The organism is Pantoea sp. UBA4549 (assembly GCF_002387285.1).
Classification (GTDB): domain Bacteria; phylum Pseudomonadota; class Gammaproteobacteria; order Enterobacterales; family Enterobacteriaceae; genus Pantoea; species Pantoea borealis.
The window spans coordinates 1-57,671 of record NZ_DGLH01000018.1; the positions used below are offsets into that span (position 1 = coordinate 1).

The following is a 57,671-nucleotide window of genomic DNA, read 5'->3' on the forward strand; positions in this document are numbered from 1 at the left end:
GCGTCCTCTGCCCGGTCGCCGTGCCGGGGCAAAGGCAGCCGCCGCCGCTGACGGCGAACGGAACCGGCCCCCGTGCCGAACGGAACCGGCGGCCAGCCTCCGTGGCGAACGGAACCGGTGCCCGTCCCGGAACCGACGCCCGTGGCGAATGCCCTCTTCTCTCAGGTCCTGACGCGCAGCCGCGCTTCAATCAGATCGGCAACCTTTGTCACCACCCAGGCGATCACCATATAAAACACCACGGCAATCAGAAACGCTTCGAGATAGTAGAAGTTCAGCGCCGCCGTCAGCTGCGCCTGCGCAAAGATATCCACCACTTCGATAGCAAAAGCGAGCGACAGCGCTTTCATGATCACCATAAAGGCGTTGGCCAGATCCGGGATCGCCGCCACGATGATTTGAGGGAACATCACGCGCCGGAACAGCTGGCCACCGCTGTAGCCCAGCGACAGCGCGGCGTCGGACTGACCGCTGTCAAACGAGTTCAGCGCCCCTTTCCACACTTCCGCCTGAAACGCGGCCACGCAGGCGCTCAGCGCGACGATGATAATCACCCAGTTAGGCAGCGAGTGAGCATTCACCTCAACGTTAAACAGCGTAGCGAAAAAGTGCAGCGCGGATGGCAGGCCGTAGTAGGCGAGAAAAATCACCACCACCATCGGCACGCCTTTAAAGGCAATTTTGTAAACCGTCACCAGCTGACGCAGCAGCGGAATACGCTGATGCTCGATATACGCAAACAGTCCGCCCAGCAGCGTGGAACAGATAAACACCGTTACCGCCATCAGTAGCGTAACCGGGACCGCATCCAGAATGCTCCAGAAATCGGGCAGTAGTACTTCAGTATCAAACATGCGCGCTCTCCTGCTCAGACGCTGGCGGTCAGCTTGACGCGCGCCGCTTTGGCGCTGTACTTCGCATGACGCTGTTCAAAGAAACGAATAATCAGCCAGGCGACCAGACAGAGCAGCGAATAGATCACCGCCAGTACCAGATAGGTCCCAAACTGATACTGGTTATAGTCGCGCTCCATAATCAGATGCGCCGTTGCCATCACATCGGCGGCACCGATATACATCACCAGCGCAACGTTATGGATCAGGTAAATGATCGCGTTACCGTAGCCCGGCAGCGCAAAGTGCACCGCCTGCGGTCCTACCACACGCAGCATCTTGTGACGAAAGCCGTAACCCAGGCTGTCCGCCGCATCGTGCTGACCACGCTCTACCGCCAGAAATGCCGGACGCATGACTTCGGAAAGATAGCCCCCATGGTAGAAGCTCAGGCCAATCATGGCCGCCAGATTAGGGGAGACAAAATCAGTAAAACCAAGCTGCTGTGTCATCAGCGGCAGGCCATAGAACGCGACAAACAGCTGCAGAACCACCGGCACACTGCGCGCATAGGAGACGTACAGATCGGCCAGCTGGCTCACCAGCGGAATACGACGGACGCGGAACAGCGTCGCGATCAGCGCCAGGACAAAGCCAGCCAGCATCGCAACAAATATAATACCGAGCGTCAGCGGCAGCGCTGATAACAGCTCGGGGATCATGGCGGATAGATTCACGGTGAAACACTCCTGCTTACTATAGAGCCGCGCCTGCCAGAGAGCCGGCGCGGTATCTGCTTGTGAATCCGTTACTGCATATATTTCGTGACGTCTTCACCAAACCACTTCTGCGCCAGCTTATCCAGCGTGCCGTCCGCTTTGAGGTCCTGCAGCGCCCTGGTAATGTCTTTGCTCAGCGCCTGATTCTCTGCTGAACGATGCAGCAGCACATAGGTGTTGTTAATCGCCACCGGCTCGCTCGCTTTGATAGCCAGCTTCTGGTTATCAATAACCGTCTGCTCGCCGAGGTTTGATGGCAGGATCAGCGCATCATACTTGCCGTTCTGCACTTCTTTCAGGCGATCCGGATAAGGCACGCCAGCACTGGAGGCTTTGATGGCGATCTTGTCGTTCGGATTATCCTGCTGCCACTGCGTCACAAACTTATAGACCCCGCCACCCGCGGTCACCGGGACAATTTTTTTACCCACCAGATCTTTCATGCCCTGAATGGTGCTGTCGCTGCGGCTGTAGATCTTCATCAGGCTGGCGCCCATCGGTGCGTCCGGGATGAGGAACTGTTTGCTGCGCGCCGGGGCCTTATAATAGCCGCCGGTTGCCATATCATATTTGCCGGTTGCCAGCCCCGTCTCCTGAGCGATATCCGCAGCGCCTTCCATCACAAATTTATACTGCGGCAGTCTGGCATTAATCGCTTTCAGCACGTCGGGCTCATAGCCCTGCGGCTCATGACCAATCGCGCCCCAGGAGAGCGGCTTGGACTCTGCAGCGGTAGCGATTTTGACGGTGCGTACCGCGTCGGCAAAGCTGCTGCCGCTGACCAGCGCCAGTGCGATGATGCCGGGCGCAGCCAGGCGACGTAATGTTGTTTTAAGTGCAGGCATGATCTTCACTCCTCTGATTATTAGAATACGCGTTCTGAGCTGAGAAACTGGGCAAGCCGTGGCAGGGTCGGGTTTTCAAACATCTCCGCCGGCGTTCCCTGCGCGGCGACCACACCCTGATCCATAAACACAATGCGGTTAGAGACACTTTTCGCAAACTGCATTTCATGCGTGACCAGCAGCGAGGTAATGCCTGAAGAAGTGACATCTTTAATCACCTTCAGCACCTCGCCCACCAGTTCCGGATCCAGTGAGGACGTCGGTTCGTCAAACAGGATCACCTCCGGCCGCACCGCCAGCGCGCGGGCGATACCGGTGCGCTGCAGCTGTCCGCCGGAGAGCTGGGAAGGATAGTGATCGGCTTTCGCGCCGAGTCCGACCCGCTCCAGCTCCTCAAGCGCAATGGTCCGCGCTTCCTGGCGGCTTTTGCGCTGGATCACGATCAGCGGATCCATCACATTCTCCAGCACCGTCATGTTCTTAAAGACGTTGAACTGCTGAAAAACCATCGCGGTCCGCAGGCGGATCGCCTGGATCGCCGCTTTATCCGGTTTGCGATAGTCCATGCGGATCTGATCGAGCGCGATCGTCCCCGCTGTGGGTTTCGCCAGATAATTAATGCAGCGCAGCAGCGTGGTTTTACCGGTGCCGCTTGGCCCGATAATTGACACCACATCGCCCCGCTTTACCGTCAGATCGACCCCTTTCAGAATCGGGTTGTTGCCATAGGCGAGCGTAATATTATTAAGTTCTAACATGGCGTTGCCCTATTTATTCAGGTCAGCATGGCCCAGCACATGCATCAGACGGTTGGCCCAGCCAAAGATGGCGATAGCATGGATCAGGTCGATAATCTCCCGATCGTCCATTCCGGCCGCACGCAGCGGCGCAATATCTTCTGCCGTCGCTTCGGCTGGCGTGACCGACAGGCGGCGGGCAAAGCGGTAGATCGCTGCATCGCGCTCGCCCAGGGCATCAGCGCGGTCAAAATAGATTGCACTGACCACCGCGTCGTTATCAGCCAGCTGCACGTGCCGGCGCGCATGCACCACCGCGCAGTAGCGGCAGCCGTTCACGATTGACGCGCCCAGCGCACCCAGCTCACGATCGGCGCGATTCAGGCCGCCCTCAACATACATGATGGCGTTGAACAGCCCGGTGCGTGCGGTGTAGCTTTCCGGATCGTGTACCAGCGTGCGGACATACTCCGATACCTTCTTGTTAGACGGTGTGATTTTCATCGCATCGCGCTGGGCAGGCGTGGCGTCGTCTACGCTCACCGGCGCAATATAGGGGTGCCAGTGCAGCGGCTTCAGGGAAACAGAAGGGATCATGCTGACCTCAGCAGGCGCAGACCAGCCGCAACGCGCGTCTGGAAGTTAATAAAGGCAATAAGCTCAGAAAGCGCCACAATCTGCGGATTATTCAGTCCCGCCTGCTCCAGCAGCCGGATATGCTGTTCTGTGGCCTGCACCGGCTGGCACGTAATCAGATCGGTATGACGGACAATCGTCGCCAGCGGTTCACTTGGCGGCATCGCGCCTTCTGCCAGCGCCAGCAGCTCATCTACCGGCTGCAGCTGCGCCAGTTCATGCTGATACGCCTGCTCCAGCGCGCTATCCTGATTCAGCCGTGCCATACGCTGTGCCAGCGCCAGCCGCAGGGCTGCAGAGAGGCCCTGGTCATCTTCCGGTGTCAGCACGGAGCGACGGCATGCCTCTGCGCCATCAACAAATTCCGGTCGCAGGCGCCGCGTCTGGTAGAGCGCCGCGTCAGGGGTCAGCCCGGCGGCGCGATCGATAGCGTCACTCATAACGCATTCTCCTGATTCAGTAAGGGGGTGGCGTCCACCCATTCATCTCCCTGTAATTCAGGGATGTCATACGCCTGCAGGCTGGCATAGTGCTGCTCCACGTCCTCGGCAAACAGCGAGGCGGCAATCGCCCGCACCAGTCGATCGGCACCGGCGCTTACCGCAGGGATATCACCGGAGACTTTGCCGTGCGTCAGCATGGCGGCATCATTGAAACAGTGAATGTGTGAAAGCACCGGGCAGGCACCAGGCGTACGCTCGCGAAATTCAAATCCGGGTCCGAGGTCGGGCGCTTCCAGCATGTTCTGGCGGGCCGGCCCCATGGCAGGCTGATAACGACCATCTGCCCAGCGACGGATATGCGGGGCGATGGCAGCAAATTCGGATCTGCCGCTGAAGTCATTGCTGAAGCCGGTGGCAGCGATCAGGTAGTCATAGCGCAGCGGCCCCTGGGTTGTCTCAATCACCAGCTCATCGCCTTCAGGCCTGACGGCATTAATGGCGCAGTTCAGCAGAAAACGGGCATTGGTGTGGCGTGAAACGCGCAGGGTGGAGGCGCGCGGCGGCGGCGTCTGGGTGGTGGCGGTATACTCTACAAACGCCCATTTCCACGCATCCGGCAGCTGATACATACCGTGTACCACGCCCTGACTGCCGATGCCGGTCATCTTATTGATGCGCGGCATCGCCTGACGACGAATCAGCAGATCCACCCTGGCAGCGCCCTGCTCCAGCGCGGTTGCGGCATTATCCATCGAAGAGGCACCGGCTCCGATCACCGCAACCCGCTTACCCTGCAGCGCACTGAAGTCGATGTTGTCGGCGGAGTGTGCCCAGAAGCGGCGATCGACACCCTGTAAAAAGGATGGCACGGCAACGCCGCCCAGGCCGGAGCGGCCGGTTGCCAGCACCAGCCGGCGGGTATAAACGCGTGCCGGCGTGGCGCCTTCCAGCGTCAGCGCAATCAGCGACCCGGCAGGTTCAATGGCGGTAACGCGGACGCCGTTCTGTACCGGCAGATTGAGTACCTGCCGGTACCAGACCAGATAGTTCATCCACATCTCTTTCGGGATTTTGTCCAGCGCCTGCCATGCCGCTTTTCCCCACTGCGCGGTGTACCATGCGCGAAAGGTCAGCGAGGCCAGACCGAGTGCCGGGCCCTGCAGCGATTTAGGGGAACGCAGCGTCTCCATGCGGGCAAACGTGACCCACGGCCCCTCCTCCCCTGCTGGTGCAGTGTCGTAAGCGATGCTATTGGTGATGCCCGCCAGCTGCAGCCGGGCCGTCGCCGCCAGGCCGCACATTCCGGCACCGATCACAACGACATCGCGCACCGGCTGGTCATAAGCCGTGTGCACAGGCACCCAGGGTTTTGCGGGCAGTTCAAGGTATTCCAGGTCCTGCTGTAGCTGAGCTTCCAGCGCAGCCAGACCATCGGCAGCTGAAGTCATATAAGTATCCCCTGATGTCAGCGCAAAAAACGCTGTCAAACGCATACCCACAACCGCCGGATTTATTATCCTGATAACACATAGTTACCGGCTAATGATTGTTAATACGCATAGTAAAAGCTGAGGCTTTGCATACTCCTCCTGCGACCGGGCGGAGTCAATAATTGCGCTCAGCATTTAACCAATGGATTTCTTATATCTTATGCCGGAATAGTTATAAGCCCGTCACTGCGCCATTCAGCCGTGCTAAAGCTGATTGATAAGCCGCATGACGCGGGTGTGTTCGCTGGAGGCCAGCCGCTGAAAATCGGGTAACAGGGAGGCAGCAGCAGTAGCGAGCGCCTCTACCAGCGCCTGTGCGGCTGCAGTGATCTGACGTCCCTGTGGCGTGACCACGCCAAAATAGTAGGGAATATCCTCTTCCAGCGTACAAATAGTGACGCCTGCCAGCGGTATTCCCCAGCCGGATACCGGCTCCAGAATCGCCACGCCCAGCCCGGCACGAACGCAGCCAAGAATATTTGCTGATGAGTTTGTTTCAATGGTTTCCGGCAGCGGCGTATTCACGCGCTTTAGCGCTTTTTCATAACGCCCGCGCAGGCGCTGCGGATTCCAGGGTGCGATAAGTCGCCGGCCTGCCAGCTGGCTGAGCGACACCTGCGGCTGCGCCGCAAGTGGATCGCTATCCGGCAGCGCCACCACACAGCGCGCGTGGCCAATCCAGTGCAGTACCACCGCATCATGCTCCAGCGGCAGGCTGCAGAGGCCGATGTCCGCCTCGGCGGTGATCACCGCGTGCGCCGTTTGCGCAGCAGACTCACTGATAATCTGTACTTTGTTGTGCAGGCCAATCGCTGCCAGCGCCTGCGGCAGCAGTCCTGCCGCCAGCGCTGGCGTAGCCGCAATACTGAGCGGACGCTGCTGCTGCTGCGCTATCTCCTGCGCGCGCAGCCGGATCTGCTGCAAAGAGAGCAGTGCTTTCTGCACATACTGATGTAGCTGCAGCGCCTCTTCTGAAGGATGAATGCGCGGGCCATTACGGATAAACAGCGGATAACCCAGGGAGAGTTCCAGCTCCTGCAGCTGGCGTGAAACCACAGGCTGTGAGCGATTCAGCGCTTTGGCTGCTGCGGTAACACTGCCCGCTGCAATGACCGCCGCGAACGCTTCCAGCTGACGCAGATCAAGATCGTTGAGTAAGTTCATTACGTAGTGGTTCCTGCATGGTTTTTCACCAGGCTGAGCATAAGTGATACCGCCATCATAAGGGGCAGAGACCCGATAAGTCACTGCACAACCTGAAAGTCGCTATTTATGTAATGGCCGCTCCAGAATATATTATTGCCTCCGCTGGAATGATCTCAGTCAGAAAAAATCAACGGATAAAAAGTGACATGTTAAATTTCTGCAATATTCCCCACCGCTGCGCTTAATTTTCCTCATACGATATGCTCTCACCCGATAATATAAATCTGTACAGCACATGGTAAAATTGTACAAGTTAGCAGAAACACCGCTGACGGATTTAACTTAATAAAAATAAACAATAAATCTCAAAAAAAAGCGAAGCGCAATTGATTGTACAAATAATATTTCTTTGTACAGAAAAAGAATTGAACTCTTATAAATCAGGCCGGCAAAAAAACAAAAAAATATAAAAAAGCCAATTAAGATTATTCCTGGCCGGTGTACTTGTGAATCCAGGAAATAACGCTAACCTTAAGTTGCAAACTAAATACTTTAATATGCCTTACCCTCTGAGGAGTAAATGATGAGCAATCCACGTGGTGGTGCCGGCAATTTTGCCATGAATCCTGAACGCGCCCGCGAGGCGGGGAAAAAAGGCGGCCAGGTCAGCGGCGGTAACTTTCGCAATAACCCTGAGCGCGCAATTGAAGCGGGCCGCAAGGGGGGTAAGAAAAGTCGTCGTACCACAGATAAAGACGCTGCACAGAGTGCACAGGCTTAACATTAACGGGAGAATCTAATGACTTACGAAGAACACTTTATTGACTGGGTCAGAGATGCACACGCTATGGAGAAGCAGGCTGAGAGCATGCTGGAAAAAATGGCAGCCCGGCTCGAGCACTATCCCGATCTCAAAGCGCGTATTGAGCAGCATATCGATGAAACACGTGAGCAGCAGCAGCTGGTGCAGAGCGTAATCGACCGTTATGATACGTCCCGTTCAGTGATCAAAGATGCCGCAGGAAAATTGTCGGCGTTTGGCCAGGCAGTCGGTGGCATGATGACTGAAGATGAGGTGGTTAAAGGCGCTATCAGCGGCAACGTATTTGAGAACTTTGAGATCGCGAATTATACCGCGCTGATCGCGGCGGCGGAACAGCTTAACGACAGTGAAAGCGTGTCAATTTTTACCCGCATTCGCGAGCAGGAACAGGCGATGGCCGACTGGACTGCCAACCACTTAGGCGACGTTACAAAACAGTTTCTTATCCGCTCCAGTACACCGGGCGTAGAAGCAAAGAAATAGCGTTAGCTGCGCTTGGATTTTCTTCCCCAGACTTTGACATTGCATATTATCTACCGGCCAGCTGGCCAGCCAGCACAGTAAGGTTGCTTCTGTGCTGGCTTTTTTTATGCCTCATTGGCCAGTGCTAATCGTCTTCCCTGCCACCAGATCAGCAGCGCTGTCAGCGCAATCACGCTCAGCGTGCTAAACGCCACGCTATAGGAGTAGTGCCTGACAATCATGCCGGTCAGCGCCGGACTCAATGCGGCACCTGCGCCCTGCATCAGCATCACCGCACTCTGCCCGGCATTAACGTGTCCGCTGCCGCGCAGCAGCTGCACAATGTAGCCTGGCACCGCAACGCCCAGCGTACCGGCTGCAATGCCGTCCAGTATCTGAACCGGGATCATCAGCCAGGGATCGGTAAAACTGGCGGCGAGCATCGCGCGTACCGGCAGCAGCAGCAGTGCCAGCATAATGAGACGCTGATACCCCAGCGTCTCAGCGCGCGCGGCCGTCCACAGCGCCACCGGGATCATCACCGCCTGCGAGATAATCACGGTCGCCGCAGCGTAGACACCGGGGTTCATGCCACCCGGTGAGGCGGCCACGCGCATACTGAGCATCGGCAGCAGGGCGGCATTCGCCAGGTGAAACAGCAGCAGCGTGATGCCTGTGGTCATCAGCGGCGCGTTGCGCGTCAGGTCGGAGAGGCGCGGAACTGCGCTGCCTGCAGATGCATCCAGACCGCGCGCCGCCTGATGATCAATATCGTTTCCGCGGATAGCCAGGATAGCCAGTGAGGTCAGCAGCGCCATCGCTGTCATCAGAATAAATACCGAACCGGTACCCCAGTACCAGGTCGCTGCACCGGCAATCAGCGCAGCGCTCATGTTTCCGGCGTGATTAAACGCTTCGTTTCGCCCCATCTGCCGGTTAAAGCCGCGCTGCCCGGCCAGACCCAGCGTGATCCCTGCCAGCACCGGTGCAATAAACGCGGCAGAAACCCCGCTGATAATCTGCGTAGTGGCCACCACCCAGGTTTGCTGTGAGTACCAGAGCCACAGCGTGGCAACGGTGATCAGCGCGCAGCCGCACAGCAGCAGCAGACGTTTGTAGCGCGTCGCATCCGTAATAATACCGGCCGGCAGCGTGGCGATAAGCCCGGCCAGGCCGCCCGCCGTCATCACCAGACCGACGTCGTTTGGCTGCCAGTCACGCTGCGTTAAAAAGATCCCCAGAAAAGGGCCCAGCCCGTCGCGCACGTCAGCGAGAAAAAAGCTCACCAGACAAAGCGCCTGCAGCGATCGTATCGGCATTGCTCGTGTTCCTGATTTTTTAGTGAGAGTCAGCCTGTTAAGTAATGGCAAAAATTCAGGAAAAGTCACGAAACGTAAAAGTAACCAAATGAAAGCAATATGCGCAGCCATCCGGGCTGCCTGTGTCTGCATGCAATTATGCAGCTGCAGGTAAGCGTAGGCTGACAGCGTCAGAGGGTTGAGCGAAGGATATATGCTGAAGCGCAGAGCGAAGTATGAGCGTGCTGAAAAGCAAAAACCCGGCCATAAGGCCGGGTTTTCTGAATTTTGGTGCCCGAACCCGGAATCGAACCAGGGACACGCGGATTTTCAATCCGCTGCTCTACCGACTGAGCTATTCGGGCAACGGGGCGCATTAAACCCTACGCCGGCCGCAGCGTCAAACGCTTTTCAGCAAATACGCGCTGACTGATGACTTTTAGAGCAGCCGCGGTGCGTGCTGCTTAAATTTTGACACACTCTGCTGCGCTGCTGCGATGGATTTTTGCGGCCGGGTGCCGATAACCGTGCTGACATCCAATAAACATAAAAAGGTCCGCCATGTTCAGCACTATTGCATCAGGTATTATGTCACGCCTTGCGTGGCAAAAGCGCAGCCGCGCAACGCTCAGTTCATTGCAGGATGTGATTGCCATGATTGAGTTTACGCCGGATGGCAAAATCATTACCGCCAACGATCTGTTTCTGGAGCGTATGGGCTATACCCTGCCGGAGATTGCCGGTCAGCATCACGCACTGTTCTGTACACCTGACATGGTGCATTCGCCCCAGTACCGCGATTTCTGGCAGCGGCTCAACCGCGGCGAGGGGTTCAGCGATAAATTTCTGCGCGTGGCTAAACACAGCCGTCCGGTCTGGCTGGAAGCCAATTATGTGCCGGTGCAGGACCGCAGCGGCCGGGTGATAAAAATCGTCAAGCTGGCGAGTGACATTACGGCACATATTCTGGATACGCAGGAGCAGCGGGCCATGACGGCGGCTATCGATCGCTCAATGGCAGTCATCGCCTTTAATCTGCAGGGCGAAGTGCTGATGGCAAATGATAATTTTCTTAAAACCATGGGCTACCGGGAGCAGGAGATCCTTGGCCGGCACCACAGTCAGTTCTGTCCCCCGGAAATGCAGCAAAGTAACACCTATCGTCGCTTCTGGCAGAAGCTTAATCAGGGCGAATACATTTCCGGACAGTTTCAGCGCGTGGATAAACAGGGCCGCACCGTCTGGCTGCGCGCTACTTACAATCCGGTTTTTAATGAAACGGGCACGCTCTATAAAATCGTCAAATTCGCCACCGATGTGACCTCGCAGGTGGAGAAGAGTCAGCAGGAGCGCGACGCCGCACAGCAGGCGTACCAGACGGCACTGCAGACCAGCGAAAGCACCCGGCTGGGCGCTACGGTACTGGAGAACAGCGTGCAGACCATCAATGCGCTGGCAGGTGAACTGCATGATATCTCCGGGGATATTAATAACCTCAGCGACTCCTCCGATCGCATTGGCGCAATTGTGGAGAGTATTCGCCGTATTGCCGAACAGACCAACCTGCTGGCGCTGAACGCGGCGGTTGAGGCGGCGCGTGCCGGACAGCATGGACGCAGCTTTGCCGTGGTGGCGAATGAGGTCCGTGCGCTGGCGGAAAATATCAATCGCGCCACCACCGAAATCGAAAACCGGGTACGTGACAACCATCTGCTGGCGGAGAAAGCGCTGCAGGGCATCGCATCTAATCTGAAGCGTGCCGATCAGGGCGTGCAGCTTGCTCAGGAGGCGGGCGACATGATGGCAGAGATCCGCGACAGCTCTGGTGAGGTGGTCCGCGCGATCGGCCACGTCACCGCGACGCTGAAAGAGGAGTAGCCGCTACTGGCCTGCTGTCTGCAGCGGCGTGGCTGACACCGGCGGCAGGAAGATATGATCGAGAATATTGCGCATTACCGGCGCGGCGGTCACGTTCTCATTGCCGCCGTTTTCCAGAATCAGCGCAATCGCCACTTTAGGATCGCTGAACGGCGCAAAGGCGGTATAAAAAATATGATCGCGCAGCCGGATCGGGATCGTTTTCGCATTATAGGTCTGGTTCTGCTTCAGGCTGAACACCTGTGACGTCCCGGACTTGGCCGCAATGCCGTATGGCGCGGTATGGAAATATTTATAACCGGTGCCGTTAGGGGCGTTAGCCATACCAAACATCGCCCGACGCACCAGCCCCCAGTAGGGTGAGGTCGCCTCACCAATCTGCGGCTGCGGCCTGACGGGCTGATAACGCTGCTGCCAGCGGCCACGCTGCGCTTTTGCCAGCAGATGCGGCGCGATCACTTTGCCGTTATTGATCAGCGCCACCATCGCCTTGACCATCTGAATCGGGGTGGCGATCCAGTAGCCCTGCCCGATCCCGACCGACACCGTATCGCCCTGATACCACGCTCGTTTATGCACCTTCTGTTTCCAGGCGCGGTCGGGCAGCAAACCGGCGTACTCTTCGTTGAGATCGATACCGGTTGACTTGCCATAGCCAAACTGGCTCAGCATGGTGTGAATGCGGTCGATACCCATCATAAAGGCCACCTGATAGAAAAAGGTGTCTGCCGACTCCTCAATCGCTTTGGTCACGTCCAGCATACCGTGGCCCGATTTTTTCCAGTCGCGCCAGGTACGGTGCGTGCCGGGCAGGGTCCAGGTGGGCGCACCAAAAAAGGTGGTCGCGGGCGTAATGGTGTGGGTCATCAGCGCAGAGATCGCCATATAAGGCTTTACCGTGGAAGCGGGCGGATAGAGACCCTGGGTAACGCGGTTGATAAGCGGCAAATCTTTATTCTGCAGCAGCGCTTTGTAGGCTTTATAGCTGATACCTTTTACAAACGGGTTGGGATCGTAGCTGGGACTGGAGACCATCGCCAGCACGCTGCCGTCGTGCGGATCTTCAATCAGTACCGCCGCGCGCTGGCCAGCCAGCTGCTGCTCAACATACTGCTGCAGATGCAGATCGAGGGTCAGGTAAATATTTTTACCTGCCACCGGCGGGACCTCTTTCAGCACGCGCACGATGCGGCCATGGTTATCGACTTCAACTTCCTGGTAGCCGGTTTTGCCGTGCAGCAAAGATTCATAGTAGCCTTCAATACCCTGCTTGCCGATGTTATGGTCAGCGGCGTAGTTCTCGCCCGTGCCCGCCTCATTCAGCCGCCTGTAGTCACCGTCGTTGATTTTGGAGACGTAGCCCACCACGTGCGCCAGGTCGGCGCCATAGGGGTATTCACGATCCTGATAAGTGGCCACGCTGACGCCGGTAAAGCGAAACTGGTTCACGGCAAAGCGCGCCACCTGACGATCGGTAAGCTCTGCTTTCAGCTCGACCGGCTTATAGCGGCTGCTGTGCTGCAGCGCATGCCGGAAGGCATCAATGTCATCGGGTGTCAGATCAAGCAGCGGCGTCAGGGCGCGCAGCGTTGCCGCCATATCGCTGACTTTATAGGGCGTGACCAGTACGTCATACCAGGTGACATTGCGTACCAGCGGGATGCCGTTGCGATCGTAAATCAGCCCGCGCGTGGGGGCGACAGGGATCATTTTGATGTCGTTTTCGTTGGATCGCGTCTGATAGTAGCGGTGCTGACGGACCTGCAGACGATAGAGATTGATGCCCAGAACGATAAAGCAGGTGACCACCAGCGCAAAGGCCACCAGCGCCCGCCGGGCAAACAGTTTTTCTTCAGCTTCGAAATTACGAAAATTCATCAGGATAGGATCTCTTTATTATCGCGCTAATGATAAACAGCGTGAGCGTCAGAGCCAGCCTGAAGATGCACAAGCCTGGGTAAAAGTGTGTCAGATGTTTACGGCGGGAGGACCGGGCGCGCCTTTATGCGCACCCGGACACAGGCGAATTTAGTCGCCCAGCAGCACCGATTCCAGTGCAATTTTGATCATGTCGTTGAAGGTGGTCTGACGCTCTGCCGCGCTGGTCTGTTCGTGCGTGCGGATATGGTCAGAGACGGTGCAGATGGTCAGCGCTTTCGCACCAAACTCTGCCGCCACGCCGTAGATCCCTGCGGCTTCCATCTCAACGCCGAGGATGCCGTACTTCTCCATGACATCAAACATCTGCGGATCGGGCGTGTAGAACAGATCCGCAGAGAAGATGTTGCCGACACGTGCGTCAACGCCCAGCGCTTTTGCTGCGTCAACGGCATTACGTACCATGTCAAAGTCAGCAATCGCTGCAAAATCGTGATCTTTAAAACGCATACGGTTTACTTTGGAGTCGGTGCAGGCACCCAGACCAATTACCACATCACGCAGTTTCACGTCAGCGCGGACCGCGCCGCAGGAGCCGACACGGATGATTTTCTTCACGCCGAAATCGGTAATCAGCTCTTTGGTATAGATTGAGCAGGATGGGATCCCCATACCGTGGCCCATTACCGAAATCTTACGGCCTTTATAGGTGCCGGTGAAACCAAGCATACCGCGTACATTGTTAACTTCCACAACATCGTCCAGGAAGGTCTCAGCGATGTGCTTTGCACGCAGCGGGTCGCCAGGCATCAGTACGACGTCCGCGAAATCACCCATTTCTGCATTAATATGTGGCGTTGCCATGGTTCTTATTCCTTTTCAAAAAATTGTGCGCTGTTTTACAGCATGCTTTTGCCATAGTCCATGCTGGAGAGGCCAAAGTACGCGGCAATGGTCTGGCCGATATCAGCAAAGGTGTCGCGATAGCCCAGCGACCCCGGCTTAACGCCCGGACCGTAAATCAGGATGGGGATATGCTCACGCGTATGCTCGGTGCCTTCCCAGCTGGGATCGCAGCCGTGGTCAGCGGTCAGAATCAGGATGTCGCCCTCCTGCACCAGCGCCATCAGCTCTGGCAGACGGCGGTCAAACAGTTCCAGCCCGCCGGCATAGCCTGCGATATCGCGGCGATGACCCCAGGTTGAGTCGAAATCAACAAAGTTGGTAAAGACGATAGAGGTGTCAGGCGCCTTTTTCATCTGCTCAATCGTGGCGTCAAACAGCGCGTCGAGCCCGGTGGCTTTCACTTTCTGCGTGATACCCTGATGGGCGTAGATATCGGCAATTTTGCCTACCGAGATCACTTCCCCGCCCTTCTCATCAACCAGCTTTTTCAGCATGGTCGGTGATGGCGGCTCAACGGCCAGATCGTGACGGTTGCCGGTGCGCTCAAAGCTGCCCGCTTTATCACCCACAAACGGACGGGCAATCACGCGACCAATGTTGTAGCCGCCTTCCGTCAGCTCTTCACGGGCAATTTCACACAGTTCATACAGCCGCTCAAGACCGAACGTCTCTTCGTGGCAGGCAATCTGGAACACTGAATCTGCTGAGGTATAGAAAATCGGTTTACCGGTTTTCATATGCTCTTCACCCAGCTGATCGAGGATCACTGTACCGGAAGAGTGGCAGTTACCGAGATAGCCCGGCAGACCGGCGCGCTCCACCAGCTTATCCAGCAGCGCCTGCGGAAAGCTGTTCTCTTTATCGCTAAAGTAGCCCCAGTCGAACAGGACCGGTACACCGGCAATTTCCCAGTGGCCGGAAGGGGTATCTTTCCCGGAAGAGAGTTCGCTGGCGTAAGCGTAAGCGCCGATGATTTCAGCCTCAGGATCCAGCCCTGGCGGAAAGCGGCCGGTCGAGAGTTCTGCCGCTTTGCCAAGACCGAGCGCGGTCATGTTTGGCAGATGTAACGGGCCTTCGCGCCCTTCATTTGCGCGACCTTCAAAACAGGCTTCAGCGATGTGACCCAGCGTATCCGATCCGGCATCACCAAATTTGTCAGCATCTTTACTGGAACCGATGCCGAAGGAGTCGAGAACCATAATAAAAGCACGTTTCATGCAAGTCTCCTGCGCGCCAGGCGCGATGACAAGTCAAAAAAAAGCGATCAGATCAGTATACCTGAATGGCTGCTGTCTGGCACGCAGTAACGCCACTATTCACTGATGCGGCGATACACCACGGGCGTGGTTTCAGGCGCCTGGTCGCTCAGTACGATGGCGGCTCTGACCGCCTGCGCGGCTTCCTGCCACTGCGCTTCCGATGCGGCATGGATCACCGCCAGCGGCCGCTGCGTATCCGCACGGCTGCCCAGTGCGATCATATTGCTCAGACCTACGCTGTAGTCGATTGCATCACTGGCCTGCCGCCGCCCGCCGCCCAGCGCCACCACCGCCATGCCCAGCGCCCGCGTATCCATGGCGCTGACTATCCCTGCTTTTTCTGCATAGAGCGGTCTGCTGAAAGCCGGTGCCGGCAGGTAGTGATCCATTCGCTCGACAAAATCGGTCGGGCCGTTCTGGGCCGCCACCATGCGTGCGAATACCTCAGCAGCTTTACCGTTATCCAGCACCTGCTGCAGTTTCTGCCGCGCCTCGGTGTCATTCGCTGCCAGCTGGCCGGAAATCAGCATTTCGGCGCAAAGCGCCATAGTGACCTCATACAGACGCGGATTACGCGCCTCGCCGGTCAGGAACTGCACGGCCTCGCGCACCTCCAGCGCGTTACCGGCGGTGGAGGCCAGAACCTGATTCATATCGGTAAGCAGCGCAGTGGTTTTGCATCCCGCGCCGTTCGCTACCCGCACAATCGCCTGCGCCAGCTGTTCCGACGCGGCAAAGGTAGGCATAAAGGCGCCCGAGCCTACTTTGACATCCATCACCAGCGCATCCAGCCCTTCTGCGAGTTTTTTCGCGAGGATCGAAGCGGTAATCAGCGGTATGGAGTCAACCGTGGCGGTAATATCGCGCGTGGCGTAAAAGCGTTTGTCCGCGGGTGCCAGTGAGCGGGTCTGGCCGATAATTGCCACCCCCACCTGTTTGATTATGTCGCGGAAACGATCGTCGCTGGGATAGATATCAAAGCCCGGAATGGCTTCAAGCTTATCCAGCGTGCCGCCGGTATGGCCGAGGCCGCGTCCGGAGATCATCGGCACATATCCACCGCAGGCGGCGACCATCGGGCCCAGCATCAGAGAGGTCACATCGCCTACACCACCGGTTGAGTGTTTATCCACTACCGGGCCGTTGAGCTGCAGTGACTGCCAGTTCAGAACCGATCCTGAGTCACGCATCGCCATGGTAAGCGCAACGCGTTCCTGCAGGTTCATATCATTAAAATAGATGGTCATCGCCAGCGCAGCGATTTGTCCTTCCGAAACGGTTTCGTCGCGCACGCCGTTGATGAAAAAGCGGATCTCCGCCTCGCTCAGCGGCTGTCCGTCACGTTTTTTACGAATGATTTCCTGTGGCAGGAACAAGATTGCCTCCCGTGATTGGTGGTAGGTACGCGGCGCATAAATGCGCCCCGGGTTAAATCTGCCGGCCAGGGGCGCATGAATGCGCCCCCTACGCGGGGCACGGGATCCAATATTTCCGTAGGGACGCCATTTATGGCGCCCGGGTCAAATCCCGCAATACCGTCCGGCCCGGGCGCTATCAGTAACCCGCTTTGCTGCCGCTGGTGGCGTGGCCCAGCGTGTTGAGCAGATTTGCCAGCAGGCTGGAGGCGCCAAAGCGGAAGTGACGGGCATCCGCCCAGCCTTCACCGAGGGTATCGTCGGCCAGCTTCAGGTAAAGAGCGGCATCTTCTGCAGTACGTACACCGCCGGCCGGTTTAAACCCAACCTGCTGCTGCACGCCTTTATCGCGAATAACCTGCAGCATGATAGCGGCAACGTCCGGCGTGGCATTCACCGGCACTTTACCGGTTGAGGTTTTAATAAAATCAGCCCCGGCATCAATCGCAATTTCTGATGCCGCACGGATCAGCGCCTCTTCTTTCAGCTCGCCGGTCTCAATAATAACTTTCAGCAGTACGCCCGCTGCCGCACACGCTTCTTTGCACGCTTTCACCAGCGTAAAGCCGGTATCGCGATCGCCTGCCATCAGGGCGCGATACGGAAACACCACATCCACTTCATCAGCACCGTAAGCAATCGCCGCGCGCGTTTCCGCCAGTGCGATCTCAACGTCTGCATTACCGTGCGGGAAGTTGGTCACGGTCGCAATACGCACCTCAGGCGTGCCCTGCTCGCGCAGCGTTTTACGCGCGATTGGAATAAAGCGTGGATAGATACAGATAGCCGCAGTATTGCCCGCAGGTGATTTTGCCTGATGACACAGCGCAATGACTTTTTCATCAGTGTCATCGTCATTCAGGGTAGTAAGATCCATCAGTTGCAGCGCACGCTGCGCAGCAGCATTAAGGTCGGTCATAACAGGCTCCGGAAGTCAGGCCAGCAGCAAGCTGCCGGGTAATGTGATTATTTTAACAATTGTGCAGAACTGCCATTGCGAATCAGATCACATAAAAAAGATATAACATTCACTTATTACATGAAAATGTCGTCATAAGTCGCTTTTTTAGGCTTAGGAAGAGCGAAACGACGCACAATGCAGATGTAATTATTATCACAAAATAGAGCGCTGAATGGTATCACCTGATAAACAACAGAGGGCTGTTCAGGACGAAAACGCAAAAATACGCAGGCTGTTCTGCCACAGCGCATCGGCAATCACATCAGCCGGTTCAGGACGCAGTGTGCACAAGACTTCAAACACATTACGCGCCCGCTCTGGCCGGTTAGGCTGCCCCTGAAAACCCTGCAGCGGCATATCGGGGGCGTCAGTCTCCAGCAGCAGTGACGCCAGCGGCAGGCTGGCAATGGTATGGCGGGTTTTACTGGCGCGCTCATAGGTAATGGTGCCTCCCACGCCAATGGCATAACCGAGCTGAATAAAGCGCTCTGCCTGCTGCTGGCTGCCGGCGAAGCCATGCACGACGCCACGCCGCGGCAGGTTGTGTCGCCGCAGCAGCATCGCCAGTTGATCGTGAGTACGACGCGAGTGCAGGATCACCGGCAGATCAAAGCGTTTTGCCAGCGTGAACTGCGCGTTCAGCAGTCGCGTCTGCTTTGCAAAATCGGGATCGCTCATATAGAGATCCAGCCCGATCTCACCGATCGCTATACAGTCTTTGTCTGCCTGTTGCAGATACTCAGCGAGCAGATCCAGATGATCGTCATGATGACGGACTATATTGATCGGATGCAGCCCCAGCGCCGCATAAAGCGCCGGATAATTTTTTGCCAGCTGCATCACGCGTGCGAAACGGCTTGCGTCTGTGGAGGGCACAATAATGCGCTCCACGCCGGCTGCGGCGGCCTGCGCAATGCTTGCAGCCGGATCGTCAGTAAACGGCGGGAAATCAAAGTGGCAGTGCGTGTCGATAAATTTCATGCCAGCGATCCTTCATCCCATGCAGCATCATTCCCTGCCAGCGGCGGCGTGTGTAACGGCCGCGCGTCCGGCGCGTTTGCAGCCGCGGCGGGCGGCGCGATCGGCAGCGATCGGCGTGCCGGCTCTGCATCACTCAACCACTGCCCCAGCGTAGCCAGGAAGTAGCGTCCGCTGCGCCGGCCAAGATGATAATCCTGATTCAGCGCGGCAATGCGGCTGCCGAGCGCCATGCTGGCCAGCGGGCGCGGCGGGCAAATTTCCACAATGCGCAGATTACCCGGCGGCTGTTCAATGAACTGCTGGATCTCGCGATAGCTCGCTTCATGATGATGCAGGATGTTGATCATCGGCTGCAGCGCACTGTCACCCAGCCAGCGCTCCATCCGCTGAAACCATTTCGGCGTGTAGAACATCTGTGAAGGCGTTGTCCGGATCACCACAACGGTATCCGCGCCGCGTCGCGCGGCTTCGCGCACCGGAATCGCATCGCTGATGCCGCCATCCAGATAGCTGACGCCATCCATCAGCACGCCGCTGCGATAAAAGCCCGGGATAGCGCTGGACGCTTTAATAATGTCATGCCAGGTCAGGTCGTCCGGGCTGAAATAATGCGCCTGGTAATCGTCACTGCGGCAGGCACACATATAAAATTCGCTGCCGCCAGCAAACAGTTTCTGCGCGCTGCTGAGTGCCAGCGGAAATTCACTGCGGGTAATATCGATGAGCCAGTCGAGATCGATCAGATGGCCACCACGCACAAAGCGCAGCGGATCAAAAAACTGTTTGCTGGTGGTATAACGGGTAATAACACGCCGTGCATAGCCCGGCTGGGCGCAGACAAAGGCAGAGAGGTTTTGTGCGCCGGCTGACGTGCCCAGCAGCAGATGAAAGGGATTGAAGCCTGCCCGCTGAAATTCGTCCAGTACGCCTGCGGTAAACACACCGCGCTGGCCGCCACCTTCGCATACGAGTGCAATTTTACGGGATTTAAAAGGCTGAAGCGCCAGCGGTTCGAATGAACCCAGTGACACCGGAATGCGTATACCCAATGGTGTGCCCTCAGTCGTTGCTGCTCTGAGGGAGGCCAGAGCGGCATCCCGGAGAACCAGTCATTGTCATTCCCTGACCCACTGCACGGGCAGTTGCGATGGCAGACCCTGCCATCAATGACTGGCCTCCGCTTTACATCACTAGCGGGTTACTGCAATTGATGTGTCTGGTCAGAGTTTTTTGCGCCCGGTAAACAGGCTAACCAGGAACAGAATAATACCGACAATAAAGACAATTTTAGCTGCCCATGCTGCCGTGCCTGCCAGACCGCCGAATCCTAAAGCTGCCGCGATCAGTGCAATGACCAGAAAGATAATACCCCAACGAAACATAAGCCTCTCCTTTACCATAGTAGAAATCGAACTGCTTATTCTTCACTTCACTGTTGTAATACGGAACAGCATCGGAATGATGCCGTTCCGTCTGCGTTAAGATTTCACCTTGAGGTCATTCTTCACGCTTTTCACGCCTTCAATGGCTTTTGCGATCTTCTCAGCACGCTCAGACTGTGCCTGATTCGCCACTTCTCCTGACAGCTGAACCACGCCATCGGTGGTTTCCACCTTCACATTGCGCGATGGAACGATGTCGTCTGCTAACAGCTTAGCTTTAATTTCGCTGGTTGTGGCGGCATCACCGGCATAACCTTTCAGCGAGCCTTCTTTATTGTCTCTGACGTGTAGTTTGTCACTGACGGATTTCACTCCTTCAACTTTCTGCACCAGGGCGACAGCCTTTTCAGCCTGATCCTGCGAGGCAACAAAACCGCTTAATGTCACCACACCCTGCTGCGTTTTGACGGAGATATCCGTGCTTTTAATTGCGTCATCATCAACCAGTGCCGCTTTGGCTTTAGCTGTAATGCCGCTGTCATCCATAAAACCATCGACTTTTTTCATAGAACTATCGATTTTGGAACCCGTCGAGCTGGTATCAGCAGCGAATGCCGCACCGCTTAACAGCGCCGTACCGGCCAGTGCAGCAATCAGGGTCTTGGCAATCTTAGTCTTATTCATCGATATGATCCTTCTATCAGTTAATTCACCCGCAAGCGCGAATGCACAACAGCTAACGGCGCCGTTGCTTAGATGGACGTAACCAGACTCGCAGGCCTGTTTTTTCGTCCGACAGAACAATCATAGTAGGGATTACAGCTTTTGCTGGCTTTTGTGGTTGATATCTCGCCAGAAAGTCAGGATTGCAGCGTAATTAAGAGGAGTCTGTAACCAAAAAAACAGGACCAGTAATGACTGGTCCTGATAATAAGAGGGGAATCAGTGTTCGCGGGTTTTACGGAATATCACATCAGGATAGCGTTCCTGTGTAATATTCAGGTTAACCATCGTGGGCGCAATATAGGTGAGGTTATCTCCCCCATCCAGCGCCAGGTTAACTTCATTTTTACGCTGGAAGTCATCAAACTTCTTCGCGTCGCTGCACTCGACCCAGCGGGCGGTGGAAACGTTGATCGCTTCATAGATAGCTTCAACGTTATATTCGCTCTTGAGGCGGGCTACCACCACGTCAAACTGCAGCACGCCGACGGCACCTACAATCAGATCGTTGTTATGGACCGGGCGGAACACCTGCACCGCGCCCTCTTCAGAGAGCTGAACCAGGCCTTTCAGCAGCTGCTTCTGCTTGAGCGGATCGCGCAGGCGGATGCGGCGGAACAGCTCTGGCGCAAAGTTCGGAATGCCGGTGAACTTCATCGTCTCACCCTGAGTAAAGGTGTCACCGATCTGAATAGTACCGTGGTTATGCAGACCAATGATATCGCCGGGGAACGCCTCTTCAACATGCGAGCGATCGCCGGCCATAAAGGTCAGCGCATCGGAAATCACCACATCTTTCCCGGTACGCACCTGCCGCAGTTTCATGCCCTTTTCATAACGGCCCGATACTACACGCATGAACGCCACGCGGTCGCGGTGTTTGGGATCCATATTCGCCTGAATTTTGAAGACAAAACCACTGAACTTCTCTTCGCGGGCTTCCACGATGCGGGAGTCCGTTTTGCGCGGCATCGGCGCAGGCGCCCAGGAGACCAGGCCATCCAGCATGTGATCGACCCCAAAGTTACCCAGCGCAGTCCCGAAGAACACCGGCGTCAGTTCGCCGTTCAGAAACAGCGACTGCTCAAATTCGTGTGAGGCGCCCTGCACCAGCTCCAGCTCATCACGCAGCTGCTGTGCCAGCTCTTCGCCTACCGCCGCATCGAGATCGGGATTAGCCAGTCCTTTTACAATGCGCACGTCCTGAATGGTATGGCCTTTACCGCTCTGATAGAGATAGGTTTCATCTTTATAAAGGTGGTAAACCCCTTTAAACAGCTTGCCGCAGCCGATTGGCCAGGTGATGGGCGCGCAGGCGATCTTCAGCTCGCTTTCGACCTCATCCAGCAGCTCCATCGGATCGCGGATGTCGCGGTCCAGCTTGTTCATAAAGGTGATGATAGGCGTATCGCGCAGGCGGGTCACTTCCATCAGCTTACGGGTACGATCCTCGACCCCTTTCGCCGCATCGATAACCATCAGACAGCAGTCAACCGCCGTCAGCGTGCGATAGGTATCTTCCGAGAAGTCTTCATGTCCCGGCGTATCCAGCAGGTTGACCAGGCTTTCACGATAGGGAAACTGCATGACCGAGGTGGTGATTGAAATACCACGCTGCTTCTCCATTTCCATCCAGTCTGATTTAGCATGCTGGCTGGAGCCGCGACCTTTAACGGTACCGGCGGTCTGGATAGCCTGTCCGAACAGCAGGACTTTTTCGGTGATTGTGGTTTTACCGGCGTCCGGATGCGAGATGATCGCAAAGGTACGGCGGCGCGCCACTTCTTCTAAAAAGGGAGCATTAGACATGAGTGCGTTCTTCTTCAGGGCGGCGCGTCTGTAACGCGCGGCAGATAAATCGTTCCGGAACCTGTCCGGTGGGTAACAGTGCCAGTGGCAACGCCGCGGCGTCACTGCACAGCAGCCTGTTCGCGGCTGCGCTGGCGGTGCTCCGGTTATCCGGTCAGCGTTGAGGCGGCATAGCATACAATATTTCAGCAGGCGGGGAAATCACGACTGTACCGGGCAGCCCCGGCTGTGCCCGGAGGTTCCGGGGCGAATGGCAATCAGTTCACAATGCGAATCCGTCGCATTCAGCATGTTGAATAATTCCATTTATATTCAATGGCATAAATTAAAATTTAGTGCAAAAAACCCTTCACAAAAAAGCTGACATTGCTGCATAATTCACCGTAATTTTTCTGACTGCTTAATAAGGACGCAGCGATGCTAACTGCTGAAATGACCTCTCGCCTGAACGACCAGCTCAATCTGGAATTCTTTTCTGCCAACCTCTATCTGCAGATGAGTGCCTGGTGCAGCGATAAAGGATTCGAAGGGGCCGCCTCTTTCCTGAAAATGCATTCGCGTGAAGAGATGGAGCATATGCAGCGCCTGTTCGATTACGTCAGCGACGCGGGTTCAATGCCGGTGCTGGGAAGCATAGCGGCACCGGCCATCAGCTGGAATTCACTGAGCGATGTGCTGAGCGAAGCGCTGAAGCATGAGCAGCTGATCACAAAGAAAATCAACGAACTGGTGCACACCGCGCTGACATCGCAGGACTACTCCACGTTTAATTTCCTGCAGTGGTATGTTGCTGAGCAGCATGAAGAAGAGAAATTGTTTAAAACCGTACTGGATAAGCTGGCGCTGGTGGGTAATAAAGGTGAAGGTCTGTTCCTGGTGGACAAAGATCTGGGCCGCATGAACGTCGAAGGTCACGGTCAGTCATAAAAAAGATGACATACAGCAAGCAGCAGCGCCCGGTTTTGCCGGGCGTTTTTTTATGGGCTTATTCCAGCGCTTTCAGCCGCAGCTCTGAAGGCTGCGGGCGGCCAAACAGATAGCCCTGAAACAGCGTACAGCCCTCTTCTTGTAGCTTTACAAACTGCTCATTGTTTTCCACGCCTTCTGCGGTGATCTGAATATCCAGACTGCGACTCATGCCGGTTATTGCCCGGATAATCGCCAGCGCTTCGCGGCTGTCGGCCATGTCGTTGATAAAGGACTTATCGATTTTGATCTTATCGAACGGGAAAGAGCGCAGATAGCTCAGCGAAGAGTAACCGGTGCCAAAATCATCCAGCGCAATCTGTACGCCCAGCGCTTTAAGATTCTGCAGCGTACGGATATTGCCCAGCGTATCATCCAGCAGGACCGACTCCGTGATCTCCATTTCCAGACGATGCGGTGCCAGCCCGGACTCCTGCAGCGCGCCTTCGACTACCGATACCAGCGAGCTGTTTTTAAACTGCAGCGGTGAGAGGTTTACCGAAACGGACTGTTCAGTGTTCCAGCTCTGCGCCTCACGACACGCCTCATACAGCGCATAGGCACCCAGCATATGAATAAGCCCGGTCTCTTCAGCTATCGGGATAAAATCGACCGGCATAATCAATCCTTTTACCGGATGATGCCAGCGCATCAGCGCTTCATAACCGATAATGCCGTTCTGACTGGTAATAGGCTGATAGTAGAGCCGGAGCTGCCGCCCGGTAATGGCGTCGCGCAGATCGTTTTCAATGATACGCCGGCTGCGTGCCTGATCGTCCATCTCTGCCGTAAAGTGTTCATAGCGGTTACGGCCGTTGCGCTTCGCTTCATAGAGCGCCATATCGGCGCAGCGCAGCATATGTTCCGGTGTGTTGATGGCCTGGGTCGTCAGCGCGATGCCCACGCTCAGGCCCACGGCAAGGTTATGCCCTTCGACATTCATTGGCGGCTGGATCGCCTCGATCAGACGCCGGGCCACTATGGCCGCTTCGCCGGCGTTATGGATATCGGGCAGCACAATAGCAAATTCATCGCCGCCGATGCGTGCCAGCGTATCACGCTCACGCAGTACGCTGCGCAGCCGCTTAGCCACCACGCGCAGCAGATCGTCACCAATCTGGTGACCCAGCGCATCATTCACATTTTTAAAATTGTCGAGGTCGAGACAAAGCGTGGCGCTGATCTGGTTCTGTGCCGTACCGTTACGCAGCGCTTCGCTGAGTTTTTGCCGGAACAGAATCCGGTTAGGCAGGCTGGTCAGGTTGTCATGATGCGCCATGTGATGAATACGTGCATCCGCTTCACGCTGGTCGGTCACATCTTCAACAATCAGCATGACATAATTTTGCCGCATATCTTTGCCGGTGATGGTGGTGGCGCGGGTATGCAGTACCCGCTCACCGCTGGCGGTCAGCAGCAGCTGCTCGCGGGCGTGAATGCCTTCACTGCGCAGCGCAATATCTGCCAGACTATTAAAGTAGTCGCTCAGTTCGGCAGACATGCACTCATGCGGACGCTTATGCATGAGCAGCGAACGGCTCAGCCCAAACAGCTGCTCGGCCTTAGCGTTAACCATCAGAATTTCGCGGCTGATGGCATCCTCCACGATCACGCAGGAGGGAATGTTGCTGATGATGGTGTCGAGAAAGGTCGACAGCTCGGACATTTTGATACTCTGCGCCTGCGCCAGATCGCGCGCGCGCAGAAGTTGCTGCTCATTTTCACGTCGCTCAGTGACATCGCGCGTGATTTTGGCAAACCCGATCAGGTGTCCATTCTCATCATGAATTGCGTCAATAACCACATGCGCCCAGAAGGCCGATCCATCCTTTCGGTAGCGCCATCCCTCGTCCTCGAATCGCCCGGTTTTTAACGCAATGCCCAGGTTTGCATCCGGCAGATGGAGCTGGCGATCGTGCGCGCTGTAAAAGAGTGAAAAGTGCTGTCCCACAATCTCATCTGCGCGGTATCCTTTAGCGCGCTGCGCCCCGGCGTTCCAGTTAACAACCCGCCCTTTCAGGTCCAGCATGTAGATAGCGTAATCGGTGACGCCTTCCACCAGCAGCCGAAACGTTTTTTCATGTTCGCGCTGCTGGCGCAGCAGCGCCTGCTGTTCAGTGCAGTCGCGCGTAATTTTCGCATAGCCAATCAGTTTGCCGGCATCGTCACGAATTGCGTCGATGATAACGTGCGCCCAGAACGCGGAACCATCTTTGCGGTAGCGCCACCCCTCGTCCTCAAAACGTCCGGTTTTAAACGCGGTCGCCAGATTCTTTTCCGGAATATGCTTCAGACGATCCTGCGCGCTGTAAAAACGGGAAAAGTGTTGTCCGACAATCTCCTCCGCCACGTAACCTTTTGTCCGCTGAGCGCCGGCATTCCAGTTTTCAACGTTACCCTCCAGGTCCAGCATATAAATCGCATAATCGGTCACGCCCTCTACCAGCAAACGAAAGCGCTGCTCCTGTTCACGCTGCCTGCGCTGCTGCGTCTGCTGCTGCGTACAGTCGCGGGTAATTTTGGCAAAGCCCAGTAACTCACCCTGCTCATCCCGGATGGCGTCGATCACGACGTGTGCCCAGAACGCGCTGCCATCTTTGCGATAGCGCCAGCCTTCGGTTTCAAATTTACCCACGGTGGCGGCAACAGAGAGACCGCGCTGCGGCGCGCCGTTTTTACGATCCTCTTCGCTATAAAACAGCGCAAAATTTTTACCCACGATCTCTTCTGGCGTATACCCTTTGGCGCGCTGGGCACCGGGATTCCAGTTAGTAACGGTACCGTCAGGTTTGAGCATGTAAATGGCGTAATCTACGACGCTCTGTACCAGCAACCGATACATGACGTCAGAGTTATTGTTCATATTTTGTGCCTGTTCTGGCCTGATACAGCATCGGCTTTTCAGAAGATTCTTAATTATTTCAGACTTAAACGCAAAAGTGCAGCGCTGACAAGCGCTAATCGATTTCAGACGAAATCTGGTAGTGGTGTTATCGGCAGTGGCGAGAAAACGTTCAGAGAAATGCATTATTCACTGTGGCTACCTGCTATTTATGGCAGGTCAGCCGTACAGGGGTGTGCAGAAAAACAGCATGCCGGAAAAGCCGGCATGGAGAGAGAGGAAATACGCTGTCGCTGGTCTAGCGGGCTGCCAGCTGCTGCATTACCGGCAGCCACAAATCGGTCATCATCCCGTTGCCGCCGGTAAGCGGGTCGCGCGGGGGCATTGGCACGCGCTGAATTTGCTCTCTGGCCGCACGCAGCCGCGAGGGCTCATCGCGTATCGTCTCAGGCGTCATTCCTTCCGGATAGGCTCCCACCATGAAAAAGTCTTCTGATGCGTAAACCTGTTTATGTCCGACGCCAGCCGGGATCAGTACCGCATCGCCTTCACGCAGCACCACCATACGGCCGCTGTCGCCGCCCAGCAGAATCTCTGCCCAGCCCGCCCCGACACCCAGCACTTCATGGGTGTTCGGGTGATAGTGCGTATAAGGAAATACCGGTGCACGCCATGCGGCAGGCCAGCCGCTGGCGGTGAAAGTCGTTTCAAACCAGCGTGCGCTATCCTCAGTTTCATCCGGCACCACGCGCGGCCAGATAATCAGCGGCAGCGGGCTGTTCGGCACGCCGCCGCTGGCGTGAGACAGACGAAGATACTGCGGGTTAAAAGAGGCGCCTGCTGAAAAAGTGCCGGCAGCAAACGACATCGATAACAGCAGGCTGGAAGAACAGGACGCCATGAACGTGCTCCGACAAATAATGTTAATTAATTGTGGCAAGTTCAGGCGGCAATGCAATGTGGCAATATCTGAAAAAGTCTCTGTTAATTAAGCGCTTAGTAACTTAAGCCAAATTTTTCGTTCCGGTTTTACCGGTTTGTGATGGCGATCCCGATCCGGAAAGAGCGTTGCGGATGTGCATTCAGGCCGTTTTATCCAGCTCACACCGCACGCTCACAAAATCGGGTAGCTCATTCACACGTTCAGGTGGCAGCGGCCTGCCGAGCAGGTAGCCCTGCAGCGTGTCGCAGCCGAGGCTGGTCAGAAAAGCCTGCTGATCGGGCGTCTCCACCCCTTCAGCCACCACTTTGAGATCCAGCGACTGCGCCAGCGCGACAATAGCGGCCACAATAGTGGCATCCTCAGAATGTGCCTGCAGCTCGTTCACGAATGCGCGATCGATCTTCAGTTCACTGGCGGGCAGCCGCTTCAGATAGAGCAGGCTGGAGTAGCCGGTCCCGAAGTCGTCAATCGACGCCTTTACGCCCATGCTGGTAAGTTCAGTCAGGATACGCACGCTCTCTTCCGGATCGCGCATCGCCGTGGTCTCAGTCACCTCCAGCGTCAGCTGCTCTGGCGGGATCTGATGCGTTTTCAGCGCCTGCGTTACGGTGGTAATCAGGCTGCACTGTTCAAACTGCAGCGCAGAAAGGTTAACCGCAACTGACCAGTTGATATGCCCCTCCTGATGCCAGCAGTGCAGCTGGCGACACGCTTCGTTGATCACCCAGTTGCCTATATTGATGATCAACCCGGTTTTTTCCGCCCCCGGCAGGAACATATCAGGCGTGAGCAGTCCACGCTGCGGGTGCTGCCAGCGCAGCAGCGCTTCAAACCCGAGAATCGGCCCGCCGGGCGCGCAATATTTCGGCTGGTAAAACAGCCGCAGTTCATTATTCTCCAGCGCATGCCAGAGATCGTTGTTAAGCTGCAGCTGCGACTGCGCCAGAATATTCATTGAGGGCTGGAAGAAGGTGTACCCGTTGCGACCATTGTGTTTGGTGTGGTACATCGCCGCATCGGCGTTAAACATCAGCTCACGCTCATCTCTGCCGTCGCCGGGATAAACAGCAATCCCGAGACTTAAAGAGACCATTAATTCATAACGGGATATGGCGAATGGCCGATCGACGGCCTTAACCAGCATATCTGCCACCGAGGCGGCGTCGTTAGGATCGTCAATCTCCAGCAGCAGCACAAACTCATCTCCGCCCATTCGCGCCAGCGTATAGTGCCCCTGCATCTGACCCATCATGCGTTCCGTCACGCTGACCAGCAGCTTGTCACCGGTATGATGCCCAAAAGCATCGTTAATGGCTTTAAAACCATCAAGATCCATAAACATCAGTGCAAACTGCGACTTCTCACGATTGGCTTTACTGATAGCCTGATCGAGCCGATCCTCCAGCAAAATGCGATTGGGCAGCCGGGTCAGATTGTCATGCAGCGCCAGCTGAGCCAGTTCACGGTTCGCCTCTGCCAGCGAACGCGCCAGGATCGACGTGCGCGCCTGCATACGCGCATCCAGCATAGACACCAGCAGCGTAATGCCGAGTATCGCCAGCGTCACGACGGTAACAATCATCGCCAGCCAGTCGCTGTTTACCCCGTGGTGTGTGACGTGGCTGCTCGCCGGAAAACCGGCCGCGGCCATACCGGTGTAGTGCATGCCGGCAATGGCACACCCCATGACAATAGAGGCGCCAAAACGCAACAGCGTTACCCGGCCATAGCTGTGGCGCAGGTGAAAGGCCAGCCAGAGCGCGGCCCCTGACGCGAGCAGCGCAATCAGCACAGAAATTGCGATCCAGCCCCGGTTCCAGATAATACCCGGCATAAACATCAGCGCTGCCATGCCGGTATAGTGCATGGCTACCACACCCGACCCCAGGACCAGCGCTCCGCCTGCCAGCCGCTGCCACGGCAGCTCTCCCACGCAAACCAGCCGCAGGGCAAAAATTGAAGCCAGAATAGCGACCAGCATCGATGCTGCAGTGAGTACGGGATCGTAGCTCATCTCCATATCGAGGTTCATGGAGAGCATGCCGATAAAGTGCATCGCCCAAATGCCTACGCCCATGGCAAAACCGCCGCCCAGCAGCCAGATGAGCGCGACGCGACCTGACGAGGAGGCTACCCGGCCGGCCATATCCAGCGCAGTAAATGAGGCCAGCATGGCCACAATAATTGAAACGATAACCGTAAATGAATCGTATGACGTCACGAGCATAGGGAAGTCCGGATTAACGCTGTTTCCAGCTATAAAGTCGTGCAAACGGCATCCCTGCAGCTTTTGAACCGCTATCGTCCTTCCTGAACGAGGCAGCAATCCAGCCCTCTTCCCGCGCCAGATGACAGCAGGCTAACAGGCACCAGCGCCAGCCACTGTTATGACTGCATTATCGGCATGCCGGAGAAAAGAATGAGTAAAAAAAGCGTATCAGATATTAGACGTACTACCAGCCTGAACTATAGTAAATAAAACTGATGTAAATCATAAAGCAGCCTCAGGATTAGTATTGAGGCAGCACAAAGGATTGCCTGAATTTTCTTTTTCTACGGTAGCTTACGGGTTCGCTTCTTATTGACAGGCCAGGTGAAAAAGCATCGACTCCGGATAATCAGTAAGGAATGATTATGAAAACCAAGCTTTTTCTTATGGCCGCCGGCCTGTATGCAGGATTGACGTCCGTGGCGGCACTGGCAGCCACCACCACCGGGGCGATCAACGCCACGCTCACGCTGACCACCGGGTGTCTGGTCAATGGTCAGTCGGCCACAACCGGCGTAAATTTCGGTACCCTGAACTTTGGCAGCAGCGCAGCCACCTTTGATACGCTGAATGCCACGCTGGTGGGCGCAGCCGGCAGCGGTATCTATGTGCGCTGCACAACCGGACAGACCTTTAATGTACAGGTCACCAGCAGCAGCGGCGCGCCGGGCACGGTTTACGGCACCGTCAGCGGCCAGCCACGCTATCTCATTCTGGGTTCTGATAATACCCAGGGCATCGCCTATACCCTTTACAGTGACGCTGCCTTTACCACTGCGATAGCGAACAACACCAACATCGCCGCCAGCGGTACTACCGATCCAACCCTGGGCACCAACTATGCCATTTATGGTCGGGTGGTTGGCGGCGGCTTTAATCCGCTTATCCCGGCAGGTACCTATACCGATACAATAAACGTGGCGGTGAATTACTGAGTACGGTGTACGCGCAGTGAGGGTCACGACCCACTTCTGGCGGGTAGCGGGGCTGATAGCGCTGCCCGCCTGCCTGCCGGTGCATGCGCTGTCCACGGCAAGCTTTCAGGTCGCTGCATCCATTGTGGCGGGCTGTGTGGTGTCTGGCAGCAACACCGGCGTGTTTGGCACGCTCAATTTCGGCACGCAATCAGGTGTGGCTACGGGAAATCTCAGCGCAAGCTACCTGCAGAGCACGACGTTAAACCTGGCCTGCACGCCAGGCACCGCCGTCAGCATGAGTATCAATGGTGGCGCTAACTACACCTCAACCCGCAATCTCAAACATACCAGCAGCACCAATACCGTCGCCTATCGGCTCTACAGCAATGCCGCCCTGACTGCACCTATACCTGTCAACAGCGCTATAGCCCTGAACTACAGCAATGCGAACACGATTACGCTGCCTGTCTATGGTCAGCTGACGTTGCCTGGCGCTGCGCGAGCCGGAACCTATACCGACACGCTGACCGTCACCCTGAGCTGGTGATGCTGAAAAAAAAGGATGAACCATGAGAAATCTGTGTGCGCTGTTTTTGCTGTTAATGGCTCCTGCAGGCCAGGCAGCCAATTCGCTGATGATCTGGCCCATTGATCCCGCCATAGCCTCTGAAGATAAAGCCAGCGAGCTCTGGCTGGAGAACCGCGGCAGTAGCAGTACGATTATGCAGGTGCGCATTTTTGCCTGGCAGCAGCGTGAGGGTCAGGAGCAGTATCAGACGCAGCAGCAGGTGGCCGCCAGTCCGCCAATGGTACGGCTGGAGCCGGGGCAAAAACAGCTGGTGCGCCTGATCAAGCAGACCCCCCCGCCTGCCGGTGAGGAGAGCGCCTATCGCGTGGTTCTGGATGAGATCCCGGCACCGCGTAAACCTGGTGAGAATCAGGCCGGGCTTAATTTTCAGATGCGCTACTCCGTTCCGCTTTTCATCTACGGCAGCGGCCTGACGCGCGACAGCGCAAAAGCGGTGCTGAGCTGGCGCGAAGTCAGCAGCGGCGGCAGGCGCTGGCTGGAGCTGACTAACAGCGGCAGCGGTCATGCGCGCCTGAGCAATGTTCGCGCCGGCGGAACAGCCCTGGGCAGCGGCCTGTTTGGCTACGTGCTGGCACACAGCAGCCAGCGCTGGCCCGTCAGTCAGCCTTTACGCGGTGAGCTGGCAGCCGATGTCAACAATCGCGCCTGGCGCAGCACCGCCGCACGCTGATGACGCCTGCGCCCTCGCGTTATCTGCTGCTGAGCAGCGTACTGATTATCCTGCCAGCGACCGGGCGTGCAGAGAGCTGGTCTGCGCTGCCGCCCCCGCCCGCGCTGGAGAGCAGCGCACAGGGACAGCAGCTGATGCTGGAGCTGATTATCAATCAGCGTGCGCGGGGTGATATTGTCGCCGTGGAACATCAGCAGGATCATTTCTGGCTGCGCCGCAGCGATTTGCTGCAGGCAGGTGTGGCGGCAGAAAAGCTGCCGGATGAGCGGGTCGATCTCCGTCAGCTGCCCGGCGCTGATGTCACCTATGATGAAACCCGGCAGCGGCTGCTGCTGACGGTGCCGCCGGACTGGCTGCCGGCGCAGCGGCTCGGGCAGTCTGAGCAGCGTCCCCGTTTTCCGGGACGTGCCAGCAACGGAGCGCTGCTGAATTACGACTTTTATCTGACCCACACTGCCCGTGCCGGCTCACGCCTCTCCTCATGGAATGAGTTGCGGCTGTTCGGCCCGGCGGGACAGTTCTCCTCTAACGGCGTCTATACGCAGCAGCTGAATGGATCGCTCAGCGGCCAGCAGGAAGGCTATCTGCGTTACGACACCTGGTTCAGTAACGAGAATGAAGACGCAGCGATCAGCTGGCGGTTGGGCGATGTTATTACTGACGCCCTGAGCTGGAGCAACAGCGTGCGGCTGGGCGGGATTCAGATAGCACGCGACTTCAGCGTGCGTCCCGATTTAGTAACCTATCCGCTGCCCGCCTTCAGCGGCCAGGCGGCGGTGCCCTCCTCGGTCGATCTGTTTATCAACGGTTATCGCAGTGCGCAAACAGCAGTGCAGCCCGGTCCGTGGTCGCTGACCAACGTGCCGTTTGTCAATGGTGCCGGGGATGCGGTGATCACCACCACCGATGCGCTGGGACGCCAGGTTACCACGACACTGCCCTTTTACGTGTCGGCCAGCCTGCTCAAACGCGGTCTGGCTGATTACGCCTTTTCCGCCGGAGCTGTCCGGCAAAATTATGGTGTGAAAAGCGCTGACTACGGTGCTGCCGCGGCGAGTGGCTCCTATCGCTACGGTCTCAGCGACTGGCTGACGCTGGAGTCGCACGCCGAGGGCAGTAATGAGGTTGTCATGGGTGGCGCGGGTGGCCTGCTGAAAGCAGGAAGCCTGGGCGTGATCAACGCGGCAGTGGCGCAAAGCAACGCGCAGGGCCAGGGCGGCACGCAGTACAGCTGGGGATATCAGTATAACAACAGCTGGTTCAGTCTCGGCACTCAGCATATTCTGCGCGATACAACTTTCAGTAATCTGGCGCTGGTCGGCAGCCGCAGTGAAAGCGCTGACAGTCGCTATTCACTTGCGCGCCGCAGCGCACAGTATACGGCAAGCCTTTCGCTCAGCGACTACGGCAGCCTGGGACTCGCTTATCTCGATATCAATGGCGGCTACGGTGAGCGGACGCGCCTGTGGAACCTGACCTGGAGCAAAAACCTGTGGGGCAACAGCAGTCTCTATATTTCTGCCAGCCGCGATCGCGATCTCGGTAGCTGGGACGGGGCGATTTCACTGGTGATCCCGTTTGGCGAGCAGAGCAGCGCATCAGTCAGCGTGGAGCGCGATCGCCAGGGACGCAGCAACCAGCGGCTGTATGCCTCACGCGCGATGCCAACCGATGGCGGTATCGCCTGGGACGCCTCCTGGGCGCGTCAGGGGGGCGACAGCGGCGATTACCGTCAGGGCAGCCTGCGCTATCGCAATAACCGGATTGATACGTCAGCAGGCTTCTGGGGCGATGATGACAACACCACGCAATGGGCGGATCTCTCCGGTGCGCTGGTGCTGATGGATAACCGCCTCTTTGCTGCTAATGATATCAACGATGCCTTTGTGCTGGTGAAAACCCGCTATCCCGGCGTGACCGTACGCTATGAGAACCAGGCGATGGGGAAAACCGACGGCCAGGGCTATCTGCTGGTGCCTGCGGTCAGCAGCTACTACGGTGCAAAATATGATATCGATACGCTGGATCTGCCTGCCAGTGTGGCCGCGTCCCGGGTTGAGCAGCGCATTGCCGTGAAGCGTAAAAGCGGTTTTCTGCTCGATTTTCCGGTTGAGCCGCTGCGCGCTGCCAGCGTTATTTTGCAGGACACACGCGGCCAGCCGCTGCCACTTGCCAGCCAGGTATTACGCGCAGGGAAGGAGAGCAGTTATGTGGGCTGGGATGGCATCGTCTGGCTGGAGAACTTGCAGGCCCGCAATACGCTGCAGGTTGTCACGCCCGATGGCCGGCGGTGCGAAACCACATTCAGCGTTGCGCGCGGCGAACCGGAAGCGCTGAAAACCTATGGCCCGCTGATCTGCGCGCTACCCGCCCCGCAGGCGGGCGACGGTGCGCTGGCTCAGACGCCCTCAGCAGGAGTACGCCCATGATAAAGTTATTGTTGATGCTGTCGCTGCTGCTGCCTGGCGTCAGCTATGCGCTCTGCCCGCTCTCCGCTTCGCCGGCCAGCTTTGGCAGCCAGACCACCTTTTCTGTGCAATCACAGGTTATCCCCACGTCCACTAATACAAATGTCAACTGCGGCTCCGCCACGCTTAACCTGCTGGGCAACGACTACATTACCTATGCGTTTACCACTGCCAGCTATCTGAACGGCACCCGCGCCACGCTGAAAGCGAGCGCCGGCGGCAGCGACAATGTCCCGATCCAGCTCTGTATCGACAGCGCCTGCGCCACCGAACTGCGTCAGGGCAACAGCTACCGCTGGAACGCCTCGGCGCTGCTGACGCTGGGCAACAGCCTTAACTTTACTATTCCGCTCTATTTTCGCACCGTTCCGGGACAGGTTATCGCGGCAGGCACGTACACCACCACCCTGACGCTGACGGTCAGCTACAGCATTTGTACCGGGCTAAACGTGGCGGGAGCCTGTGTCGGAACCGTACAGAGCAGCAGCGGCACCGCCCTGCCGCTGACTCTGACCCTGGTGGCCACTAACGACTGCACCACCATTACTGCGCCCAACCTCAACTTTGGCAGCGCGCCGCTGGCGGGCAGCTTCTCTGCTGTTCAGCAGACCATCAGCGTGGTCTGCTCTAAAGAGAGCACCTATAGCGTCGGCCTGAGCAACGGCAATAATTTCAGCGGCAGCGCGCGGCAGATGGCAAACGGTGCCAGCCGGCTGGCCTATGACATTTATAAAGGGACAACCACGACCTCCCGCTGGGGGCCATCCGGCAGCGATCGCTGGAGCAGCAGCACCTCAACCTCGCTTAATCCCGATACGGTAACGCGCAACTTTACCTATACGGCCCGGATACTGACGACGCAGGCGACGCCGGCGGCCGGAAACTACACGGATAATGTGATCGTGGACGTGGCGTTTTAGCGGGGAAAAGAGCCGGCCGCAGGATGCGGCCGGAAAAGCGTCAGAGTGAGGCGCTGGCGGGTGTTACCGCGTGGCGCTGCTGGTACTGTCTGACCATCCGGCCAATCAGCAGCGTGCCTGCCAGCCCGCAGACGGCAGCAAAAGAGAGCCAGACGCCGGGCATCGCTTTATCGCCGGTGGCATGAATAAGGTAGCTGGAGATGGCTGGCGTAAAGCCGCCAAACAGCGCAGTAGCGAGGCTGTAGGCCAGTGAAAAGCCAGACGCGCGCACCTCTGCCGGCATAATCTCCGCCAGGTAAACCACCATAGCGCCGTTGTAGCTGGCATAGAGAAAAGAGAGCCACAGCTCCGCTTCGACCAGATGTGCAAAGCTTGCGGAACCGGTCAGCCAGTGCAGCACCGGCCAGGCCGTCAGGATCATCAGCACGGTAAAGATAATCAGCAGCGGCCGCCGGCCGACCCGATCGGAAACCGATCCCATCACCGGCAGCCAGAACAGATTGGATAGACCGACAAACAGCGTGACCAGGAAGCTCTGTTTATCGCTCATCATCAGCACTGTTTTGCCAAAGGTCGGCGTGAAAGCGGTGATCATATAGAACATAACGGTGGTGGTGACCACCATCAGCATGCCCGCCAGCACCAGCGCCCAGTTCTGTCCGACAGACCGCACAATCTGACGCATAGTGGGATGCGTTTTGCGCTGGCTGAACGCTTCGGTCTCTTCCAGCATGCGGCGGATCCAGAACAGAAACGGCACAATCATACAGCCCACCACAAACGGAATACGCCAGCCCCATTCAGTGACGGCTTCTTTCGCCAGCAGGTGGTTCAGAGCGAGTCCCAGCAGCGCGGCGAAAATCACCGCGACCTGCTGACTTCCTGACTGCCAGCTGACCCAGAACCCCTTACGCCCTTCGGGCGCCGCTTCTGCGAGGTAAACCGAGACGCCGCCGAGTTCTACGCCTGCGGAAAAGCCCTGCAGCAGACGTCCGATCAGGATCAAAATCGGTGCCGCTGCGCCAAGCGTGGCGTAACCCGGTACCAGCGCAATGGTCAGCGTGCCGATCGCCATCAGCCCCAGCGTCAGCAGCAGGCCTTTCCGCCGGCCGTGATGATCGATATAAGCACCCAGCACGATCGCGCCCAGCGGGCGCATAAGAAAGCCGGCGCCAAAAGTCATCAGCGTCAGCATCAGCGAGGCAAAGGGATCGTCGCCAGGGAAAAAGGTTTTAGCGATGGCGGTGGCGTAGTAGCCAAAGACCATAAAATCATACATCTCAAGGAAGTTACCGCTGGTAACGCTAAAGATGGTTTTCGCCCCGCTGCGCGCAGGTTTTTGTAAAGATGACTGGCTGCTCATACTGTCCTTCCTGGTTTTTTACCCGTTGTAGCCTGCTCAGCCAGGAATAAATGTGATCTTAATCACCCTTGCGCTTTACAAAGACTGACAAAAGGTAACAGGAAATTAACAATACGGCGCTGTTCTGACAGCCGCCCTGTGGAGAAGTACATACAAAAAAAGCCGCTGTTATCAGCGGCTTTCTTCTGCAGGAACAGCGTGGCTATTTGCTGGCGGCTTCCATTCCCATCAGGCCAATCTTCAGATAGCCTGCCTCACGCAGCTGGTCCATAACCGCCATCAGTGTTTCATAATCCACTGACTTATCGGCCTGGAAGAAAATAGTCGTCTGCTTATCTCCCGCAGTCTGCGTAGTCAGCGCCTTCACCAGCGTCTCTTTGGTCACCGCATCATTGCCGATATAGATCTGCTTATCCGCTTTAATTGAAAGGTAAACCGGCTTATCCGGGCGGGGCTGTGGTGCGCTGGTGGACGCTGGCAGATTAACGCGCACATCCACCGTTGCCAGCGGTGCCGCCACCATAAAGATAATCAGCAGCACCAGCATAACGTCGATAAACGGCGTAACGTTGATCTCATGCATTTCGCTGTCGCCAGCGGCATCGTCGTTTAAACGCATCGCCATAATCGTTACCCTGCGCGCAGCTTATGCGCCGCGGCCGGACGGCTGGTTTCCGCTGCGACGTGCGCCGTACCGAGATCCAGATCGCGACTCTGCAGCAGCAGCACCTGGGCCGCGACATCCCCCAGCGACGCTTTGTAATTGGCAATCATGCGCGCAAAGACGTTGTAGATGACCACGGCAGGAATAGCGGCAACCAGGCCAACCGCAGTCGCCAGCAGCGCTTCGGCGATACCGGGTGCGACCACGGCAAGGTTGGTGGTCTGCGTTTTAGCGATGCCGATAAAGCTGTTCATGATGCCCCAGACGGTGCCGAACAGGCCGATAAAAGGCGCCACAGAACCAATGGTTGCCAGAAAACCGTTGCCGCGCCCGGCATGACGGCTGAAGGCCCCCACGCGACGCTCAAGGCGAAAGCTGGTGCGCTCTTTAATACCCGCCAGATCTTCCGTACCGGCCGACAGCGCCAGCTCCTCGCGCGCATCGGCCAGCAGCAGGGCGCTGTGGCTGCTGGCTTTAAAGGCCTCTGCTGTACGGTAAGCGTCAGCCAGTGAGCGTGCTTCGCCCAGCGCCTGATGCTCTTTTTTCAGACGACGTTTCGCGGCGCTCAGTTCAGCATATTTGCCAAAAAAGATAGCCCAGGTTACGACGGATGCCAGTAACAGGCCAATCATGACAATTTTCACCACGATGTCGGCATGCTGGTACATCCCCCAGACGGAGAGGTCTGTCTGCATTAAATCACTGGCTACCACGCTGCATCTCCAGATTCTGTTGTAGAGTTCACGACTGAAGAGACGATCATAGCAAAAAAAAGGATCTAAGTGATAGTCGTTCTCATTACTATTTACAAAGCGTCCTCCTGCTGTTCTTGTGCCGCGGCCGCCGGGCTGGCGCGACTCTGATAATCGGTAAACAGGCTCAACCCCTGCCCCTGATTCGTGGTAACGTGAACGCTTTGTAAGATGGGTCAGGACAGGCAGTGATGGCTACGAAAAAACTGGATACCGCGCTGGTGAGCGCAGGACGTAATAAACGTTATACGCAGGGCGCGGTGAACAGCGTTATACAGCGCGCCTCATCCCTGGTTTTTGACACCGTCGCGGATAAACAACGCGCCACCGCCGGGCGTGCCGAAGGCGAACTCTTTTATGGCCGTCGCGGCACGCTCACGCACTTTTCGCTGCAGGATGCCATGACCGAACTGGAAGGGGGCGCGGGCTGTGCACTCTATCCCTGCGGCGCAGCCGCCGTTGCCAACGCCATTCTGGCGTTTGTTGAAACGGGCGATCACGTACTGATGAGCGGAGCGGTTTACGAACCCACGCAGGATTTCTGTACCAAAATCCTCACCAAAATGCAGGTCACCACCACTTGGTTTGATCACTGCATCGGCAGTGAGATCGGTGAACTGGTGCAGCCCAATACCCGCGTGGTGTTTCTGGAATCGCCGGCGTCTGTAACGATGGAAGTGCAGGATATCCCGGCCATTGTGGCGGCCGTGCGCGCCAAAGCGCCCGAAGCAATTATCATGCTGGATAACACCTGGGCGGCGGGCGTGCTGTTTAACGCGCTGGCGTTCGGAGTGGATATCTCTATTCAGGCTGGCACGAAGTATATCATTGGCCACAGTGATGCCATGATCGGCACCGCGGTGGCAAACGCCCGCTGCTGGCCGCAGCTGCGTGAGAACTCCTACCTGATGGGGCAGATGGTCGATGCGGATACCGCCTATATGGCGAGCCGCGGCCTGCGTACTCTGGGTACCCGCCTGCGCCAGCATGAAGAGAGTGCGCTGCAGGTGGCTGAGTGGCTGAGTGGCCGGCCTGAAGTGGCGCGGGTCAACCATCCGGCGCTGGCGCAGAGTCCGGGACACCGTTTCTGGCAGCGCGACTTCAGCGGCAGCAGCGGCCTGTTTTCATTTGTGCTGCATGAGCGTCTGAATGCGCAGCAGCTGGCAAATTATCTCGATCGCTTCCATCATTTCAGCATGGCCTATTCATGGGGCGGTTATGAATCCCTGATTCTGGCCAGCCAGCCAGAAGAGCTGGCGGCGATTCGTCCGGCAGGCGGTATCGACTTTGATGGCACCCTGATACGTCTGCATATCGGTCTGGAGCACGTCAGCGACCTGCTGGCCGATCTGCAGGCGGGTTTTGACCGCTTAACAAGTTAAACCAACCTTCAACCCTCGGCAGCCGCCCGTGTCAGATCAACGCGCAGGCGGCTGCGGGGGGCTATTATAAAAGCCTTGTAACTCGACGGGATAGCAGATGGGTGTTTTACATGAGATTGTCCAGGCGCTCTGGCATCAGGATTTTGCTGCGCTGGCCAATCCGGATGTCGTATGGATTGTCTACGGCGTGATGTTTCTGACGCTGTTTCTGGAAAATGGTTTATTACCGGCGTCGTTTCTGCCGGGTGACAGTCTGCTGCTGCTGGCGGGCGCAATGATTGCCAAAGGCGTCATGGACTTTGTGCCGACCATGGTGATCCTGACCACCGCCGCCAGCCTCGGCTGCTGGCTGAGCTATCTGCAGGGGCGCTGGCTGGGCAATACAAAGCTGGTGAAAAGCTGGCTGATGCATCTGCCCGCACAATACCATCAGCGCGCCTGGCATCTGTTTAACCGCCACGGACTGATGGCGCTGCTGGTGGGCCGTTTCCTGGCGTTTGTCCGTACCCTGCTGCCTACCATGGCGGGCATCTCCGGGCTGCGCAACAGCCGCTTTCAGCTGTTTAACTGGCTGAGCGGCGTATTGTGGGTCGGTATTGTGGTCACCATGGGCTACGGCATCAGCCAGGTGCCGTTTATCAAACGGCATGAAGATCAGGTGATGGCTATTCTGATGATCCTGCCGCTGGTGCTGCTGTTTACCGGGCTGGCCGGCAGCATTGTGGTGATCTGGAAAAAACGCCGCCAGAAACCCTCCTGATTAAGACGCCGCGTCAAACGGCAGCGCCCGCACTGTTTGACGCGCACGGTTAACCTCTTCACCCGGCGTGGTGCCAAACAGCCGTTTGAACTCGCGGGAAAACTGTGACGGACTCTCATACCCGACGCGCAATGCCGCTGTGCTTGCCTTCACATTATCCTGCAGCATCATCAGCCGCGCCTGATGCAGACGATAGCGTTTAAGGTACTGCAGCGGTGACGTCTGCGTTACCGCTTTAAAGTTGTGATGAAACGCGGACACGCTCATGTTGACCTCGGCCGCCAGCGTCTCAACGCTCAGGCTCCCGGCAAAATGCGTTTCAATCCGCCGCAGCGCGCGCGCAATCAGACTGAACTGCGTCTGCCGGTTAACCAGCGACAGCAGCGCCCCGCCAATCGGGCCGGTCAGCACATAATAAAGGATTTCCCGTACCAGCTGCGGCCCAAGCACGCGCGCATCGCGCGGATGGCTCATCACATCCAGCAGCCGCTCTGCGGCACACAGCATCTCTTCGCTCAGAAAAGCAGAATGGATACCCGAGGTCTGCACGGCGGGCTGAAACTGCTCATCATCACCGATATCCAGCAGCAGGTCCTGCAGCGAGGCGGTATCAACGCTCAGGCACATACCCGCCAGCGGCGCATCGGGGGTGGCTTCCGTTTCGCACTCAACCGGCAGCGGCACCGTCAGCATCAGATATTTACTGGCGTCATAGTGAAATACCGTGCTGCCGAGATAACCGGTTTTACGTCCCTGAAACAGGATCACGATACCAGGCTGATACATCATTGGCGTACGCGGCAGCGTTTCGCTGGCATAGATAAGCCGGACATTTTTCACCGCACAGTGCGGTTTATGCGGGTCGCACATGAGCGCGACGACCCGGCGGGCAAGCTGGCGACACAGAGCGTCATGAGACATGGCGGCTTTCCGGGTAAAAAAACCAGTGTGCCGCAACGCTGCATAAAGCTCTACTCCTCTGGAGGATCAGGCAAGATTTTTGCAGAAAAGGGTCAGAGAGCGCGCTGGCGGAGCGATCCGCACTGCGCGTTTGTTGTCTAGACTTAAGCACACCGTTTGATCATTCAGCGACCGCAATGAAAAAGGAGCCCCTATGACAGATCAACCTATTATCAAACTGCGTGACGGCAACATGATGCCGCAGCTTGGCCTCGGTGTCTGGCAGGCAAGTCAGGAAGAGGCACATACCGCCGTACTGAAAGCGCTGGAAGTGGGTTATCGCTCTATCGATACCGCTGCCGCCTATAAAAATGAAGAGGCGATTGGCCGGGCGCTGAAGGACACCTCCGTAGCGCGCGACGATATTTTCGTGACCACCAAGCTGTGGAATGACGATCAGCAGAATGTACAGCAGGCGATGGAGACCAGCCTGGAGAAACTGCAGCTCGATAGCGTGGATCTCTACCTGATGCACTGGCCATGTCCGGCGAAAGATACCTACGTTGAGGCATGGAAAAAGATGGTTGAGCTGCAGCAGCAGGGCCTGACCAAAAGCATCGGCGTCTGTAACTTTCATGAAGCCCATCTGAAACGCCTGATTGATGAAACCGGCGTAACGCCGGTGGTGAATCAGATTGAACTGCACCCGATGCTGCAGCAGCGTACGCTGCACGCCTGGAACGCGCTGCATCAGATCCAGACAGAGTCCTGGAGCCCGCTGGCACAGGGTGGCGAAGGTGTTTTCGATCAGGAGATTATCCGCACGCTGGCGAAGAAATATGGCAAGAGCGCCGCGCAGATTGTGATCCGCTGGCATCTGGACAGCGGCCTGGTGGTGATCCCGAAATCAGTCACCCCGGCACGCATTGAAGAGAACTTTAAAGTCTTTGATTTCCGGCTGGAGAAAAGTGAGATCAGTGAAATCACCAAACTGGATAAGGGCCAGCGTCTGGGACCCGATCCGGAAGCATTTAACGGCTAAAGCAGTATGATGTTTGCGGCCGCCCTCAGCGGCGGCCCTTTCACACTCAGCTTCAGGAAAGCGGATTGACGACCATCTGCCCTGCCGTACCGCGATCGGCCAGTTCCAGCGTCTGGCTGTAGTAAACAAACGGGAAATGATCGCTGGCGCTTTGCGGAAAACTCACCAGCAGCTCAACACTGCCGTCGACCCAGACGGTATCTTTCCAGCCGCGATCTTCGCCCATTGACTGCGCGCCGTTGACGCTCTTGATGAGAAACATCACGCCCTGAATATGCAGCGACTGCGGGCGATCGGCGTGAATAATCCAGCGTTCAAACGTCCCCTGCTGCGCGGTGGTATCGATGCGGCTCATATCCCATAGCGCGCCATTGATGCCCGGTACGCTGTCGCCAATACGAAACTCGCGCGTCCGCACTGCAGCGCCATCCAGGATCTGATCGGCCAGCAGACGCATCGGCAGGTTATCCGTGACCAGCGGTAACAGCCCGGTCGGACGCAGCGTCAGCACCAGCGTGTTGGTCAGAATGGATGAGGGTTCAAACAGGCCGCGCAGGCGATCCATAATGCCTGCCGCCGTGCCCGCTGTAATCGACACTTCATCACCCTGCGACATATCCACCAGCACCTCACGTCGCTCGCCAGGTGCCAGAGAGAGCGTCTGCACCGCGACCGGCGAAGGCAGAAAACCCTGATCGCTGGCAATAACGGTAAAAGGACGGTTGTCGGAGAAACGCAGGTCAAAGCGTCGGGCATTGGCGGCGTTCAGCAGGCGCAGGCGCACCCAGCCGCGGGAAACATCAACATAGGGATTCTGCACGCCGTTAACCAGCAGCGTATCCCCGAGAAATCCGCCTTCTGACGGCGGGTTATACACCGGCGTGGCAAAGTTATCGAGGCGCTTATCCTGAATCACCAGCGGAAAATCATCCACGCCATAGTGTTTAGGCAGCGGCAGAGATTTGCTCACCTCATCTTCAATCAGCCACATTCCTGCCAGACCATTGTAGACGTGCGGTGCCATATGATTCGGCGTGCTGGCGTGATACCACAGCGTCGCCGCTCCCTGCCGGATAGGCAGCACTGGCGACCAGTCAGCACCCGCTGACATCAGGCGGGGTGCCCCGCCCATCAGCGCGCCCGGCACCTGCAGACCGCTGACCGTCATCGCCACCGGCTCATTAAGCCGGTTGCTGTAGATAAGTTTGACATCATCACCGCTGTAAACCCGTACGGTCGGCCCCAGATAGAGGCCGTTAATGCCCCAGACCGGTACTTTGCTGCCGCTGCCCGTAAACGACCAGTGACTGCGCTGCAGCGTCAGAAACAGTGGCTGTCCGCGACGGGATTCAATCAGCGGCGGGACCGGCAGCGGGACATCGCCTGCCGGAGCAGCGGCGCGGGCTGAAAAAGGCAATGCCGATGAAGCCAGCGCAACGCCGGCAGAAAGCTGAATAAAGTGACGTCTGCTGCAAGACATAAAACTTCAGACCTTTTGAGCGTGGCGTAAAACGCCGTGTCCATGTTGTTGTTGTTAATTTTGCTGTGGTGCGCAGGGGCAGTATTCACCGCCCCCGGATAAGGCTCAGATTTTACCGTTTTTTTCGCGTTCAGCGACTTCTGCGTTTAACTCTTCCAGCTTAGCAGACATTATTTCACGGCAGTGGGTCGCCAGCTTACGCACAGAGGCGGTCTCAAACTGGGCGGTATCGACCGGTGGCAGCATCTCTACAATCACCAGGCCATTCTTCCAGCGATTCATATTAATTTTGCCGTGGGTATTAGAGACCACGATCGGGATAATCGGTACGCCGGCAGCAACAGCCGCGTGAAACGCGCCGGTCTTAAACGGCAGCAGTCCGCGACCACGGCTGCGCGTACCTTCCGGGAACATCCAGAACGAGATACGCTTCTTTTTAAACTGCCCGACAATCTCTCCAATCGTGCCGTGTGCTTTGGCACGGTTATCACGATCGATCAACAGGTTGCCTGTCAGCCAGTAGAGCTGCCCGAAAAACGGGATCCACAACAGGCTCTTTTTGCCTACGGTCACGGTGGTCGGCTGTACGATTTTCGCTGCCGTGATCATGTCATAGTTGTTCTGATGGTTTGCGATGTAGATAGCATTACCATAATTCGCTGCTTCTGCGGGCCTGCGCAGTTCAACTTTAACGCCCAGCACTCCGGAGAGCCGGCCAAAAAGATGGCCAAACGTCGCCACATGGCGCGGGTTGCGCGGTGAAAACAGGCACCAGATGCTGCCGAATACACAGACCAGTATGGAATAAATGATAATAATTATTGCGCGTAAAATTAGTAGCATAGCGTCCTCAAAAAAGTACTCCTTTGCAGATAACCCGATTACTCTGCAGCTGCGTCACGCTTGGGGCGTGCCGGCGCATTGACTTCAACGCTGTCAATACGCTGCAGGCCGCGTGATACGCTGCCACGACGGCCGCGATCGGCACGCACTTTTTGCAGATCTTCATCGCGCAGGATCAGCTTACGTTTACCCACATAGAGAGTAAGGGTGCTGCCCGGCGTCAGAATCAGTAGCCACTGCAGCCGGTCGGCGCCGGAGGCGGCGTCTGCGGCAGGAATAGAGATAATTTTATTGCCTTTGCCTTTTGACATTTGCGGCAGGTCAGCCACCGGGAACATCAGCATTCTGCCCGCCTGGGTAATGGCCAGCAGCATGTCATCACCGGAGTTGACCGCCAGCGGCGTCATGACGCGGGCATTTTCCGGCAGCGTCAGCAGCGCTTTACCGGCCCGGTTGCGCGATACCAGATCGGCAAAGGTGCAGATAAAGCCGTAACCGGCATCCGAGGCCATCAGCAGCTTCTGATCGTCCGCTTCCATCAGCACCTGTTCCATGACCGCGCCCGGCGGAAGCGTCAGCTTGCCGGTCAGCGGTTCGCCCTGCCCGCGCGCCGATGGCAGGGAGGTGGGATCGAGCGTATAGCTGCGTCCGGTGGAGTCAATAAACGCCACCGGCTGATTGCTCTTGCCGCGCGCGGCCGCGCGATAGCTGTCTCCCGCTTTGTAGCTCAGGCCGGTGGGGTCGATATCGTGCCCTTTGGCGCTGCGCACCCAGCCCATCTGCGACAGCACGATGGTCACCGGCTCGGCGCTTACCAGCTCATTTTCGCTCAGCGCTTTGGCTTCTTCGCGCTCATGCAGCGGTGAACGACGCTCATCGCCGTACGCCTGACTGTCAGCCTGCAGCTCTTTCTTCAGCAGGCTGTTCATTTTGCGTTCAGACGCGAGCGTAGCCTGCAGCTGATCGCGCTCTTTCTCCAGTTCGGCCTGCTCGCCGCGGATTTTCATCTCTTCGAGTTTCGCAAGATGGCGCAGCTTCAGCTCCAGAATCGCTTCTGCCTGCGTTTCGCTGATTGCAAAGCGCGACATCAGGACCGCTTTGGGTTCATCTTCACTGCGGATGATGTGGATCACATCATCAATGTTCAGAAACGCAACCAGCAGCCCCTCAAGGATATGCAGGCGGCGCAGCACGCGCTCAAGCCGGTAATTCAGGCGGCGCGTGACCGTATCGCGCCGGTAAATCAGCCATTCAGAGAGGATTTCCAGCAGGTTTTTCACTGCCGGACGGTTATCCAGACCAATCATGTTCAGGTTAACGCGGTAGCTCTTTTCCAGATCGGTGGTGGCAAAGAGATGATGCATGACCTGATCGAGATCGACGCGGTTTGAGCGCGGTACAATCACCAGCCGCGTCGGGTTTTCGTGATCGGATTCGTCACGCAGATCCTCAATCATCGGCAGTTTTTTGTTACGCATCTGGGCAGCAATCTGCTCCAGCACGCGCGCGCCGGAAACCTGATGCGGCAGCGCGGTGATCACTACCTCACCCTCTTCTTTTTTCCAGACAGCACGCTGGCGGACCGATCCGCGCCCGCTCTGGTAGATCTTGCGGATCTCTTCACGCGGCGTAATGATCTCGGCTTCCGTCGGATAGTCGGGCCCCTGCACGATATCCAGCAGCTCATCCAGCGTGGTTTTGGGTTTGTCGATCAGCCGTACTGCAGCTTCTGCTACTTCACGCAGGTTGTGTGGCGGAATGTCCGTTGCCATGCCGACGGCGATACCGGTGGTGCCGTTAAGCAGAATGTTGGGCAGCCGCGCCGGCAGCATTTTGGGTTCCTGCAGCGTGCCGTCAAAATTCGGGATGTAATCAACCGTGCCCTGACCCAGCTCGCTGAGCAGCACTTCCGCATATTTAGAGAGGCGCGATTCGGTATAGCGCATCGCGGCAAAGGATTTGGGATCGTCCGGTGCGCCCCAGTTACCCTGACCATCAACCAGCGGATAACGATAGGAGAACGGCTGCGCCATCAATACCATCGCTTCATAACAGGCGCTATCGCCATGCGGATGATATTTACCCAGCACGTCACCAACGGTGCGCGCTGACTTCTTAAATTTGGCGCTGGCGCTCAGGCCCAGCTCTGACATGGCGTAGACGATACGGCGCTGCACCGGCTTCAGACCGTCACCGATATAGGGCAGCGCGCGATCCATAATCACATACATGGAGTAATCCAGGTACGCTTTTTCGGTAAACTTGTGCAGGGCAAGACGCTCTGCACCATCCTGCGTCATTTCGCTCATTACGTTTGCATCCTCACTTCGTGGCCCGCACCGGCGGGTCATTTGGCGAGGATAGTACCTTATTCACGCGAGTTAGTCACAGAGAAGCCGTGTCTCTGCGGCAGAAAGGTTTGCGTTAAAAAACAACAGTACAGTAAACGAATCTGGCTGTTTTAAGCCGTTGAGAAAACGCGGATTTCCCGCAGCAAAAAATGCCGTTACTCTGTACCGCATCAGGGCGCTGTACCGAGCCATTCTTTCTGGATCGCCGCATATTCGCCCGTCGCCGTTGCCAGATGCAGCCACTGATCCACATAGAGTTTCCAGCTCATATCATCGCGCGGCAGCATGTAGGCTTTTTCGCCATACTGCATCGGCTTATCCGGATTAATGGCGCAAAGCGACGGATAGTGCTGCTGCTGAAACTGTGCTTCAGACGCGTCGGTGATCATCACATCCGCTTTTTTATCTGCCAGCTGCTGAAAGATGATCGTATTTTCTGCCAGCTGCAGCGTAGCCTGCGGCAAATGGCTGTGCACAAAGGCTTCGTTGGTGCCCCCGGCAGGCTCAATCACCCGCACCTCGCGCCGGTTGATCTGCTCAATGGTCTGATAGCGCGCTTTGTCCTCACAGCGCACCAGCGGAATTTTGCCATCTGTTCCCAGCGGTCGGGCAAACCAGGCGATTTTCTGGCGTTTCAGCGTGACCGATACGCCACCCAGCGCGATATCACACTGGCGGGCAACAAAATCGGCACTCAGCGTTTTCCAGGTCGTCGGCACCCAGGCTACTTTGGCCCCCAGGCTGGCGGCCAGCGACTGCGCCATGCTGATATCCAGCCCTTCGTAGTTACCGTCACTACGCAGAAAGCTGTAGGGCTTATAGTCGCCGGTGGTACAGACGCGCAGCGTCTGCTGTTGCTGAATGAGATCGAGACGTGACTGTGCCTGAGCCGCGCCTGCTACCAGCAGCAGCGCGACAGTTACCTGTTTTTTCATGGTCTCTTCTTATTTTTAATGATGGGTTGCGCACAGAGTGTTTCACAGGCCGGAGCATTATTGCTTTATAAGCAACAGTATTGTGACCCGTGGCACATTTTTCTGTGCGGCTTTCACGCGTAAAGTGGGCCGCATCAAACTAACATTCAGGTGCAAAACATTATGAGCAACATTCTGATCATTGACGGCGGCAAAACCTTTGCTCACTCAAAAGGCGAGCTCAATCATACGCTGACTGACGTTGCGGCCAGCCAGCTGCGCGATCTGGGTCATCAGGTCTCTGTCACGCTGGCTGACAGTAACTACGACGTCGCAGAGGAGATCCGGAAGTATCTGGACAGCGATGTGGTGATCTATCAGATGCCGGGCTGGTGGATGGGCGAGCCGTGGACGGTAAAAAAATATATTGATGAGGTCTTTACCGAAGGGCACGGTAAACTCTACGCCAGCGATGGCCGCTCACGCAGCGACGCCGGCAAAAAGTATGGGTCCGGCGGCCTGATTCAGGGTAAAAAATATATGCTGTCGCTGACGTGGAACGCGCCGCTGGAAGCCTTTACCGAAGCCGATCAGTTCTTTGAAGGCGTGGGCGTGGATGGCCTCTATCTGCACTTCCATAAGGCGAATCAGTTCCTCGGAATGGAGGCGCTGCCCACCTTTATCTGCAATGACGTTATCAAACAGCCCGATGTGCCGCGCGATATTGCACGTTATCGGACTCATCTCAGCGCAATCTTTGCTTAACTGTAAGCACAACGGGAAAAGAGGAAGCGCTATGTTAACGGTCGTCGCTGAAATTTGTGTTAAACCGGGTCGTCGTCAGGCGGTGCTGGATGCAATTAATGAGCTGATTCCGGCGGTACTGCAGGAAGAGGGTTGCCGTCAGTATGATGCACTGCTCGACCATCAGGCACAGGTGCCGTGGAAGCAAAATTCACCCGACTCCATCTTTATGCTGGAGCAGTGGGCGTCGCTGCGGGCGCTGGAGCAGCATCAGCAGATGCCGCATATGGATGCACACCGCGCCCGAATCAAAGATGATGTAGTGGATGTGAAAATTCTGGTGCTGGAACCGGCCAGCTGACTTTTCCTGAGACAACGCTCTGGCTAAGCCGGAGCGTCTGTCACCCTGATGCCTAAATCAGCTGCTGACGCTGGATTTTCTCCTGCAGGAAATCAAGAAAGCAGGTGACGCGCGAGCTCAGCGTCTGATTGCGATAGTAGACGGCATGCACCGGCAGGCGTAACTCCCGGGTTTCGCTGGCCAGCACATCCATCAGCCGCCCCTGTTCACGATCTTCCCGGCTGACAAAATCAGAGAGTCTGACAATGCCCAGCCCCTGCAGGGCCAGCTGACGCAGCGTTTCGCCGCTGGAGGCGGTCAGAGTCGGCTTAATACGCAGGAATTCGCCCTCCTGCTGCCAGACGGGCCAGATATTATGGGTATCCAGCTGGCTAAAGCCAATCAGCTGATGCTGGCTCAGCGCGGCCACGCTGCCGGGTACGCCATGTTTTGCCAGATAGTCCGGGCTGGCGACCAGCCGTGTAGCGCTGCTGCCTAATACTCTGGCGCGCAGCGTCGAGTCACGCAGTTCGCCGATGCGAATCGCGATATCGGTTTGCTGTTCCAGCAGATCAATAACGATATCGTCTGTGTTCAGTTCAAGCTCAATTTGCGGATACTGTTGCCGGAACTCCGCCAGCAGCGGCACAATCACGTGCAGCATAAAGGGCGTATTGGCGTTAATGCGCAGTCGACCGGCGGGCGTCTCACGCCGGCGGGCAATCTGCTCTTCGGCCCGCTCAACGGATGTCAGGATCTGGCGGGCGTGCTCAAGAAAAATAACGCCTTCATCGGTCAGCGCCAGACGGCGCGTGGTGCGATGCATCAGCGTGGTCTGTAGCTTACTCTCCAGCCGGCTGAGCGCGCGGCTGATGCCGGAAGTGGTCTGCTCCAGCTGTTCTGCAGCGGCGGTAATTGAACCGCTGTCAACCACCGCCACCCATGCGCGCAGCTCTTCGAGCGTAATCTTCACCGTGTTATCCTCAGCGCGCGTCGCCACGATTAAACGTCGAGATCGGCGAGATCGCCTTTCTCCTGCAACCAGTTGCGGCGATCTTCAGACCGTTTCTTCGCCAGCAGCATATCCATTATGCGCAGAGTCTGTTCAATATCTTCATCTGCAATCGTCAGCTGTACCAGACGCCGGGTGTTCGGATCGAGTGTGGTTTCGCGCAGCTGGAGCGGGTTCATTTCACCCAGGCCTTTAAAACGCTGCACGTTAGGCTTGCCTTTTTTCCGCTTCAGCTGCTCCAGCACGCCCTCTTTTTCATCTTCATCCAGCGCATAGTAAACCTCTTTACCAAGATCGATACGGTAGAGCGGCGGCATCGCGACATAGACGTGCCCGTGCTGCACCAGTGAACGGAAGTGCTTCACAAACAGCGCGCACAGCAGCGTGGCGATATGCAGGCCATCGGAGTCCGCATCCGCCAGGATACAGATTTTGCCGTAGCGCAGCTGGCTCAGATCTTCGCTATCCGGATCGATGCCAATCGCCACGGAGATGTCATGCACCTCCTGCGACGCCAGCACTTCATCAGAAGAGACCTCCCAGGTATTCAGGATCTTACCTTTCAGCGGCATAATCGCCTGGTATTCGCGATCGCGCGCCTGTTTGGCCGATCCGCCCGCTGAGTCACCCTCAACCAGGAACAGCTCGGTTTTGTTCAGATCCTGGGCGGTGCAGTCTGCCAGTTTGCCCGGCAGCGCCGGTCCGCTGGTGAGCTTTTTACGCACCACTTTTTTCGCCGCGCGCATACGGCGCTGTGCGCTGGAAATCGCCAGCTCAGCCAGCATTTCTGCCGCCTGCACGTTCTGATTCAGCCACAGGCTGAACGCATCTTTCACCACCGCCGAAACAAAGGCCGCACACTGACGCGACGAGAGACGTTCTTTAGTCTGACCGGCAAACTGCGGATCCTGCATTTTTACCGATAACACATAGGCGCAGCGATCCCAGATATCTTCCGCTGACAGCTTAACGCCACGCGGTAAGATATTGCGGTATTCACAGAATTCGCGCATGGCATCCAGCAGTCCCTGACGCAGACCGTTCACGTGCGTGCCGCCCTGCATGGTCGGGATCAGGTTAACGTAGCTTTCCGTCAGCAGCTCGCCCCCTTCCGGTAACCACAGCAGTGCCCAGTCTACCGCCTCCACGTCGCCGGCAAAGCTGCCTGTAAACGGCGTTTCCGGCAGCGTGGGCAGCCCGTTGACCGCCTCACTCAGATAATCGGTCAGACCATCCTGATACAGCCAGGTCTGCTCGCTGTTATTCACCTTATCTTTAAAGACAATCTCAACGCCGGGACAGAGTACCGCTTTCGCTTTGAGCAGATGTTTCAGACGTGATACGGAAAAGCGCGGGCTGTCGAAGAAGCTGACATCAGGCCAGAAATGGACGCTGGTGCCCGTGTTACGTTTGGCGACCGTACCTATCACTTTGAGGTCTTCAACCTTTTCGCCATGCTCAAAAGCGATACGATAAACCTCGCCATTACGCCGAACGGTGACTTCAACCCGCGTGGATAGCGCGTTGACAACCGAGATGCCCACACCGTGCAGGCCGCCGGAAAACTGGTAGTTTTTACCGGAGAATTTACCGCCTGCGTGCAGCCGGCACAGGATCAGTTCAACTGCCGGCACGCCCTCTTCCGGATGAATGTCCACCGGCATACCGCGTCCGTCGTCGATCACTTCCAGCGACTGATCGGCGTGCAGGATCACCTCGACCCGGCTGGCATGGCCCGCCAGCGCTTCATCCACGCTGTTATCGATGACTTCCTGGCCCAGATGGTTTGGCCGGGTGGTATCGGTATACATTCCCGGACGACGACGCACAGGCTCAAGGCCGGTTAAGACCTCAATCGCGTCAGCATTATAGTTTGATTGGCTCATTGTATTTGTCTGATGAACAAGAGGAAAAGGAGCCCATGACGCAGCTTAGGAGAGGGATAGCCCCAGAAAATCTACTATCTGCGTAAAATGGCGTTCAAATCCGATAAAGGCGTGATTGCCGCCCTCTTCAACCGTCTGCCGGCATGCGCTGTAGTAATTCAGCGCCTGGCGATAGTCGAGGATCTCATCGCCGGTCTGCTGCAATAACCAGAGCAGATCGGGCGCGTCAAGCGGGTCAATCTGCATCACTTTCAGATCGTAAATATGGCGTGACTCTAACACATATTGCTGGCCGGTGTAGGGATTACGGTTCTCGCCCAGATAATCCGTCAGCAGCTCAAACGGGCGAACGGCCGGATTCACCACCACCGCCGGCAGCATGAAACATTGCGACAGCCAGGTCGCAAAATAGCCGCCCAGCGACGAGCCAACCAGCCCCAGCGGCTCCCCGGTATGCTGCATCACGAGCTCTTCCAGCAGGCTGGCGGCCTCTTCCGGAAAAGCGGGCAGCTGAGGCACCAGAACATTAATGTGCGGCTGCTCTGCGGCACACCACGCCTGCAGCTGCGTCGCTTTGGCTGATTGCGGCGAACTGTTAAATCCGTGCAGGTAAAGAAGCGTTGCCATCAATCAATACCCATCCGAGTCGAGGTCAGGCCGGAACATATCGCTTTGCAGACGATTCACTTCTGTATGCAGTGAGCCATCCGCCTCTAACGTCAGCCAGCGCCAGCCTGGGGCCAGCGTGTCAATGGTAAAACTGGTGCAGTGGGGTTTGAACTGAACGCAGGTAGAAGGCGAGGCCAGTACCCGACGCCCCTGCCAGCGAAGATCGAGCTCCTGATGAATATGGCCACACACCAGATGTTGCGCCTGCGGAAAAGCCTGTAATACCGCTTCCAGCTGATGCGGATTGCGCAGGCTATGCTGGTCGAGCCAGGTACAGCCGGAGGGCACCGGATGATGGTGCAGCAGTATCAGCGAGTGCCGCTCAGGAAACCGCGCGAGGGACTCTGCCAGCCACTCCAGCTGATAGTCGCTCAGCATGCCGTGCGGCACGCCAGATACCTGGCTATCCAGCAGCAGCAGCTGCCACTGCTCGCCCAGCAAAACATGTTTATCTGCCGCAATCCCTGCTTCCGCAAGGGTGTTCACCATGGCTGGCTGGAAGTCATGATTGCCAGGCAGCCAGACGCAGGGCTTTTGCAGGCGGGAAATGCCGGTAATAAAATGCTGGTACGCTTCCACGGTATGATCCTGCGCCAGATCGCCGGTCGCGATAATCAGATCGTATTCGTGCTGCTGTGACGCGATAGCATCAAGCACTGCATCGAAGCTTGCCCAGGTATTCACCCCCAGCAAAGATTGGTGCTTCCCTGCGAAGAGATGGGTATCAGTGATCTGCAGGATCCGGATGGCGGATCCTGGTGCCGCAGGAAGAGTGAGCAGGCTATCCAAAGCGTTTCCTTAATCTCCACGCCATCAATGCGTCAGACGCGTTTAGCAAACAGGCACGGCCAGTGCGCCGTGCGCCAGGCAGTAGCGCAGCCAGTCAGCCAGAAACTGGTTAATCTGATGTTTTTCATCACGCTGATGCAATTTTTTATTAGGATAATCATAACGTGCTTTAAAGCGATAGATCTGCTGTGTGGAACACACTTCGGCGACCATCGCATCGTGATAGAGCCGTACTGACATTGCGGGCAGGCTCCAGTAGCTTACCGCAGGCGCAATCTGACGGATTTCAACCAGCGTAGTGTAACGCGTTGATTCCTCTATCGTCAGCTGATAACGGGCGCCGTTGACCTGATAGATCACCGAGGCGCCTGCTTCATCACTGCGCGGCAGCAGGCGACGCAGCTGCGCGAAGTTCGTTTCGCACAGGCGCATCATTTCGGGAAAATCAGGGGTATAGCGCTGTTTCATTTTACCGTCCACTCACGTCGTAGTCTTTCATGGTGCAACGCCAGCCATTGCAGCGCAATGACAGAAGCTGCGTTATCAATAATCCCCTCTTCCACCCAGCGGTAAGCCTGTTCGCGGCTGACCACATGCACGAGAATATCCTCATTCTCTTCCTCCAGCCCATGGTTCCCTTCTGCCAGGCTGGCATCCACTTCACCCACCAGCACTGATAACCGCTCAGAAGTGCCGCCAGGGCTGGCTAAATAACTGATAACGGGTTTAACGCGCCCGACGTTCAGGCCCGCCTCTTCCTGTGCTTCGCGTCGCACCACGGCTTCCGGCGTTTCTCCGGGCTCAATGATACCTGCCACCATCTCCAGCAGCCAGGGTGTGGCGCTGGAATCAAGAGCCGGAATGCGGATCTGTTCGATTAAGACGACTTCGTCACGCAGGGGATCATAGGGTAGCAGCACGGCAGCGTGTCCGCGCTCGAAAACTTCACGCACCACTTCACCACTCATTCCGCCATTAAAAAGACGGTGGCGAAAGCGATAGCTGACGATGGAAAAAAAACCGTCATAACGGGTATCGCGTGCAATAATTTCTACATCGTTTTTTGTGAAAGTCACAGGGGATTTTTTTTCGCCCGCCATCGTCTGGTTCCTTATGCAGATTGGGATAGAACATCGAAAAGCCAACCCTGGTGCTCTGTCCGAGTGGTTCTTTCTGAATTATTTACGTAAATTAGGGAAAGAAGGCACGTTCAGCCAACCTATCTCTGACAGCGCCTCTGTAAAATCGGCGATTATTTTTTTGGCTTAGCAGCAGCACTTTTCGCGTCACAGGCTGCAACAAAAGGAATGCAAATGAAAAAACTGCTCCCATTTTTTATTGGACTGAGCCTGGGCGGATTCAGCCTTGCCAGCCAGGCAGAAAACCTGCTGCAGGTTTATCAGCAGGCGCGCCTGAGCAATCCCGATCTGCGCGCCTCTGCCGCCGATCGCGACGCCGCGTTTGAAAAGATCAACGAAGCGCGCAGCCCGTTGCTGCCGCAGCTGGGTCTGGGTGCAGATTACACCTACAATAATGGCTATCGCGATAGCAGCGGTCTGAACACCACCACTAAAAGTGCCTCGCTGCAATTAACGCAGACGATTTTTGATATGTCAAAGTGGCGTAGCCTGACGCTGCAGGAAAAAACCGCTGGCATCCAGGATGTCACCTACCAGGTTGCGCAGCAGGATCTCATCCTTAATACCGCGACCGCCTATTTCAACGTGCTGAATGCGATTGATACGCTCTCTTATACCGAAGCGCAGAAACAGTCTATCTATCGCGAGCTGGACCAAACCACGCAGCGCTTTAATGTCGGCCTGGTGGCGATTACTGATGTGCAGAACGCCCGTGCACAGTATGACAGCGTGCTGGCAAATGAAGTGACGGCCCGAAACACGCTGGATAATGCGGTTGAATCACTGCGCCAGATCACCGGGATGGATTACCTCTCCCTGGCATCGCTGAGCATTGACCGTTTTAAAACTGCACGCCCTGATGCGGTCGCCAGCCTGCTGAAACAGGCTGAGAGTCGTAACCTCAACCTGCTCTCTGCGCGTCTGAGCCAGGATCTGGCGCGTGAACAGATCCGCTATGCTGAATCGGGCCATATGCCTACGCTGGATCTGACCGCATCCACCGGTCTGTCTAACAATAAATATAGCGGCAGCCGGGCGAATCAGAGCATCACCAACAACGACTCCATATCGGGTTCAAATCAGGTTGGCCTGAGTTTCTCCTTACCGCTCTACAGCGGCGGTTCAGTGACCTCGCAGGTGAAACAGGCGCAGTACAATTTTGTTGCCGCCAGCGAACAGCTGGAAGGTGCGCATCGCAGCGCGGTGCAGACCGTACGCTCCTCGTTTAACAACGTGAATGCGTCAATCAGCAGCATTGACGCGTACAAACAGGCGGTGATCTCTGCGCAAAGCTCACTGGACGCCTCTGAAGCAGGCTATCAGGTGGGTACCCGTACGATTGTTGATGTCCTGGACGCGACCACCACGCTGTTTAATGCTAAACAGCAGCTCTCTAACGCGCGTTACAGCTATCTGATTAACCAGCTGAATATCAAATATGCGCTGGGTACCCTCAATGAACAGGACCTGCAGCAGCTGAACAGCGCGCTGGGTAAAGAGGTAACGACCTCACCTGAAGTGGTCGCGCCGGAAAACAGCCAGCAGACCGCACAGGCCGACAGTGCACCGCAGGCGGCAGCCTCCGCACCGGCGGCACCTGCTCAGCCGGCAGCACGCAACAGTGGCAATCCATTCAGCCGCTGATACGCCAAGGGGCCCCTGCGGCCCCTTTCGCATTTGAACGTATAGGTACGTAAAGATCCGCAGCCTGTCAGGCTTCTCGCTTTAAATCCCCCCTTGCATCACCTATCCTGACGTCAACTCTGGGTACAGGATAATCACTATGAAACGGACCAAAAATATCCGTCATGCCGCTTTTCGTAAAGGCTGGCAGGCACGTCATCTTACGCCCGTCGCGCTGGCAGTAACCGCCGTATTTATGCTGGCAGGCTGCGAACAGAGCGATGAAACGGTTTCGCTCTATCAGAACGCTGACGACTGTGCGAAAGCCAATCCGGATCAGAGCAGTCAGTGTAAAGCTGCTTATAACAATGCGCTGAAAGAGGCGGAACGTACCGCGCCTAAATATGCCTCACGCGAAGATTGCGTGGCGGAATTTGGCGAAAACCAGTGTCAGCAGGCTCCGGCTCAGGCGGGCGCGGGCACCACCGCAAATAATGCCGAAGCCCAGCACAGCGGCGGCTTCTGGATGCCGCTGATGGCTGGCTACATGATGGGACGCATGATGGGTGGCGGCGCCGGTTTTGCGCAACAGCCGCTGTTCTCCCCGAAAACGCCAGCCAGTCCGGCTAACGGACAGTTTGTGGACGCCACCGGTAAAAACTATGGCTCAGCCACCTCTGGCCGCACCATGAACGTGCCTAAAACCGCTATGGCACCTAAACCGGCCACCACCTCCACCATTACCCGCGGTGGCTTTGGTGAGACGGTCGCGAAGCAAAACAGTATGCAGCGCAGCAGCGCCAGCGGCACCAGCAGTCGCTCGCTGGGGGGCTAAGCGCCGTATGCAACGTATTGCTATCAGCGAGCGCCCGGACTGGCGCGCAAAAGCCACTGAATATGGCTTTCAGTTTCACACCATGTATGGCGAGCCCTACTGGTGTGAAGAGGCCTATTATCAGTTTACGCTGGCGCAGGTGGAGACGCTGGAAACCGTTACGGCAGAGCTGCATCAGATGTGCCTGCAGGCGGTGGAAAAAGTGGTTAACAGCGATGCGCTGCTGACCCGCTTCTGCATTCCGAAACACACCTGGGATTTTGTCCGCGAATCCTGGGCGCAGCGTCAGCCCTCGCTCTACTCCCGCCTTGATTTAGTATGGGATGGCAGCGGCGACATCAAGCTGCTGGAAAATAACGCCGACACGCCGACGTCACTCTATGAAGCCGCGTTTTTTCAGTGGATCTGGCTCGAAGATCAGCTTAAAGCGGGCAATCTGCCGGCGGGCAGCGATCAGTTCAACAGCCTGCAGGAGAAGCTGATTGAGCGGTTTGCGGTTCTGCAGCAGCAGCACGGCTTTAACTTGCTGCACTTTGCCTGCTGCCGTGATACGGAAGAGGATCGCGCGACGGTACAGTATCTGCAGGATTGCGCCACAGAAGCGGGGCTTCCCGGCGAGTTTCTCTATATCGACGAGATTGGACTGGGCGAAAAAGGCCAGTTTACCGACCAGCACGATCGCGTCATCAGCAACCTGTTCAAGCTTTATCCCTGGGAGTTCATGCTGCGGGAGGTGTTTTCGACCAAGCTGGCCGATGCCGGCGTACGCTGGCTGGAACCCGCCTGGAAAAGCATCCTCTCCAATAAAGCGCTGCTGCCGCTGCTGTGGGAGATGTTTCCGGATCATCCCAATCTGCTGCCCGCCTGGTTTGCGGATGACAGTCAGGCGCCGCAGATGGATAAATATGTGGTGAA

At 56.7% G+C, this 57,671-nt stretch carries 53 protein-coding genes and 1 tRNA gene (1 of these 54 running past the window's edge); 17 read left to right on the top strand and 37 right to left on the bottom strand.

Annotation, left to right across the window (positions count from 1 at the left end):
* Positions 1-161: 161 nt before the first annotated feature.
* The 8 genes from B3041_RS15775 to B3041_RS15810 form a co-directional block, all read right to left on the bottom strand.
* Positions 162-854, bottom strand: a complete 693-nt coding sequence (locus B3041_RS15775; protein WP_065648213.1) for an amino acid ABC transporter permease — start codon at positions 852-854, stop codon at positions 162-164.
* Positions 855-868: 14 nt separating this feature from the next.
* Complete coding sequence (locus B3041_RS15780) at positions 869-1,555, bottom strand: amino acid ABC transporter permease (protein WP_292977487.1); 687 nt, start codon at positions 1,553-1,555, stop codon at positions 869-871.
* An 86-nt stretch (positions 1,556-1,641) separates the two neighbouring features.
* Complete coding sequence (locus B3041_RS15785; RefSeq protein WP_065648211.1) at positions 1,642-2,457, bottom strand: transporter substrate-binding domain-containing protein; 816 nt, start codon at positions 2,455-2,457, stop codon at positions 1,642-1,644.
* Between the two features lie 20 nt (positions 2,458-2,477).
* Positions 2,478-3,215 (bottom strand): amino acid ABC transporter ATP-binding protein, encoded by a 738-nt coding sequence (locus B3041_RS15790; protein ID WP_150018799.1) that lies wholly within the window; start codon positions 3,213-3,215, stop codon positions 2,478-2,480.
* Positions 3,216-3,224: 9 nt separating this feature from the next.
* Complete coding sequence (locus tag B3041_RS15795; protein ID WP_065648209.1) at positions 3,225-3,791, bottom strand: peroxidase-related enzyme; 567 nt, start codon at positions 3,789-3,791, stop codon at positions 3,225-3,227.
* Complete coding sequence (locus B3041_RS15800; protein ID WP_292977115.1) at positions 3,788-4,270, bottom strand: CMD domain-containing protein; 483 nt, start codon at positions 4,268-4,270, stop codon at positions 3,788-3,790. Before B3041_RS15800 ends, B3041_RS15795 begins: the two co-directional genes overlap by 4 nt.
* Positions 4,267-5,721: an NAD(P)-binding domain-containing protein gene (locus B3041_RS15805; RefSeq protein ID WP_292977117.1), complete on the bottom strand. Its 1,455-nt coding sequence runs from the start codon at positions 5,719-5,721 to the stop codon at positions 4,267-4,269. Before B3041_RS15805 ends, B3041_RS15800 begins: the two co-directional genes overlap by 4 nt.
* 246 nt (positions 5,722-5,967) lie before the next feature.
* Entirely contained in the window at positions 5,968-6,927 is a 960-nt protein-coding gene (locus B3041_RS15810) for a LysR family transcriptional regulator (protein ID WP_065648207.1), read from the bottom strand.
* Positions 6,928-7,492: 565 nt separating this feature from the next.
* Here B3041_RS15810 and B3041_RS15815 point away from each other — a divergent pair.
* Together B3041_RS15815 and B3041_RS15820 are read left to right on the top strand one after the other, a co-directional pair.
* On the top strand, positions 7,493-7,690 hold the full coding sequence (locus tag B3041_RS15815; RefSeq protein WP_065648206.1) for a general stress protein: 198 nt from the start codon (positions 7,493-7,495) through the stop codon (positions 7,688-7,690).
* A gap of 18 nt (positions 7,691-7,708) precedes the next feature.
* Entirely contained in the window at positions 7,709-8,215 is a 507-nt protein-coding gene (locus tag B3041_RS15820) for a ferritin-like domain-containing protein (protein ID WP_039380127.1), read from the top strand.
* Between the two features lie 104 nt (positions 8,216-8,319).
* Here the strand turns inward: B3041_RS15820 and B3041_RS15825 are convergent, their stop codons facing one another.
* Both B3041_RS15825 and B3041_RS15830 read right to left on the bottom strand, forming a co-directional pair.
* Positions 8,320-9,513, bottom strand: coding sequence for an MFS transporter (locus B3041_RS15825; protein ID WP_065648205.1), 1,194 nt, complete (start codon positions 9,511-9,513; stop codon positions 8,320-8,322).
* A 268-nt stretch (positions 9,514-9,781) separates the two neighbouring features.
* Positions 9,782-9,857 (bottom strand) — tRNA-Phe (locus B3041_RS15830).
* Positions 9,858-10,053: 196 nt separating this feature from the next.
* Here B3041_RS15830 and B3041_RS15835 point away from each other — a divergent pair.
* Positions 10,054-11,370 carry a methyl-accepting chemotaxis protein gene (locus B3041_RS15835; protein ID WP_065648204.1) on the top strand — a complete coding sequence of 439 codons (1,317 nt, stop codon included), beginning with the start codon at positions 10,054-10,056 and terminating at the stop codon, positions 11,368-11,370.
* Between the two features lie 3 nt (positions 11,371-11,373).
* Here B3041_RS15835 and mrdA read toward each other — a convergent pair whose 3' ends face one another.
* The 10 genes from mrdA to prfC form a co-directional block, all read right to left on the bottom strand.
* On the bottom strand, positions 11,374-13,248 hold the full coding sequence (gene mrdA, locus B3041_RS15840) for a penicillin-binding protein 2 (protein WP_292977121.1): 1,875 nt from the start codon (positions 13,246-13,248) through the stop codon (positions 11,374-11,376).
* A 150-nt stretch (positions 13,249-13,398) separates the two neighbouring features.
* Positions 13,399-14,112, bottom strand: a complete 714-nt coding sequence (deoD, locus tag B3041_RS15845; RefSeq protein WP_039380134.1) for a purine-nucleoside phosphorylase — start codon at positions 14,110-14,112, stop codon at positions 13,399-13,401.
* A 35-nt stretch (positions 14,113-14,147) separates the two neighbouring features.
* The gene (deoB, locus tag B3041_RS15850) at positions 14,148-15,371 is read right to left on the bottom strand and encodes a phosphopentomutase (RefSeq protein ID WP_292977123.1); all 1,224 of its coding nucleotides are present in this window, start codon (positions 15,369-15,371) and stop codon (positions 14,148-14,150) included.
* Between the two features lie 95 nt (positions 15,372-15,466).
* Positions 15,467-16,789: a thymidine phosphorylase gene (gene deoA / locus B3041_RS15855; protein ID WP_292977125.1), complete on the bottom strand. Its 1,323-nt coding sequence runs from the start codon at positions 16,787-16,789 to the stop codon at positions 15,467-15,469.
* 178 nt (positions 16,790-16,967) lie between these two features.
* Positions 16,968-17,747: a deoxyribose-phosphate aldolase gene (gene deoC / locus B3041_RS15860; RefSeq protein WP_065648200.1), complete on the bottom strand. Its 780-nt coding sequence runs from the start codon at positions 17,745-17,747 to the stop codon at positions 16,968-16,970.
* 246 nt (positions 17,748-17,993) lie between these two features.
* The gene (locus B3041_RS15865) at positions 17,994-18,770 is read right to left on the bottom strand and encodes a TatD family hydrolase (protein ID WP_065648199.1); all 777 of its coding nucleotides are present in this window, start codon (positions 18,768-18,770) and stop codon (positions 17,994-17,996) included.
* Complete coding sequence (locus B3041_RS15870) at positions 18,767-19,819, bottom strand: patatin-like phospholipase family protein (protein WP_065648198.1); 1,053 nt, start codon at positions 19,817-19,819, stop codon at positions 18,767-18,769. Before B3041_RS15870 ends, B3041_RS15865 begins: the two co-directional genes overlap by 4 nt.
* A gap of 171 nt (positions 19,820-19,990) precedes the next feature.
* The gene (locus tag B3041_RS15875; protein ID WP_065648197.1) at positions 19,991-20,152 is read right to left on the bottom strand and encodes a DUF1328 domain-containing protein; all 162 of its coding nucleotides are present in this window, start codon (positions 20,150-20,152) and stop codon (positions 19,991-19,993) included.
* A 96-nt stretch (positions 20,153-20,248) separates the two neighbouring features.
* Positions 20,249-20,836: a molecular chaperone OsmY gene (gene osmY / locus B3041_RS15880; protein ID WP_065648196.1), complete on the bottom strand. Its 588-nt coding sequence runs from the start codon at positions 20,834-20,836 to the stop codon at positions 20,249-20,251.
* Between the two features lie 258 nt (positions 20,837-21,094).
* The gene (gene prfC / locus B3041_RS15885) at positions 21,095-22,684 is read right to left on the bottom strand and encodes a peptide chain release factor 3 (RefSeq protein ID WP_065648195.1); all 1,590 of its coding nucleotides are present in this window, start codon (positions 22,682-22,684) and stop codon (positions 21,095-21,097) included.
* 417 nt (positions 22,685-23,101) lie between these two features.
* On the opposite strand from prfC, the gene ftnA reads away from it, so the two are divergent.
* Positions 23,102-23,611, top strand: coding sequence for a non-heme ferritin (ftnA, locus tag B3041_RS15890; protein ID WP_065648194.1), 510 nt, complete (start codon positions 23,102-23,104; stop codon positions 23,609-23,611).
* Positions 23,612-23,669: 58 nt separating this feature from the next.
* On the opposite strand, the gene B3041_RS15895 is transcribed toward ftnA, so the two are convergent.
* From B3041_RS15895 to B3041_RS15905, 3 genes are all read right to left on the bottom strand, one after another.
* The gene (locus B3041_RS15895; RefSeq protein ID WP_292977130.1) at positions 23,670-26,513 is read right to left on the bottom strand and encodes a sensor domain-containing protein; all 2,844 of its coding nucleotides are present in this window, start codon (positions 26,511-26,513) and stop codon (positions 23,670-23,672) included.
* Positions 26,514-26,790: 277 nt separating this feature from the next.
* On the bottom strand, positions 26,791-27,393 hold the full coding sequence (locus B3041_RS15900) for a hypothetical protein (protein ID WP_292977132.1): 603 nt from the start codon (positions 27,391-27,393) through the stop codon (positions 26,791-26,793).
* 181 nt (positions 27,394-27,574) lie between these two features.
* On the bottom strand, positions 27,575-29,662 hold the full coding sequence (locus B3041_RS15905; protein ID WP_065648191.1) for a putative bifunctional diguanylate cyclase/phosphodiesterase: 2,088 nt from the start codon (positions 29,660-29,662) through the stop codon (positions 27,575-27,577).
* A 407-nt stretch (positions 29,663-30,069) separates the two neighbouring features.
* Here B3041_RS15905 and B3041_RS15910 point away from each other — a divergent pair, with 407 nt between their 5' ends.
* From B3041_RS15910 to B3041_RS15930, 5 genes are read left to right on the top strand one after another with little or no spacing between them, the layout of a single operon-like run.
* Positions 30,070-30,639, top strand: a complete 570-nt coding sequence (locus B3041_RS15910) for a spore coat protein U domain-containing protein (protein ID WP_065648190.1) — start codon at positions 30,070-30,072, stop codon at positions 30,637-30,639.
* Positions 30,640-30,691: 52 nt separating this feature from the next.
* The gene (locus tag B3041_RS15915) at positions 30,692-31,168 is read left to right on the top strand and encodes a Csu type fimbrial protein (RefSeq protein WP_065648366.1); all 477 of its coding nucleotides are present in this window, start codon (positions 30,692-30,694) and stop codon (positions 31,166-31,168) included.
* A 22-nt stretch (positions 31,169-31,190) separates the two neighbouring features.
* Positions 31,191-31,880: a fimbrial biogenesis chaperone gene (locus B3041_RS15920; RefSeq protein ID WP_065648189.1), complete on the top strand. Its 690-nt coding sequence runs from the start codon at positions 31,191-31,193 to the stop codon at positions 31,878-31,880.
* Positions 31,880-34,309: a fimbria/pilus outer membrane usher protein gene (locus B3041_RS15925; protein ID WP_065648188.1), complete on the top strand. Its 2,430-nt coding sequence runs from the start codon at positions 31,880-31,882 to the stop codon at positions 34,307-34,309. Before B3041_RS15920 ends, B3041_RS15925 begins: the two co-directional genes overlap by 1 nt.
* Entirely contained in the window at positions 34,306-35,268 is a 963-nt protein-coding gene (locus B3041_RS15930; RefSeq protein WP_065648187.1) for a Csu type fimbrial protein, read from the top strand. The genes B3041_RS15925 and B3041_RS15930 overlap by 4 nt, the downstream gene beginning before the upstream one ends.
* Positions 35,269-35,308: 40 nt before the next feature.
* On the opposite strand, the gene B3041_RS15935 is transcribed toward B3041_RS15930, so the two are convergent.
* The 3 genes from B3041_RS15935 to exbB form a co-directional block, all read right to left on the bottom strand.
* Complete coding sequence (locus B3041_RS15935; protein WP_065648186.1) at positions 35,309-36,631, bottom strand: MFS transporter; 1,323 nt, start codon at positions 36,629-36,631, stop codon at positions 35,309-35,311.
* Between the two features lie 202 nt (positions 36,632-36,833).
* The gene (gene exbD, locus B3041_RS15940; protein WP_065648185.1) at positions 36,834-37,256 is read right to left on the bottom strand and encodes a TonB system transport protein ExbD; all 423 of its coding nucleotides are present in this window, start codon (positions 37,254-37,256) and stop codon (positions 36,834-36,836) included.
* Positions 37,257-37,261: 5 nt separating this feature from the next.
* Positions 37,262-37,990 (bottom strand): tol-pal system-associated acyl-CoA thioesterase, encoded by a 729-nt coding sequence (gene exbB / locus B3041_RS15945; protein ID WP_206099891.1) that lies wholly within the window; start codon positions 37,988-37,990, stop codon positions 37,262-37,264.
* 248 nt (positions 37,991-38,238) lie between these two features.
* Here exbB and metC point away from each other — a divergent pair, with 248 nt between their 5' ends.
* Both metC and B3041_RS15955 read left to right on the top strand, forming a co-directional pair.
* Complete coding sequence (gene metC / locus B3041_RS15950; RefSeq protein WP_065648183.1) at positions 38,239-39,429, top strand: cystathionine beta-lyase; 1,191 nt, start codon at positions 38,239-38,241, stop codon at positions 39,427-39,429.
* 97 nt (positions 39,430-39,526) lie between these two features.
* Positions 39,527-40,189, top strand: coding sequence for a DedA family protein (locus B3041_RS15955; RefSeq protein ID WP_065648182.1), 663 nt, complete (start codon positions 39,527-39,529; stop codon positions 40,187-40,189).
* Here B3041_RS15955 and B3041_RS15960 read toward each other — a convergent pair whose 3' ends face one another.
* Positions 40,190-41,110: an AraC family transcriptional regulator gene (locus B3041_RS15960; protein WP_065648181.1), complete on the bottom strand. Its 921-nt coding sequence runs from the start codon at positions 41,108-41,110 to the stop codon at positions 40,190-40,192.
* A gap of 193 nt (positions 41,111-41,303) precedes the next feature.
* On the opposite strand from B3041_RS15960, the gene dkgA reads away from it, so the two are divergent.
* Entirely contained in the window at positions 41,304-42,131 is an 828-nt protein-coding gene (gene dkgA / locus B3041_RS15965; protein ID WP_292977137.1) for a 2,5-didehydrogluconate reductase DkgA, read from the top strand.
* Positions 42,132-42,183: 52 nt separating this feature from the next.
* On the opposite strand, the gene ftsP is transcribed toward dkgA, so the two are convergent.
* From ftsP to B3041_RS15985, 4 genes are all read right to left on the bottom strand, one after another.
* Positions 42,184-43,611: a cell division protein FtsP gene (gene ftsP, locus B3041_RS15970; RefSeq protein WP_065648179.1), complete on the bottom strand. Its 1,428-nt coding sequence runs from the start codon at positions 43,609-43,611 to the stop codon at positions 42,184-42,186.
* A gap of 105 nt (positions 43,612-43,716) precedes the next feature.
* The gene (locus tag B3041_RS15975) at positions 43,717-44,454 is read right to left on the bottom strand and encodes a 1-acylglycerol-3-phosphate O-acyltransferase (protein ID WP_065648178.1); all 738 of its coding nucleotides are present in this window, start codon (positions 44,452-44,454) and stop codon (positions 43,717-43,719) included.
* Between the two features lie 38 nt (positions 44,455-44,492).
* Positions 44,493-46,763: a DNA topoisomerase IV subunit A gene (gene parC, locus B3041_RS15980; RefSeq protein ID WP_292977140.1), complete on the bottom strand. Its 2,271-nt coding sequence runs from the start codon at positions 46,761-46,763 to the stop codon at positions 44,493-44,495.
* A 212-nt stretch (positions 46,764-46,975) separates the two neighbouring features.
* Positions 46,976-47,740, bottom strand: a complete 765-nt coding sequence (locus tag B3041_RS15985) for a transporter substrate-binding domain-containing protein (RefSeq protein ID WP_065648176.1) — start codon at positions 47,738-47,740, stop codon at positions 46,976-46,978.
* 162 nt (positions 47,741-47,902) lie between these two features.
* On the opposite strand from B3041_RS15985, the gene B3041_RS15990 reads away from it, so the two are divergent.
* A complete protein-coding gene (locus tag B3041_RS15990) occupies positions 47,903-48,484 on the top strand; it encodes an NAD(P)H-dependent oxidoreductase (protein WP_065648175.1) in 582 nt (193 codons plus the stop codon).
* A gap of 31 nt (positions 48,485-48,515) precedes the next feature.
* The gene (locus B3041_RS15995) at positions 48,516-48,824 is read left to right on the top strand and encodes a putative quinol monooxygenase (protein WP_292977144.1); all 309 of its coding nucleotides are present in this window, start codon (positions 48,516-48,518) and stop codon (positions 48,822-48,824) included.
* Between the two features lie 52 nt (positions 48,825-48,876).
* Here B3041_RS15995 and B3041_RS16000 read toward each other — a convergent pair whose 3' ends face one another.
* Genes B3041_RS16000 through nudF form a run of 6 tightly spaced genes read right to left on the bottom strand, consistent with a single transcriptional unit; the run spans position 48,877 to position 54,259 of the window.
* Entirely contained in the window at positions 48,877-49,776 is a 900-nt protein-coding gene (locus B3041_RS16000) for a LysR substrate-binding domain-containing protein (RefSeq protein WP_065648365.1), read from the bottom strand.
* Between the two features lie 29 nt (positions 49,777-49,805).
* On the bottom strand, positions 49,806-51,701 hold the full coding sequence (parE, locus tag B3041_RS16005; RefSeq protein WP_065648174.1) for a DNA topoisomerase IV subunit B: 1,896 nt from the start codon (positions 51,699-51,701) through the stop codon (positions 49,806-49,808).
* Between the two features lie 45 nt (positions 51,702-51,746).
* Positions 51,747-52,328, bottom strand: coding sequence for an esterase YqiA (gene yqiA, locus B3041_RS16010; protein ID WP_292977147.1), 582 nt, complete (start codon positions 52,326-52,328; stop codon positions 51,747-51,749).
* Positions 52,329-52,331: 3 nt separating this feature from the next.
* Positions 52,332-53,159, bottom strand: a complete 828-nt coding sequence (gene cpdA, locus B3041_RS16015; RefSeq protein ID WP_292977149.1) for a 3',5'-cyclic-AMP phosphodiesterase — start codon at positions 53,157-53,159, stop codon at positions 52,332-52,334.
* 42 nt (positions 53,160-53,201) lie between these two features.
* Positions 53,202-53,627 (bottom strand): DUF1249 family protein, encoded by a 426-nt coding sequence (locus B3041_RS16020; protein ID WP_065648171.1) that lies wholly within the window; start codon positions 53,625-53,627, stop codon positions 53,202-53,204.
* Positions 53,624-54,259, bottom strand: a complete 636-nt coding sequence (gene nudF / locus B3041_RS16025) for an ADP-ribose diphosphatase (RefSeq protein ID WP_065648170.1) — start codon at positions 54,257-54,259, stop codon at positions 53,624-53,626. The genes B3041_RS16020 and nudF overlap by 4 nt, the downstream gene beginning before the upstream one ends.
* 213 nt (positions 54,260-54,472) lie before the next feature.
* Here nudF and tolC point away from each other — a divergent pair, with 213 nt between their 5' ends.
* From tolC to B3041_RS16040, 3 genes are all read left to right on the top strand, one after another.
* The gene (tolC, locus tag B3041_RS16030) at positions 54,473-55,942 is read left to right on the top strand and encodes an outer membrane channel protein TolC (RefSeq protein WP_065648169.1); all 1,470 of its coding nucleotides are present in this window, start codon (positions 54,473-54,475) and stop codon (positions 55,940-55,942) included.
* A gap of 139 nt (positions 55,943-56,081) precedes the next feature.
* A complete protein-coding gene (locus tag B3041_RS16035; protein WP_065648168.1) occupies positions 56,082-56,756 on the top strand; it encodes a DUF1190 family protein in 675 nt (224 codons plus the stop codon).
* A gap of 7 nt (positions 56,757-56,763) precedes the next feature.
* A protein-coding gene (locus B3041_RS16040; protein ID WP_065648167.1) for a glutathionylspermidine synthase family protein crosses the window boundary here: on the top strand, positions 56,764-57,671 show its 5' portion. Its footprint extends 256 nt past the window's final position; only the first 908 of its 1,164 coding nucleotides appear in the window; it begins with the start codon at positions 56,764-56,766; its stop codon lies off the right edge, out of view.

Coding starts and splice junctions, on each gene's coding strand:
- B3041_RS15995 (WP_292977144.1), top strand. CDS start 48,516: ATGTTAACGGTCGTCGCTGAAATTTGTGTTAAACCGGGTCGTCGTCAG.
- yqiA (WP_292977147.1), bottom strand. CDS start 52,328: ATGGCAACGCTTCTTTACCTGCACGGATTTAACAGTTCGCCGCAATCA.
- B3041_RS15985 (WP_065648176.1), bottom strand. CDS start 47,740: ATGAAAAAACAGGTAACTGTCGCGCTGCTGCTGGTAGCAGGCGCGGCT.
- B3041_RS15875 (WP_065648197.1), bottom strand. CDS start 20,152: ATGTTTCGTTGGGGTATTATCTTTCTGGTCATTGCACTGATCGCGGCA.
- exbB (WP_206099891.1), bottom strand. CDS start 37,990: ATGCAGACAGACCTCTCCGTCTGGGGGATGTACCAGCATGCCGACATC.
- B3041_RS15785 (WP_065648211.1), bottom strand. CDS start 2,457: ATGCCTGCACTTAAAACAACATTACGTCGCCTGGCTGCGCCCGGCATC.
- B3041_RS15990 (WP_065648175.1), top strand. CDS start 47,903: ATGAGCAACATTCTGATCATTGACGGCGGCAAAACCTTTGCTCACTCA.
- metC (WP_065648183.1), top strand. CDS start 38,239: ATGGCTACGAAAAAACTGGATACCGCGCTGGTGAGCGCAGGACGTAAT.
- B3041_RS15960 (WP_065648181.1), bottom strand. CDS start 41,110: ATGTCTCATGACGCTCTGTGTCGCCAGCTTGCCCGCCGGGTCGTCGCG.
- B3041_RS15930 (WP_065648187.1), top strand. CDS start 34,306: ATGATAAAGTTATTGTTGATGCTGTCGCTGCTGCTGCCTGGCGTCAGC.
- B3041_RS15795 (WP_065648209.1), bottom strand. CDS start 3,791: ATGATCCCTTCTGTTTCCCTGAAGCCGCTGCACTGGCACCCCTATATT.
- B3041_RS15810 (WP_065648207.1), bottom strand. CDS start 6,927: ATGAACTTACTCAACGATCTTGATCTGCGTCAGCTGGAAGCGTTCGCG.
- parE (WP_065648174.1), bottom strand. CDS start 51,701: ATGAGCCAATCAAACTATAATGCTGACGCGATTGAGGTCTTAACCGGC.
- B3041_RS15900 (WP_292977132.1), bottom strand. CDS start 27,393: ATGGCGTCCTGTTCTTCCAGCCTGCTGTTATCGATGTCGTTTGCTGCC.
- B3041_RS15780 (WP_292977487.1), bottom strand. CDS start 1,555: ATGATCCCCGAGCTGTTATCAGCGCTGCCGCTGACGCTCGGTATTATA.
- B3041_RS15820 (WP_039380127.1), top strand. CDS start 7,709: ATGACTTACGAAGAACACTTTATTGACTGGGTCAGAGATGCACACGCT.
- B3041_RS15825 (WP_065648205.1), bottom strand. CDS start 9,513: ATGCCGATACGATCGCTGCAGGCGCTTTGTCTGGTGAGCTTTTTTCTC.
- B3041_RS15775 (WP_065648213.1), bottom strand. CDS start 854: ATGTTTGATACTGAAGTACTACTGCCCGATTTCTGGAGCATTCTGGAT.
- ftnA (WP_065648194.1), top strand. CDS start 23,102: ATGCTAACTGCTGAAATGACCTCTCGCCTGAACGACCAGCTCAATCTG.
- prfC (WP_065648195.1), bottom strand. CDS start 22,684: ATGTCTAATGCTCCCTTTTTAGAAGAAGTGGCGCGCCGCCGTACCTTT.
- B3041_RS15925 (WP_065648188.1), top strand. CDS start 31,880: ATGACGCCTGCGCCCTCGCGTTATCTGCTGCTGAGCAGCGTACTGATT.
- deoC (WP_065648200.1), bottom strand. CDS start 17,747: ATGACCGACCTTAATGCTGCTGCGCAGCGTGCGCTGCAACTGATGGAT.
- deoD (WP_039380134.1), bottom strand. CDS start 14,112: ATGGCAACGCCACATATTAATGCAGAAATGGGTGATTTCGCGGACGTC.
- B3041_RS15935 (WP_065648186.1), bottom strand. CDS start 36,631: ATGAGCAGCCAGTCATCTTTACAAAAACCTGCGCGCAGCGGGGCGAAA.
- B3041_RS15815 (WP_065648206.1), top strand. CDS start 7,493: ATGAGCAATCCACGTGGTGGTGCCGGCAATTTTGCCATGAATCCTGAA.
- B3041_RS15790 (WP_150018799.1), bottom strand. CDS start 3,215: ATGTTAGAACTTAATAATATTACGCTCGCCTATGGCAACAACCCGATT.
- deoB (WP_292977123.1), bottom strand. CDS start 15,371: ATGAAACGTGCTTTTATTATGGTTCTCGACTCCTTCGGCATCGGTTCC.
- B3041_RS15895 (WP_292977130.1), bottom strand. CDS start 26,513: ATGAACAATAACTCTGACGTCATGTATCGGTTGCTGGTACAGAGCGTC.
- B3041_RS16020 (WP_065648171.1), bottom strand. CDS start 53,627: ATGAAACAGCGCTATACCCCTGATTTTCCCGAAATGATGCGCCTGTGC.
- dkgA (WP_292977137.1), top strand. CDS start 41,304: ATGACAGATCAACCTATTATCAAACTGCGTGACGGCAACATGATGCCG.
- B3041_RS15910 (WP_065648190.1), top strand. CDS start 30,070: ATGAAAACCAAGCTTTTTCTTATGGCCGCCGGCCTGTATGCAGGATTG.
- ftsP (WP_065648179.1), bottom strand. CDS start 43,611: ATGTCTTGCAGCAGACGTCACTTTATTCAGCTTTCTGCCGGCGTTGCG.
- parC (WP_292977140.1), bottom strand. CDS start 46,763: ATGAGCGAAATGACGCAGGATGGTGCAGAGCGTCTTGCCCTGCACAAG.
- nudF (WP_065648170.1), bottom strand. CDS start 54,259: ATGGCGGGCGAAAAAAAATCCCCTGTGACTTTCACAAAAAACGATGTA.
- B3041_RS15905 (WP_065648191.1), bottom strand. CDS start 29,662: ATGCTCGTGACGTCATACGATTCATTTACGGTTATCGTTTCAATTATT.
- B3041_RS15920 (WP_065648189.1), top strand. CDS start 31,191: ATGAGAAATCTGTGTGCGCTGTTTTTGCTGTTAATGGCTCCTGCAGGC.
- B3041_RS15955 (WP_065648182.1), top strand. CDS start 39,527: ATGGGTGTTTTACATGAGATTGTCCAGGCGCTCTGGCATCAGGATTTT.
- B3041_RS15835 (WP_065648204.1), top strand. CDS start 10,054: ATGTTCAGCACTATTGCATCAGGTATTATGTCACGCCTTGCGTGGCAA.
- exbD (WP_065648185.1), bottom strand. CDS start 37,256: ATGGCGATGCGTTTAAACGACGATGCCGCTGGCGACAGCGAAATGCAT.
- B3041_RS15800 (WP_292977115.1), bottom strand. CDS start 4,270: ATGAGTGACGCTATCGATCGCGCCGCCGGGCTGACCCCTGACGCGGCG.
- mrdA (WP_292977121.1), bottom strand. CDS start 13,248: ATGAATTTTCGTAATTTCGAAGCTGAAGAAAAACTGTTTGCCCGGCGG.
- B3041_RS15865 (WP_065648199.1), bottom strand. CDS start 18,770: ATGAAATTTATCGACACGCACTGCCACTTTGATTTCCCGCCGTTTACT.
- B3041_RS15805 (WP_292977117.1), bottom strand. CDS start 5,721: ATGACTTCAGCTGCCGATGGTCTGGCTGCGCTGGAAGCTCAGCTACAG.
- B3041_RS15975 (WP_065648178.1), bottom strand. CDS start 44,454: ATGCTACTAATTTTACGCGCAATAATTATTATCATTTATTCCATACTG.
- osmY (WP_065648196.1), bottom strand. CDS start 20,836: ATGAATAAGACTAAGATTGCCAAGACCCTGATTGCTGCACTGGCCGGT.
- tolC (WP_065648169.1), top strand. CDS start 54,473: ATGAAAAAACTGCTCCCATTTTTTATTGGACTGAGCCTGGGCGGATTC.
- B3041_RS16035 (WP_065648168.1), top strand. CDS start 56,082: ATGAAACGGACCAAAAATATCCGTCATGCCGCTTTTCGTAAAGGCTGG.